The 57,271-nt window shown below is 59.1% G+C and carries 50 protein-coding genes and 1 tRNA gene (1 of these 51 only partly in view); 28 read left to right on the top strand and 23 right to left on the bottom strand.

Translation table 11 applies throughout. The annotated features are described in order from the left end of the window. Together VNL17_15570 and VNL17_15565 are read right to left on the bottom strand one after the other, a co-directional pair. A partial coding sequence (locus VNL17_15570) for a fibronectin type III domain-containing protein (GenBank protein ID HXI85500.1) occupies window positions 1-3,192 on the bottom strand: 3,192 nt, incomplete at its 3' end. A 109-nt stretch (window positions 3,193-3,301) separates the two neighbouring features. Further along, a complete protein-coding gene (locus VNL17_15565; GenBank protein HXI85499.1) occupies window positions 3,302-3,772 on the bottom strand; it encodes a response regulator in 471 nt (156 codons plus the stop codon). A 243-nt stretch (window positions 3,773-4,015) separates the two neighbouring features. Here VNL17_15565 and VNL17_15560 point away from each other — a divergent pair, with 243 nt between their 5' ends. Both VNL17_15560 and VNL17_15555 read left to right on the top strand, forming a co-directional pair. Next, a complete protein-coding gene (locus VNL17_15560; protein HXI85498.1) occupies window positions 4,016-5,425 on the top strand; it encodes an ATP-binding protein in 1,410 nt (469 codons plus the stop codon). A 2-nt stretch (window positions 5,426-5,427) separates the two neighbouring features. Next, a complete protein-coding gene (locus tag VNL17_15555; protein HXI85497.1) occupies window positions 5,428-6,930 on the top strand; it encodes a sigma-54 dependent transcriptional regulator in 1,503 nt (500 codons plus the stop codon). On the opposite strand, the gene VNL17_15550 is transcribed toward VNL17_15555, so the two are convergent. Continuing rightward, entirely contained in the window at window positions 6,922-7,620 is a 699-nt protein-coding gene (locus VNL17_15550; GenBank protein HXI85496.1) for a hypothetical protein, read from the bottom strand. The two genes, VNL17_15555 and VNL17_15550, sit on opposite strands and share 9 nt — an antisense overlap. Window positions 7,621-7,927: 307 nt before the next feature. Here VNL17_15550 and VNL17_15545 point away from each other — a divergent pair, with 307 nt between their 5' ends. The 3 genes from VNL17_15545 (at window position 7,928) to VNL17_15535 (ending at window position 10,437) form a co-directional block, all read left to right on the top strand. Next, window positions 7,928-8,944 (top strand): DUF1573 domain-containing protein, encoded by a 1,017-nt coding sequence (locus VNL17_15545; GenBank protein HXI85495.1) that lies wholly within the window; start codon window positions 7,928-7,930, stop codon window positions 8,942-8,944. 155 nt (window positions 8,945-9,099) lie between these two features. Continuing rightward, window positions 9,100-9,185: transfer RNA gene (locus VNL17_15540), tRNA-Tyr, on the top strand. Between the two features lie 64 nt (window positions 9,186-9,249). Next, entirely contained in the window at window positions 9,250-10,437 is a 1,188-nt protein-coding gene (locus tag VNL17_15535; protein HXI85494.1) for an FIST N-terminal domain-containing protein, read from the top strand. Between the two features lie 80 nt (window positions 10,438-10,517). On the opposite strand, the gene VNL17_15530 is transcribed toward VNL17_15535, so the two are convergent. The 9 genes from VNL17_15530 to VNL17_15490 form a co-directional block, all read right to left on the bottom strand. Beyond that, window positions 10,518-10,895: a response regulator gene (locus tag VNL17_15530; protein HXI85493.1), complete on the bottom strand. Its 378-nt coding sequence runs from the start codon at window positions 10,893-10,895 to the stop codon at window positions 10,518-10,520. Window positions 10,896-11,131: 236 nt separating this feature from the next. Further along, the gene (locus tag VNL17_15525) at window positions 11,132-14,473 is read right to left on the bottom strand and encodes a hypothetical protein (protein ID HXI85492.1); all 3,342 of its coding nucleotides are present in this window, start codon (window positions 14,471-14,473) and stop codon (window positions 11,132-11,134) included. A gap of 422 nt (window positions 14,474-14,895) precedes the next feature. Continuing rightward, complete coding sequence (locus VNL17_15520; GenBank protein HXI85491.1) at window positions 14,896-16,326, bottom strand: proteasome accessory factor PafA2 family protein; 1,431 nt, start codon at window positions 16,324-16,326, stop codon at window positions 14,896-14,898. Further along, on the bottom strand, window positions 16,323-17,111 hold the full coding sequence (locus VNL17_15515; GenBank protein ID HXI85490.1) for a hypothetical protein: 789 nt from the start codon (window positions 17,109-17,111) through the stop codon (window positions 16,323-16,325). The genes VNL17_15520 and VNL17_15515 overlap by 4 nt, the downstream gene beginning before the upstream one ends. A gap of 26 nt (window positions 17,112-17,137) precedes the next feature. Next, complete coding sequence (locus tag VNL17_15510; protein HXI85489.1) at window positions 17,138-17,962, bottom strand: proteasome subunit alpha; 825 nt, start codon at window positions 17,960-17,962, stop codon at window positions 17,138-17,140. A 30-nt stretch (window positions 17,963-17,992) separates the two neighbouring features. After that, the gene (locus tag VNL17_15505) at window positions 17,993-18,190 is read right to left on the bottom strand and encodes a ubiquitin-like protein UBact (GenBank protein ID HXI85488.1); all 198 of its coding nucleotides are present in this window, start codon (window positions 18,188-18,190) and stop codon (window positions 17,993-17,995) included. Window positions 18,191-18,195: 5 nt separating this feature from the next. Next, window positions 18,196-19,731, bottom strand: coding sequence for a depupylase/deamidase Dop (dop, locus tag VNL17_15500; GenBank protein HXI85487.1), 1,536 nt, complete (start codon window positions 19,729-19,731; stop codon window positions 18,196-18,198). A 47-nt stretch (window positions 19,732-19,778) separates the two neighbouring features. After that, complete coding sequence (locus VNL17_15495; GenBank protein ID HXI85486.1) at window positions 19,779-21,497, bottom strand: AAA family ATPase; 1,719 nt, start codon at window positions 21,495-21,497, stop codon at window positions 19,779-19,781. A 236-nt stretch (window positions 21,498-21,733) separates the two neighbouring features. Then, window positions 21,734-21,973, bottom strand: a complete 240-nt coding sequence (locus VNL17_15490; protein ID HXI85485.1) for a hypothetical protein — start codon at window positions 21,971-21,973, stop codon at window positions 21,734-21,736. 144 nt (window positions 21,974-22,117) lie between these two features. On the opposite strand from VNL17_15490, the gene rplM reads away from it, so the two are divergent. The 10 genes from rplM (at window position 22,118) to VNL17_15440 (ending at window position 30,586) form a co-directional block, all read left to right on the top strand. Further along, window positions 22,118-22,546 carry a 50S ribosomal protein L13 gene (gene rplM, locus VNL17_15485; protein ID HXI85484.1) on the top strand — a complete coding sequence of 143 codons (429 nt, stop codon included), beginning with the start codon at window positions 22,118-22,120 and terminating at the stop codon, window positions 22,544-22,546. Between the two features lie 12 nt (window positions 22,547-22,558). Continuing rightward, window positions 22,559-22,966 carry a 30S ribosomal protein S9 gene (rpsI, locus tag VNL17_15480; protein HXI85483.1) on the top strand — a complete coding sequence of 136 codons (408 nt, stop codon included), beginning with the start codon at window positions 22,559-22,561 and terminating at the stop codon, window positions 22,964-22,966. A 92-nt stretch (window positions 22,967-23,058) separates the two neighbouring features. After that, window positions 23,059-24,072, top strand: a complete 1,014-nt coding sequence (argC, locus tag VNL17_15475) for an N-acetyl-gamma-glutamyl-phosphate reductase (GenBank protein HXI85482.1) — start codon at window positions 23,059-23,061, stop codon at window positions 24,070-24,072. Then, window positions 24,069-25,256, top strand: a complete 1,188-nt coding sequence (gene argJ, locus VNL17_15470) for a bifunctional glutamate N-acetyltransferase/amino-acid acetyltransferase ArgJ (GenBank protein ID HXI85481.1) — start codon at window positions 24,069-24,071, stop codon at window positions 25,254-25,256. The genes argC and argJ overlap by 4 nt, the downstream gene beginning before the upstream one ends. A gap of 9 nt (window positions 25,257-25,265) precedes the next feature. Further along, on the top strand, window positions 25,266-26,126 hold the full coding sequence (argB, locus tag VNL17_15465; GenBank protein HXI85480.1) for an acetylglutamate kinase: 861 nt from the start codon (window positions 25,266-25,268) through the stop codon (window positions 26,124-26,126). Then, window positions 26,123-27,211 carry a heparan-alpha-glucosaminide N-acetyltransferase domain-containing protein gene (locus VNL17_15460; protein ID HXI85479.1) on the top strand — a complete coding sequence of 363 codons (1,089 nt, stop codon included), beginning with the start codon at window positions 26,123-26,125 and terminating at the stop codon, window positions 27,209-27,211. The genes argB and VNL17_15460 overlap by 4 nt, the downstream gene beginning before the upstream one ends. Beyond that, window positions 27,208-28,407, top strand: coding sequence for an acetylornithine transaminase (locus VNL17_15455; protein ID HXI85478.1), 1,200 nt, complete (start codon window positions 27,208-27,210; stop codon window positions 28,405-28,407). Before VNL17_15460 ends, VNL17_15455 begins: the two co-directional genes overlap by 4 nt. A gap of 7 nt (window positions 28,408-28,414) precedes the next feature. After that, window positions 28,415-28,732, top strand: a complete 318-nt coding sequence (locus VNL17_15450) for a hypothetical protein (GenBank protein ID HXI85477.1) — start codon at window positions 28,415-28,417, stop codon at window positions 28,730-28,732. A 22-nt stretch (window positions 28,733-28,754) separates the two neighbouring features. Further along, entirely contained in the window at window positions 28,755-29,654 is a 900-nt protein-coding gene (gene argF, locus VNL17_15445) for an ornithine carbamoyltransferase (GenBank protein HXI85476.1), read from the top strand. 38 nt (window positions 29,655-29,692) lie between these two features. Further along, the gene (locus tag VNL17_15440) at window positions 29,693-30,586 is read left to right on the top strand and encodes a cation diffusion facilitator family transporter (GenBank protein ID HXI85475.1); all 894 of its coding nucleotides are present in this window, start codon (window positions 29,693-29,695) and stop codon (window positions 30,584-30,586) included. Window positions 30,587-30,770: 184 nt separating this feature from the next. On the opposite strand, the gene VNL17_15435 is transcribed toward VNL17_15440, so the two are convergent. Further along, window positions 30,771-30,983: a hypothetical protein gene (locus VNL17_15435; GenBank protein ID HXI85474.1), complete on the bottom strand. Its 213-nt coding sequence runs from the start codon at window positions 30,981-30,983 to the stop codon at window positions 30,771-30,773. 73 nt (window positions 30,984-31,056) lie between these two features. Between VNL17_15435 and VNL17_15430 the strand changes: the two genes are divergently transcribed. The 6 genes from VNL17_15430 to VNL17_15405 are packed head-to-tail and all read left to right on the top strand — an operon-like array spanning window position 31,057 to window position 35,627. Then, the gene (locus VNL17_15430) at window positions 31,057-31,980 is read left to right on the top strand and encodes a hypothetical protein (GenBank protein HXI85473.1); all 924 of its coding nucleotides are present in this window, start codon (window positions 31,057-31,059) and stop codon (window positions 31,978-31,980) included. Window positions 31,981-32,035: 55 nt separating this feature from the next. Next, entirely contained in the window at window positions 32,036-32,893 is an 858-nt protein-coding gene (gene hpnD / locus VNL17_15425; GenBank protein HXI85472.1) for a presqualene diphosphate synthase HpnD, read from the top strand. 20 nt (window positions 32,894-32,913) lie between these two features. After that, window positions 32,914-33,732, top strand: a complete 819-nt coding sequence (locus VNL17_15420; protein HXI85471.1) for a PhnD/SsuA/transferrin family substrate-binding protein — start codon at window positions 32,914-32,916, stop codon at window positions 33,730-33,732. After that, window positions 33,722-34,528, top strand: coding sequence for a TRAP transporter TatT component family protein (locus tag VNL17_15415; GenBank protein HXI85470.1), 807 nt, complete (start codon window positions 33,722-33,724; stop codon window positions 34,526-34,528). The genes VNL17_15420 and VNL17_15415 overlap by 11 nt, the downstream gene beginning before the upstream one ends. A gap of 59 nt (window positions 34,529-34,587) precedes the next feature. Continuing rightward, window positions 34,588-34,938, top strand: coding sequence for a type II secretion system protein GspG (locus tag VNL17_15410; protein HXI85469.1), 351 nt, complete (start codon window positions 34,588-34,590; stop codon window positions 34,936-34,938). Window positions 34,939-34,970: 32 nt separating this feature from the next. Then, entirely contained in the window at window positions 34,971-35,627 is a 657-nt protein-coding gene (locus VNL17_15405) for a hypothetical protein (GenBank protein HXI85468.1), read from the top strand. A 66-nt stretch (window positions 35,628-35,693) separates the two neighbouring features. On the opposite strand, the gene VNL17_15400 is transcribed toward VNL17_15405, so the two are convergent. Further along, a complete protein-coding gene (locus VNL17_15400; GenBank protein ID HXI85467.1) occupies window positions 35,694-36,125 on the bottom strand; it encodes a DUF5069 domain-containing protein in 432 nt (143 codons plus the stop codon). A gap of 43 nt (window positions 36,126-36,168) precedes the next feature. Further along, entirely contained in the window at window positions 36,169-36,888 is a 720-nt protein-coding gene (locus VNL17_15395; protein ID HXI85466.1) for a lipoate--protein ligase family protein, read from the bottom strand. 111 nt (window positions 36,889-36,999) lie between these two features. On the opposite strand from VNL17_15395, the gene aceE reads away from it, so the two are divergent. Genes aceE through VNL17_15365 form a run of 6 tightly spaced genes read left to right on the top strand, consistent with a single transcriptional unit; the run spans window position 37,000 to window position 47,538 of the window. Continuing rightward, window positions 37,000-39,684: a pyruvate dehydrogenase (acetyl-transferring), homodimeric type gene (gene aceE / locus VNL17_15390; GenBank protein ID HXI85465.1), complete on the top strand. Its 2,685-nt coding sequence runs from the start codon at window positions 37,000-37,002 to the stop codon at window positions 39,682-39,684. A gap of 30 nt (window positions 39,685-39,714) precedes the next feature. Continuing rightward, window positions 39,715-41,004: a 2-oxo acid dehydrogenase subunit E2 gene (locus VNL17_15385; protein HXI85464.1), complete on the top strand. Its 1,290-nt coding sequence runs from the start codon at window positions 39,715-39,717 to the stop codon at window positions 41,002-41,004. Window positions 41,005-41,029: 25 nt separating this feature from the next. Then, window positions 41,030-42,463: a dihydrolipoyl dehydrogenase gene (gene lpdA / locus VNL17_15380; protein HXI85463.1), complete on the top strand. Its 1,434-nt coding sequence runs from the start codon at window positions 41,030-41,032 to the stop codon at window positions 42,461-42,463. 3 nt (window positions 42,464-42,466) lie between these two features. Next, on the top strand, window positions 42,467-43,888 hold the full coding sequence (locus VNL17_15375; protein HXI85462.1) for an aspartate aminotransferase family protein: 1,422 nt from the start codon (window positions 42,467-42,469) through the stop codon (window positions 43,886-43,888). A gap of 33 nt (window positions 43,889-43,921) precedes the next feature. After that, window positions 43,922-46,660, top strand: coding sequence for an MMPL family transporter (locus tag VNL17_15370; GenBank protein ID HXI85461.1), 2,739 nt, complete (start codon window positions 43,922-43,924; stop codon window positions 46,658-46,660). Next, window positions 46,657-47,538 carry a hypothetical protein gene (locus VNL17_15365; GenBank protein ID HXI85460.1) on the top strand — a complete coding sequence of 294 codons (882 nt, stop codon included), beginning with the start codon at window positions 46,657-46,659 and terminating at the stop codon, window positions 47,536-47,538. The genes VNL17_15370 and VNL17_15365 overlap by 4 nt, the downstream gene beginning before the upstream one ends. A 19-nt stretch (window positions 47,539-47,557) precedes the next feature. Here the strand turns inward: VNL17_15365 and VNL17_15360 are convergent, their stop codons facing one another. The 5 genes from VNL17_15360 to VNL17_15340 all read right to left on the bottom strand — a co-directional run bounded on the left by VNL17_15360 (window position 47,558) and on the right by VNL17_15340 (window position 55,176). Continuing rightward, entirely contained in the window at window positions 47,558-48,334 is a 777-nt protein-coding gene (locus tag VNL17_15360) for a hypothetical protein (GenBank protein ID HXI85459.1), read from the bottom strand. 39 nt (window positions 48,335-48,373) lie between these two features. Further along, window positions 48,374-49,732, bottom strand: a complete 1,359-nt coding sequence (gene hpnH / locus VNL17_15355) for an adenosyl-hopene transferase HpnH (GenBank protein HXI85458.1) — start codon at window positions 49,730-49,732, stop codon at window positions 48,374-48,376. 28 nt (window positions 49,733-49,760) lie between these two features. Next, entirely contained in the window at window positions 49,761-51,830 is a 2,070-nt protein-coding gene (gene shc, locus VNL17_15350; protein HXI85457.1) for a squalene--hopene cyclase, read from the bottom strand. Window positions 51,831-51,905: 75 nt separating this feature from the next. Next, a complete protein-coding gene (locus tag VNL17_15345) occupies window positions 51,906-54,359 on the bottom strand; it encodes an ATP-dependent DNA helicase (protein HXI85456.1) in 2,454 nt (817 codons plus the stop codon). Between the two features lie 145 nt (window positions 54,360-54,504). Next, the gene (locus tag VNL17_15340; protein HXI85455.1) at window positions 54,505-55,176 is read right to left on the bottom strand and encodes a hypothetical protein; all 672 of its coding nucleotides are present in this window, start codon (window positions 55,174-55,176) and stop codon (window positions 54,505-54,507) included. Between the two features lie 508 nt (window positions 55,177-55,684). On the opposite strand from VNL17_15340, the gene VNL17_15335 reads away from it, so the two are divergent. After that, window positions 55,685-56,290, top strand: coding sequence for a zinc ribbon domain-containing protein (locus VNL17_15335; GenBank protein ID HXI85454.1), 606 nt, complete (start codon window positions 55,685-55,687; stop codon window positions 56,288-56,290). Window positions 56,291-56,415: 125 nt separating this feature from the next. Here the strand turns inward: VNL17_15335 and VNL17_15330 are convergent, their stop codons facing one another. The 3 genes from VNL17_15330 to VNL17_15320 form a co-directional block, all read right to left on the bottom strand. Continuing rightward, complete coding sequence (locus VNL17_15330) at window positions 56,416-56,631, bottom strand: DUF3185 domain-containing protein (protein ID HXI85453.1); 216 nt, start codon at window positions 56,629-56,631, stop codon at window positions 56,416-56,418. Window positions 56,632-56,661: 30 nt separating this feature from the next. After that, window positions 56,662-56,811 (bottom strand): lmo0937 family membrane protein, encoded by a 150-nt coding sequence (locus tag VNL17_15325; GenBank protein ID HXI85452.1) that lies wholly within the window; start codon window positions 56,809-56,811, stop codon window positions 56,662-56,664. Window positions 56,812-56,904: 93 nt separating this feature from the next. After that, a protein-coding gene (locus VNL17_15320) for a BON domain-containing protein (GenBank protein HXI85451.1) crosses the window boundary here: on the bottom strand, window positions 56,905-57,271 show its final stretch. Its footprint extends 392 nt past the window's final position; 367 of the gene's 759 nt are visible here — the last part of the coding sequence; its start codon lies off the right edge, out of view; its stop codon occupies window positions 56,905-56,907.

Genomic DNA, 57,271 nt, shown 5'->3' with positions numbered 1-57,271 from the left:
GCTGAAATTGGCCGTGCCGTCGAAGGAGCCGCCGACGATGACATTGCCGGCGCTGTCCACCGCGAGGGCGTAACCAGATTCGTCACCCTGGTTATCGCCCGAGGTGGGACTGCCAAACTGTTTGGACCAGAGGCAGACGCCGGCGGGAGAGTATTTCGCTACAAAGATATCGTACCAACCCGCGCTGGTCATCGCGCCGGAGGGCGCCCCGAAATTGATCGTGTTGGCGAAATACCCGGTCACAAACACATTGCCGTTGGTATCCACCGCCACGGCCTGTCCCTGGCTTACGCCAGAGCCCGACGGCGCCACGGCCCACTGATAGGTGCCGTTGGCCGCGTACTTGGCCAACATCACGCTGGTGCCGGAAGTCCCCGAAATCGTGGCACCCCCGAAGCTGACGGACCCGCTGAAGTCCCCTGTGAGCAGGACACTGCCATCGCGTTTGTCCACGGCCACGGCGCGGCCATCGTCTTGCGAGGCTCCGCCATGGACCCAGGACCACAAGTACTTCCCGGGTGTGCTGCTGGTGGAGGTGAAGTTGGCGACCAGGTTGCGGTTGGCGGTTGCGGTAAAGCTGTAGGTCGGGGTGGAGGACACGACAGAGCCGTTCTCCGTCCAGCTGCTGAAGCTGTAGCCGGAGGCCGGGTTGGCGGTCAGGGAAACGGTCGTGCCGCTGATGAACAGGCCGTTGCCCAGGCCGGAGATCGTGCCACCGTTGGACGGGCTGGCAGTGCCGGTGATCGTGTAAATTGCCGTGAAGTTGGCCACCAGCGTCACATTCCCATTAAGTTGGAAGCTGTAGCTGGGAGAAGTGCTGACCGTTGTCCCATTCTGGGTCCAATTCACGAAGCTGTAGCCGGCATTGACCGTCGCCTGGGCGGTGACGGTGGATCCGCTCGAAAAAGTGCCATTCGGGGTGGTCGTACCGCCAGCCACGGGGCTGGCGCTGGTGGCGACCGTGTAATTGACGGCCGCCGCGTTCACCGTCAGGCTGAATGTCTTGGTGATCGTAGACCCGCCGGTGCACTGTACCGTGAAGCTCGCGGTTGTCGCCGCGGTGGGTGTGCCGCTGAGCACGCCTCCGCTGCTCAGGGTCAATCCCGCCGGCAAACTGCCCGCACTGATTGACCAGGTGTAGGGCGTCGTGCCGCCGGTGGCTGTGAACGTCCCGCTGTACGCCGTGCCCACCGTCGCCGACGGCAAGGGTGAGGCCGTTGTAATAGTCAGTGCTGCTTGTGTCGTCGCTAACACCGCCGCGCTCTGCGCCGAGGTGTTGCCAGCGTTGTCGTAGGCTGCGACAGTGAGGGAGTAGGTCGTGCTCGCCGACAGACCCCTGAGAACGGCACTGGCGGTCGTCGAAGACGCGATCACAACGCCGCTGCTATAGATGTTATAGCCGGCCAGGCCCGAGCCCCCGGAATCGGTCGAAGCGTTCCAACTCAGGCTGATCGTGCTGGAAGAAACTACGCTTGCGGTCAGTCCGGTCGGCACACTCGGGGGTGTCGTATCCGTCGCCGCCTGAGTCGTAACCGAAACCCCAGTGCTCTGCGCCGAGGTGTTGCCGGCGTTGTCATAGGCTGCCACGGTAAACGTGTAGGTCGTGCTCGGCGACAGACCGGTGGCCGAGTAGCTGGTGCTGGCTGTGGTGGTCAGCAGCACACCGTTCTTATAGATCTTGTAACCGGCCAGACCCGAACCGCCCGTATCGGTTGACGCGCTCCAACCCAGGTTGACCTGGCTGGAGGAAACCGCGCTGCCGGTCAAGCCCGTCGGTACGGTCGGGGCCGTCGTGTCCGCCGCTGCTGGCGTCGTGGCTGAAACCGTGGTGCTCTGCGGCGAGATGTTGCCGGCATTGTCATAGGCTGCCACAGTGAACGAATAGGTTGTGCTGGGCGACAGGCCCGTGACCGAGTAACTGGTGCTGGCCGTGGTGGTGAGTAGCACACCGTTCTTATAGATCTTGTAACCGGCCAAACCTGAGCCGCCGGTATCGGTGGAGGCGCTCCAACTCAGGTTGATCTGGGTGGAGGAAACCGCGCTACCGGTCAAGCCCGTCGGTACACTCGGGGCCGTCGTATCCGCCGCTGCTGGCGTCGTGGCGGAAACCGTGGTGCTCTGCGCTGAGATGTTGCCGGCGTTGTCATAGGCTGCCACAGTGAACGAATAGGTTGTACTCCCTGCCAAGCCGGTGTTGGAGTAGCTGGTGGCCGTCGTTGTGGTAATCAAAACGCCGCTGCGGTAGATCTTATAACCGGCCAGGCCCGAGCCGCCAGTATCGGTCGAGGCGCTCCAACTCAGGTTGATCTGGCTGGAGGAAATCACGCTCGGCGTCAATCCTGTCGGCACCGTCGGGGCGGTCGTGTCCACAGCCTGGGTCACTGTGTAAGTCGCAACGGTCGCCGTCCCGTTGAGAATCGTGATTGTACTGGATCGTCCCGCCGAACTGCTGTTGAGATCCACCGTATAGTTGACCGTTGAGCCGCTGACGGTTGGATGGATCCAAGTGGCCGGGGTGCTCGTCGTCCAACTGCAACCGCCCACCACGGTCACGGTGAAACTGCCGGAACCGCCGGTCGAGGCAATCGTTGGGCTGCTGGTGGCGGACAGCGTGTAAGTACAGGGGATGTCGACGACGACATTGACTGGAGTAGAAGCCGATGTGCCGCCGACGCTGTCATACGCCTTCGTGGTCCAAGTGTGCGAGCCGTTATTAGCTGCCGTGATCGGCCAGTTTAGCGTGTACGGACTGGTTGTGACGGTGCCCATAAGTGCCCCGCCGTCATAAAACTCCGTCTTGGTGATCGCGGCATTGTCGGTTTGATTGATGGACGCGGTCGCTGAAATCGTTTGCGCAGAAGTGTAAGTACTGCCGGAGGTCGGGCTCACAATGGCAACACTGGGTGTGATGACGCTGATCGACGAAGAAGTATAGCGTGCCTTGGTCGCCGCCACTGAACTGACCTGGTAGTAGTACGTAGCCCCGGGCGTGACAGCCGTGTCGGTATAGCTCGTCGCGCTCGCCGCCAACGTCGCTATGTCGACATAGCCGGATGTCGCTTGCAGGCTGCGGCTGACGACGACGTTTTTCTCGCTGGTCGAGTTATCGGTCCACGCGAGAGAAACCTGCTGAAAAGACTTGCTCGTGACGCTGAGGTTCGTCGGGGACGTGGTGGCCGCCGACGCGCTCACAACGAACATCCCGGTTAGACAGAATGCGAGAAACCACCTGGCGGCAGTAGATGTGAATGCCGACGGAAGATCGGGCTCGCAAGAACCATAAATGGAGCGTTCAGAAACTCTAAACGACTTGGGCGACTTCGTTTGCAACTGGTGTAACTCCCTCTTCACTGCAACGGCGCTTCAACGCACGCAACGTGGCGGCGATTTGGCCGAGCTGGGCTTGCTCCGTCAGGGCGAGGAGTTCCCGCGCGGCCCGGTTCAACTGCTGGGTTTCGCATGGCCTCATGACCACGACATCGACTCCGTGCACGGCCGCCCGCAGCCGGGCATCGGCATCCGCGGTAGTGGCCATGACCGGCAAGTGAGGTTGACTGGTGTTCAACTGTTCCGCGAGCTGCCAGCCATCTCCGTTCGGCAAATCCAAATCAACCACCACCAGGTCGGGCCGGCGACCAAACCGCAAAGCTTGCGCCTGTTCAGTGTTGCCGGCGGTTATCAACTCGTAGCCGTCGGCGGCAAGAGTGTCCGCGAACGAGTTCCACGCCGGGCTTGCGTCGGTTACCAACAGAATTCTCTTTTGCTCTGGCATTGGGTTCATTGTATGATGTGGCTGAGGTTGAGCGCTTGCTTAGCAGCCAGCATGCCCATTGAGAAAAGATGCATTTTCGCCCATGAAACTGACGATTCTGCCTGATGGGAACAGGGAAAATGGCAATTGGGTTTGCACTTGTGGCAAAGTTTTTGTCAGTTTTTCGCGTTTCGCCCTCATCCGGCGTTTATCATTCGCATCCTTGCAAGCCAGTATTTTGCTTGGCTTGGTGGTAACCATCTGATGACGTTTTCCCGCAAAAACCGTTTGATCTTGCTGAGTGCGGTCACCTTGGCGGTGCTCGTGTTCGGGGTTCAGGCAGTCTATCGTCTCTTCACCACGCGCCGCAGCGCGATCGACGAACTAATCTGGCTGGAGCAAATGCAAGCGGAGTTCGCCTTGATCGCGTCCAACGTTCCACCGGCGCTCGCCGAGTTGAATACGGACTGCCTTGCCTTCGCGGCGGACAAAGACCGGTCCGCATTGGCCCGCTTTCAAGGACAGAGTCGGCAACTTGCCGAATGGATCGAACACCGTCGTGCCGTCGCGCCGCGGATGAAAATCGTCGTGTCCCACCCCTTCGAATTCACGGCAGATGTCGGGCACCGCTACGATGAAATCCACGACTTCTACCAGCAGTATTTGTCCGCTGCGGGTGGATTGACCAACACAGTCGCGCGGTCCGTCGATCTTGAGCAACGCCTGAAAGCCTACCAGCCCGTCGAGCAGAGCACATTGCAACTCCTGACGGCCGCCAGCGAGGCGGGTGCGGACGCGCACGCAATCAGCCTCTTCATGCATGGGTCGCAGCAATGGTTTCCGCGATTGCGTTCCGTTGCGGCAGCGGTCGTGCTGTTGGCCACCTTGAGTGGTCTGTGTCTCCTGCTAATCCTGGAGGTGTACCGGGCCGTCATTCGACCGCTACGGAAAGAACTTGTCGAGAGCGTAAGCACGATCGAGCAGCAGCAGCAGCTTGCCCTCCGCGGCGAACATGCAGCCGCCGTAGCCCACGAAATCAAGAATCCGTTGACCGCGATCAGCGTGCGGCTCCACACCTTGCAGCGTGCCCTGCTGGAAGGCAGCGCCGAACACGAGGACGCGCTCGTCATTCGCGACGAGATTAACCGGCTCAATCGCATCGTCGGCGATTTCCTGCAACTCGCCCGACCGGCGGAGCCGGAGCTGGTCACGGTGTCGGCTGCCACCGCGCTGCAGGAAGTCCGCGACCTGTTCGCCCCGCAATTCACCCGGCAGGCCATCAACCTGAAGCTCGACGCAGTGACGGACGCCCGTTTTCGCGCGGATCCGCATCAGATCAAGCAGGTCCTCATCAACCTCGTCAAGAATGCCGGCGAGAGCATCGGGCGCAACGGGACCGTCACCCTGCGCGCCCGCAAAGCTACTGAAACGTTGAAGGGAAGGCCAACCGGCGTGGTGGTTCTGGAGGTCCAGGACGACGGCCGCGGCATTACTCCAAAAATGCAGGAGCGCCTCTTCGAACCATTCTTTAGCACCAAGGAGGACGGCACGGGACTGGGTTTGCCGATTGCGTGGCGGATCGTGGATAAACATGGTGGCGTGCTGGATTTCCGAACCACCGAAAATCAGGGCAGCATCTTTCGCATCGTGCTACCCTGCTGCGAGGAAGGCTAACGATGCCCAAAGTTCTCATCATCGAAGATGACAAAGTGATGGCCGCCACGCTGAAGCGCTTCCTCGAAGCGGAAGCGTTCGAGGGCGTGGAAGACTACGTTGTCGACCTGGTTGACCAGGCCGATGTGGGCCTGGCGCGCGCGCGCAGCGAATCTTTCGATATCGTCATCACCGACCTGCATCTTCAGGGCGATTTCGGGTCCACCGACGGCCTGCGAATCATCAGTGAACTGCACGCTGCCAAACCGCAACTGCCGATTATCCTGATGACCGCCGACAGCGCGACCCGGTTCGCAATCGAGGCCATCAAACTTGGCGCGTATGAATATGTGCTCAAGGAAACGCAGCAGTTTGTCGCCAACCTGCTTTCTGCCGTCACGCAAGCGGTGGATGGTTACCGGCGGATCTCCGAGCCGGTCGGTTTCGGGCACGCCACAACTGCCAGGCATGCGATTATTGGCACCAGCCGCGTGATGCAGCAGGTTTACAAGGACATCGGGCGCTTCGCAGGGTCGCCGGTCACCGTCCTCGTGCAGGGGGAAACAGGTACCGGCAAGGAGCTTGTGGCGCGTGCGTTGCAGCAACACAGCTCCCGCAAAGACCAGCCGTTCGTCACCATCAACTGCGTGGCGATTCCAGAAACGTTGCTCGAAAGCGAACTCTTCGGGCACGAGCGCGGCGCGTTTACCGGCGCGGACGTGCGACGCATCGGGCGCTTCGAGCAAGCGCATGGCGGGACGATTTTTCTCGACGAAATCGGCGATATGACGTCGGGCACGCAGGCGAAACTGCTCCGTGTCTTGCAGGAAAAGTCCATTTGCCGGCTCGGCAGCAACGAGGTCCTGCCCGTGGACATCCGCATCATCGCCGCGACGCATCGCGACCTGACGGCGGCGATCAAGGAAAACAAATTTCGGGAAGATCTCTACTACCGCCTGAACGTCGCCGCGATCCGACTGCCGCCGCTCCGCGAGCGTCCGGAAGACATTCCGGCATTGTTGAACCATTTCATCCAGCGTTTTGCCACCGAATTGGGCGCTACGGTGTGCGGGGTTCGGCCGGAAGCCATCGTCGCCCTGCAACAGCACCCGTGGCCCGGCAATGTTCGCGAATTGGAAAACGTCGTGGCCAAATTTATGTTGCTGGCGCATGGCCAGACAATCACGGCGGACATCGTTCACAGCGCGCTCGGTGAACGCCGCCAGCCTCCGCCCTCACAGGACCAAACGATCTCGCAATACGTCAGCGATCTGCTGCACCGTGCCGCACGCGGTGACATAAAAAACGTTGAAACCGCGTTGACATGGGACGTCGGGTACGAACTGTACCGGCAAGCCATCGACCTCGCCCGCGGCAATCAGGTTCGGGCGGCCAGGTGGCTCGGGGTATCGCGCCCGACGATGCGGAAGAAGCTTGCCCTTTACGGACTACTGGGCAACGAGGGAACGGGCTTGCCGGATGAATCGGGAAACCAGAAGAATCACACGGCACCTCACTCAGGGTGAGAGCGGTTTGACGAAGCCCCATTTTGCGGCGCCGGGACCTTTGGGGTGCAGCGTGACTGTTGAGGTGACCGGTTTCCACGGGTTGCCGAAGACACAGAAAAAGTAGACGTAATCGGTTGGCTGGGCGCCGGTGAATTCGACGGCCGGCACGTACAGGAATACGTCGACGCCCGATGGCTTCGGGTTGCGGTGCGGATCGATTTGCACGACGACATCGTCCCAGGATGGATCGCAGTCTGTTCCGGTTTGCGTCGCGTAATCCCAACAACTCTTGTCCAGGTCCCAGCGCTTCACGCCAATGTCACCGAGATCGGTGGTATTCCGCGCCGGCGTGGCCGCGGTAAAAATTTCAATCGTATCCAGCGAGAGAACGGCCCCTTGCACGTCCAATGCGAATTGTAGGAAGTCCGTGCCGTTCAGCGACACGACCGGCACGTCCTGTACCTGTACGATCTTCTTGCGATTGTAGTCGCCGGCGATCCCGGTGGCGTTGATCTGCAAGAACGGTACGAAGCGTCCGTTGGTCACCGTCGCGCTCGACACCCACTGGAGGATGGCCCCGTGAACTTCCGCGATGTCGTTGTTGATGAGGTCGACCTCGACGACGCCCGCACGTCCGGCCGACGGTAAGATGAACGCCAACGCCACCAGCAAACGCTGCCACCGGGCAGCGCCGCACACTGTTCGCACAATACTCGCCTTCACTTGGCTAAACGAACTAGCACCGTGTGTGCCACAAAATTACTGGCCTGCATGGCAATTATTGCAAGCTGCTTGGGTGGAAAGACAAGCCTACGAATGGGGGAGCCGCGGCCTTGATCGAGATGGCGCCGCGCGCAGCAATGCTGAGAAACATCGCTTGCAAGAATGCTGGAAAGCAGTATCGGTCGACTCAATCATGCGTCGCCGAGATTGAAAAATTGAGCGACTCAGACGACACTGGGAGGCACGTTTGTCCGCGCCGTTTCGCCGCGGGCTTGGCGAACATTGGAGACGAATGAAACGAGAAACCCTGGCATTGGCAATCTGGCTCGGTCTGGCGGTCGCCCATGGACGGGCAGAAGGCAAGCCGCATATTGAGTTCGACAAGACGGTCTACGATTTCGGCGCCAGCTCGGAAGGAGCGTCGATCACGGGTAAATTCTCGTTCCGAAACGCAGGAGATGGCGTTCTGAATGTGCAAAAACCCGATCCTTCGTGTGGTTGCACGGTTGCCCAGGTGCAGCCGGATACATTGCCCCCCGGCGCGAAGGGTGAGCTGGTCTTTACGTTGGATCTGACCAATGCCCGCGGCGCCGTCGAGAAACACATCACGGTCCCGAGCAACGACCCCGCATTTCCGGAGCTGCTTTTAACAATCAAGGGGCAGGCCAAGGCGTTGTACGATTTCGACCCGCCGATGATATTTCTTGATGGGGTTGCCGCTGGCCAAACGTCCCGCGCGGCTGTGAACGTCAAGCGTCTCGACGGCAAGAAACTCACGATCACAAAAGTCGAACCCGGCACAGAGACACTCAAGGTGGTAATCGACAAGGAAGACGCTTTGCATCCGCAGGCAGCCCGGTTTGGCGTCGAAGTCGCCGGCACCGGCGTGTCGGGAGATTTCTCCGACATTCTCAGCGTGTACACGGATGATCCGGCGAAACCTGCGTTCCTTGTCCCCGCGGCCGGGCGATTTCTCAGTTCGATCGTCCTTGCACCCCAGGCTGTGGATTGGACCATACCAGACGCCACTCACTGGCCCGCGTCGACCTCGAAAGAAGCTGTCATCCAAAAGATTATTGTCACCTCAAACCGGTCCGACAAGCCATTGGAACTGGGGGACATCGCCAGCACGTTGGAAGATTTGCTTGTGAAAGTAACGGAGCTTGAAAAAGGCCGCAAGTTTGAGGTGACGTTGAAGCTGGACAACCCTCTCAAGGAGTCAACGCGCGGCCGGCTCACGTTTGAGACAAATTATCCGGAACAACCATCCCTCGAGGTTCCGCTAACGATCAGAGTAGCCGCTCCCTGACACGCCGGCTGTGCGTGTCATCCGGTGCGCCCAATCAATATATTGATCGCGATTGACCCGCGCCGCAGAACCGGTTAGAACACTGCGGCGATTGTCTGATCGCAAGATGGCTATTCGCCCTTAAATCGTTATATTTGCCTGGCAGAATCAGATGTGGAGAGGTACCGAAGTGGCCAAACGGGGCAGACTGTAAATCTGCTGGCTTACGCCTTCGGTGGTTCGAATCCACCCCTCTCCACCATTTTTTTCAGCCGCCACCGCCAAAGGCTGGTTGAAAAGAAACCCCGCTTAAGTCAGAGTGCAGCATGCGATTCGCCTCGGCGCTGACAACCAAAACGGATTGGGCAGAAGCTGCGGAGGACCTGGGCCGCCAGGTCGCCACGCAACTCGGCCCCGCCAAGACCGAACTGGCGGTGCTTTTCGCCCACCCAAAGTTTGTGCCCCAAATCAACGGCCTCGTCGAGGCGGTGCAAAAGGCGGTGGGAGCCCGACATTTGGTTGGCTGTACCGGAGCGGGAATCATTGGAGTCGATCAAGAGGTTGAACAGCAGCCGGCGATTTCGTTGCTGGTAGGGGAGTTGCCCGGCGTCGAAGTCGCGCCGTTCCACCTGGACGAGAAAAACCTGGAGGAATCGACCGGCCCGGACTTCTGGCATTTCCAGCTTGAACTTGAACCCGATGCATCGCCCCAGTTTCTCATGTTCGTCGACCCGTTCACGACGCATGCGGTCCAGCTTGTCGATGCGTTGACGGAAGCTTATCCGCGAGCGCCGATCATCGGCGGACTGGCCAGCGGTGCACACCAGGCTGGCGAGAATCGGCTGTTTCTTGATGGCAAGGTTTATGAGGATGGGGCAGTGGGCGTCGGTCTGACCGGCAAAATCGCGTTGCGAACGGTTGTCTCGCAGGGTTGTCGGCCGATCGGCCAACCGTTGGTGGTGACGCGCGCCGAAAAGAACGTGGTGTTCGAGCTCGGCGGACGGCCGCCGATGAAGATTTTGCAGGAGATGCTGCCGCAGTTGCCCTCGAAGGATCGGCAATTAGCGCGCTCGGGCCTGTTGTTTCTGGGCCGCGTGATCAACGAGTACCAGGAGGAATACGGTCGCGGCGATTTCCTGATTCGCAACCTCATCGAGAGCGATCGAGAGTCGGGCGCCCTGGCTGTGGCCGATTTGATGCGAACGGGCCAGACCGTGCAGTTTCAAGTCCGGGACGGCGAGACAGCGGACGAGGATTTGCGACAGTTGCTGCAACAGGAACAGCGCTTACTGGTGGGGAAGCCGGCGCGCGCCGCGCTGCTCTTTACCTGTCTCGGACGCGGCGAGGGCATGTATGGCTCGGCGCATCACGACGTCCGCGCGGTGCAGCAAAGTCTTGGGCCACTGCCGGTTGCGGGGTTCTTCTGCAATGGTGAAATTGGCCCGGTCGGCCAGCGCGCCTTCGTCCATGGTTTCACCAGCGTGCTTGGGCTCTTCACAGAGCCTGCGCCGTAGGGGTGGCCCCGGGCAGAAAACGAAACGCCCCGGCGTCGCAATGCCAGCCGGGGCGTTTCCCATGATCCCGCAGGCCGGGATCAAACCGCCTGTGCCAAAGCTCCTTCCACGGCCTTCACCAACTTCTTGCGGTCGACCGGGGTGGGAAAATAGTCAACAACGCCTTCGCTCAAAGCCTGCGCGTATCCATTCCAATCGCCGTCACGTGTGACGACGAGCAGGGGCAGATCTTTGCGGCTCAATCGCGCCGCGTGCACCAACTCCATCCCGCGCCGGCCACGCATGGCCTCCTGGATAATGACGAAGTTGTATTGCTTCGCCCAGTCTTCCACCGTGCTGAAAGCGCGTTCAGGATCGCTGATGGTGGTGACGGAATAACCCTGGGCACTCAAGACATCCTGGACAACCTGCTGATCTTTCGGACAGTCTTCGATTAGGAGAACAGTACCGTGCTTCAAAATATTCCTCCTCTCTCCCCCAACAACTCGCCTCCCCAACACTAGGACTGAATCGCGCGATGTCAATCGCAATTCCGGAAATTCTGAATCTCACCGATCATTGAGCGACCGGCACTCTCTTTCACGGCCATTGTCCGCACACTGGATTCTGCCGTTGCACTCCGTCTGCCGCAAGTGGAAGACGGACCGATCCGGTCCCACTGTTCTCATCTTCGTGCCGTTAATCGGCGTACCGCTTATTGGCAGTTGACTGTCGTCGTGCAAGTGCTGCTCGCAGTGATCGGGTTGCCGAACTGGTCCTTCGCGCAGGTGGTAACGTTGCCTGCTTGAATTTCGGCAACTTCACCACTGACCGTCAACGTATTGACCACGGATACCGGCACACAGGTCGATGGTGTGCAACGCACGCTGGAACCGGAGACGATGCTGATATCCAGGCCGCCGATGATTTCGCCATTCACCAGGCCGGGACTCAGCGCGATGTTTCGGAAAGGCGCCAACAGCGTGCCGTCAATCCTGGCAACGCAGCAACCTGTGCCGCCGCCGCCACCGGTCATCGAAACCTGCTGTCCAGTCCCGATGATGTTGTACAGCACGTGGTTTCGCGTCACGCCGCCAGCGACCTGAATTCCATCGGCACTCCCGCCGCCATTGATCGTGAACTGGCCCGTGACGTTGAAGATAAACGTCGCGCTGGACGGACCGGTGATCGTGACCACATGCCCGCCATTGATGTTGACGTTCTTGACACAAATCACGTTGAGGCCGGCAACTCCGGTGATCGTACCCTGGCTCAAGGTGTTGATGGTCTGCGTGCAAGGCTGGTTCTTGGCGGAGTTATACGTACTTAGCGCCGCGTTAATCTCCGGCGTTAAGTCCACGTTTTGGAGCACGGAGCCGATGGACCCGGAACCGCTCTTCGAGAACGTCGCCCCCGGAGCCAGACGGATATTACCGTTCACGTACTCACTGCCCGTCAGCGAAAGCTTGCTGTTGGGCCCGATGCTAATGTCCCCGAGAATACCACCGGCGGGCCCCGTGATAGAAACCGAATGGCCGCCGCCCAACTGCAGCACCGTGGTGTCCGCCGCCTGTCCCAGTATCGGGTTGGCGCAGTCGCTGGCGCTACCGCTGCCCGCACCGCAATCGACAGTGACCGTGCACAGCGTCAGGTTGGTGGAGTCGCCCGCGCCAAGGTTGAACGGCAACGGTAAGACGCAGCCGTTGCTCGATAAGCTTGGATCGCTGATCGTGACCTTGGTCAGGTCCGCTTCACCCGTATTCGTTACGAGCACGCTATAAGTGACCGGATGCGGACCGCTGCCGCAGTCGAACGCCGATGGCGCCGCCGTCTTTGTGCAACTGATGCTGGCTTGGAGCACGAGTGCTGTCGCACTGGCGCTGGCGCTGACATTGGACAGCGTGACCACGGTCTTGCCCATGGCGGTCACCACATTCGTCGTGTCATGGCCCAATTCCGTCATGAATGTGAAGTTCGTGGTCGCGCCAGTTGGGAACGATGGAATGGTTCCCAATACTCCGAAAACGGTGTCCGTGATGACGACACCCGTGAGGTTGAGTTGACCGCAGTTCAGCACGTTGATCGTGTAACAGAATGCGGAAGTCTGGGTGGCGCTCGTAAAACCGATGGCGCTGCCGCTGTACACGCCGCAAGTGTCATTGGACACCACGCAGGCGACCTGTTTGGTCACACAGATGCTCCCGGGGCAGATCACGGTGCAGGTCGTGCCGGCCTGGGCGGAAACTTGATTGCCCGTGCATTGGTCGCTGCCTTTTGCCGTCACGGTATCGCTGAGCGGCCCGCAGCCGCTGGACACATAGCTGCCGCTGTAGGTCGCCGACGCGCCAGGCGCCAGTGTCGTAGCCGACAACGAGGCCGAGACATCGCCCGCCACGCTGTCCGTAACCGTGATGCTGACCAAGGTTACGTTGCCAGTATTGGTCACCGAACCTTTGAACTTAATCGGCTGGCCAGCCGCAAACGGCCCGCCATCGCAAACCTTGGTCACAGTGATACCCGGTGCAGTGACGACCGTGCAAACGGACTTCGCGCTGCTTTGCACTGTGCCGCCGGTGCAGGCATCGGCTCCCGTTGCCACCACCGTATTGGTAAATGGCCCGCAGCCACCGCCCGAGGCGTAGCTGCCGCTGTAGGTGGCCGAGGCGCCAGGCGCCAGTGTCGTAGCCGACAACGAGGCCGAGACATCGCCCGCCACACTGTCTACAACCGTGATGCTGACCAGGGTTACGTTGCCGGTGTTGGTCACCGAACCCTTGAACTTGATCGGTTGACCAATCACAAACGGTCCGCCATCGCACGCCTTGGTCACGGTGATACCCGGTGAGGTGATGACCGTGCAGACATTCGTCGCGGTCGCCTGGATCGAATTGCCGGGGCAAATTCCTTCGGTACCGGTCGCCACCACCGCGTTGGTGAACGGTCCGCAGAGGTTCCCCGTCGGAGTGTAGCTGCCGCCGTAATTCGTCGAGGCTCCAGCCGTCAACGTCACACCGCTGAGCACAGTCCCTGCGCGATTATCCACCACGTTGACGCCTGTGAGTGTCACGCTGCCGGTGTTGGACACCGTGCCCTTGAACTTGATCGGCTGGCCGATCACAAACGGCCCGCCGTCGCACTGTTTGGTTACTGCAATTGATGCAACCAGAACCTGCGCCGTGGCGCTTGACGAACCAGAAATGGCGCTCTGATTGATCTCCTCCGTGCCCAAGACCGTAACGGTATTGGTTGTGTCAGCAGAAAGCGGAGAGGAGAGAAAAATCCTTCCGGAGCCGCCAACTGGCAGGGAGTTCCCACCAAGTGCGCCGGTCTGATTCGTAAAATCACCTGTAATATTGCCAAAAATGCTATCGGTCACGTTGGTAATGGTCAGATTATCTGTTCCGCAGTTGGTAACGGTGATGCTGTAGCAAAACGTGGGATTCTGGTTTCCGGTCTTCGCGCCGGAGGCAAAACCGCTGTAGGAAGCATTCGTGCAATTTCCATTTGCGGGCTGGCAAGCGATCTGTTTGGTCACCTTGAGGCAAGGGGTGAAAATGAAGACGAAGGTCTGGCAGGATGTGGACGTCGCCAGATTCACTCCCGGCGAAAGATTCTCAGTGCCGGCAACATCTTCTTCAACGACCAGAAAACCTTGAACTCCGTCAGCCGCATCTGCGACGGTGGTCGACGGCACATTGGTCGTGGAGGTTCCCTGGCTCGGATCGCAACCCGGAAGGGTAAACTGGTGGGGGCTCGAGAGGAGGTTCGGCTGCACCTCCGTAACGTCGCCATGAAATATCCTGAAGTGGACATTCGTTACGGTAACACCAATGTCCGTGCAACCCGGAGTGTCGCTATTTCCAGCAAGAGCCCTTAAGTCAATTGTATTGCCAACGATGGCCCTGGCAGTTTGGAAATTGTGATCCGGTCCGGCCGCTCCCGCTGCGCAACAGATGCCGCGCTGGCATTGGGCGTTGGCAACTCCTGAAAGGACCGTCGCGATGGTTGCTACGACCAGACCAAGCAGCATCCATGACCTTTGAATCGATCGACACATACCCCCTCCTTTGTTTCCCTGCGGGTCGTTTCCAAATTGCATAATCGGTTGCGAATCTCTTGCTTCATTCTATCGCGCCCCATGTCCGCCAAACACTGGCACTTGCCTCAATTCGCTCGCGCTAAATCGTACTGGCGCTGCGTCGCCATCGCGCGCCATGTGTACAACGTCCTAGCGGGGCAAACCGATAACGAAAAATGTCCGGGAAAGCGAGCTTTTTCTGCGATTGCGGCTGACAGAGTGGGGGTAATGGCACGAAGCGGGAGGATTAAACTACAGAAGCACAGAGGCTTGAGAGTGAAACGTGCGGCGTCTGACCAACCGCGTCTTTTTTTCGCCGGTCGCCCGTCGACCTTCAACGCGCGCAACCAGATGGCCGCAGATTCTGAGGGCCCGATTCGGGAAACTCTTCCCGGCAGTTCCTACTTCGAAAGCTCAGGCTTTGGACCGTCGCGATCGCTGAAGAGCAACTGGGCCACTTCAGATTGGTAGGTGTGAAACGGGTCGTTCATGACCAGTGGGTCTTTGTTCTCCACCGTAATGGAGTCCCAATTGATGATGTAGCTTCCGACCTGATCGCGCAAATGCCGGACGGCAATGCCGCGCGCCTGCGCCCGGGTGTTCTCCGGCGGATTCTGCGTGCAGAACGCGATGCGCTCGGGGGTCACCACGTGTTGCGAGCGGCCTTGCTGCGCCAGCGCGAAATATAGGCCGCGGCGCGGATCGAGGTTGTGATACTCCAGGTCGAGTGACTGCAGCCACGGATCATCCCAACCAAGGTGCTCCTGTTCGAGGAACATCTGCAGCATCCACTTCTTCGCCACCCAATCGATTTTGTCCGTCTGCGACATCGGATCGCGCTCCAGCCCGTCCAAAATCGCCTCCCACTCGCGAATCACCCAGTCGTTCTCGGGACTCACGCCGGCCAGGTAGTGCTTCGCCAGGCCCAGGAACGAATGCTGGATCTCCAGCGCCGTGCGCGTCTGGCCGTTTTCGAGCCGGACGATCCAGCGGTAATGCGGGTCGCGCGAGATATCCCGGGTGGCTTGCACGGGATCCATCAACCCCACGCGTTTCGGGAGGATGCCTTCTTCCAGTAAATCCAGGACAAGCGCCGTGGTCCCGACTTTGAGCGCCGTCGCGTACTGGCTCATGTTCGAATCACCAATGAGCAGATGGAGCCGGCGGTACCTTCGGTAATCCGCCAGCGGCTCATCCCGGGCGTTGATGATCGCCCGGTTAAACTGGACCCACTGGTAGATGTCGTTCACGATGTGGTCGGCCCGCTGCGAAATCTGGAAGTGCACCGGCTGATCGTGCCGATTGTGATCGAACTCGAAGGCGAGGGGATTGGCCTGGCCCACTCGGCCCGCCCCGGAAAAAATCTGGCGCGTGGCGAGAAACGAGAGCAACGCGGACAGCACCTGCGGCGTGAATTGCGCGTTGCGCTTCATCAGGTAATTCTCATGGCAACCGAAGGTCGCGCCCGTGTGGTGGTCGATGTTGTTTTTGACGAACGACACGCGGTCAGCGAGGCCCATGCTTTCCAGCGCGCCTTGCAGGAGAAGGTCGCCCGCATGGTCGAAGGAAACCACGTCACGCAGGCTGAGACACTCGGGCGTGGAATACTCGATATGCCCCATGTCGAGATAAAGTCGTCCGCCGTTGAGCAGAAAACCGCCGTTGCGCGGCGGTTCTTCATAGTCCCGGTAGTGCAGGTCAATCGCGCCGAGTCGCGCGACGTTGAAGAGGTGGTTCTTGACCCGGATCGGGAACGCGTCGGGCCCGCCCTGCCGGTCTTCGTTGCTCACCAGGCAGCCGTATTCGGTCTCCAGCCCGACGATGCGGTTCATAAATCCTTCAACGCGCCGCGGATTTCCTTTTCGTCGAGCAAGCGAAATTTCCTGGTGGGTGGCCGGCTGCGCTCCAGCACGGCGGCCTCCACGTGGCGGGCCTTCAGGTATTCCTTGAGGACTTTCTCGGGTTCAATCTCACGCTTCCCGGGTTCCTCGCCCTCCTTGCTATCACTTTGCTCGGCCATCTCCATGCCGACGGCCCAGGTCTTCGCCGCGAGCTTGAGCGCGTCTTCCAACGAGCGGTGTTCATCGCCGTTGTGTTCGACAAGATAGTCCAGCATCGCTTTTTGGGCGTCGCCCGTGCCGGCCAACACATCGAACGGCTCTCGCGTCTCAATTTCACTCCGCGCGAAGGAACCGTCGTAGTCCAGCTTGACGATGGAATCCTGTTTCGGTTCGTCGCCGAGTTCCGCCAGCAGGATCTTGACAATGTGGGGCGCGCTGAACACCTGCTCGAACGCAGTCTTGAGCGCGGGGCTCATGCCGAAATTGACGAGACGGCGGAGTGAGACGTCGGCCACCGCCCGGTTGAAGCCCTCGATGTGCGCCAGGTCAATGGCCACCAGCCGCATGCGCTCGATGTCGGCAGGATGTCCCAGCGCCGCGAACGCCACGCGGTCGTACACCTCGAAAACCTTGCGGGTCTCGCGGCTGACCGTTAGCAACAGCAGGCCGTCGGCGTAGTCCAGCGCGACCACCGGGCTGCCGTGACGCAGCTGGTCCTCGATATACTCGCGCCGATTGGCAATCGCCTCGACCCAACGATAAGGTTCTTCAATCATGGCTCAGTGGCTTCATTTCGCGGAAGCTAGACCTCACTCTTGTACACGCGGCCCAGCTCGGACTCCGGAATCTCCCGGACGCCGTCCTCCGTGATGACGCGGACGATCGGAAAAATGTCGGACTTGGGATTGTAGCCGCTGGTGGCCGTGTCACTGTCGGCAGCCGTGTCGAGCACACGCAGGGCTGTGATGATGATTTCCGACTCGCTGAATTTGGCCAGCGGCTTGCCACCCCACGTATTGAGATAGTGCAGCACACTGCGCACGGCGAGCGAACCGGAACCGCTGGCGGAGTAATCCACGCCCTCGAATTGGGCGCCGAGCGCGTCGTAGAAATACACCTTGCCCCCGCCGTCTTTGCCGTTCGCAGTCTCGTACGTCGCAAAGATCGGCACGACCATGCCCACACCCTGTAATGTGAGCGGCAGGTTTTCCTTCAGCAGTTTCGACAGCGAGCGCACCTTGCCGGCCGTGCTCATTTCCTGGAGCTGGCTGCGTTCGAAATACTTGAAACTGTGTTCGAGAACCCGCGCCATTTCAAACGCGACCGCGGGCACGCCCGCGATGGCGAGAATGGACCGTTCATCGATATTGATGAGCTTCTCGGCGCGCTCGTACATGACGAGATTGCCCGCCGTGGCGCGTCGGTCGCCCGCGACGAGCACACCGTCCTTGTATTTGACGGCGAGGACCGTTGTGCCTTCGGTGGCGATGCTGCCTTTGCCCATCTCGTGCTCGAATTTGGCAGCCGCCTGGGCCAGACGGGGCGCCGCCTCATAGCCGTGGGCTTTCAGCACGCTCAGGAAATCGCCATCATGCAGGAATTGCGGAATCGGTAGGGGATGATCCATGGCGATTGCTCGCGGGGCCGGTGCGCCGACTCACTGCCCCGTGCGTTGGCGATAGCGCTTGGCCTGGTTGGGGTCGACCCGTCGCATCTTTTTCAGGAGTTCCTTGGTGTCGGGAGTTTGCGTGTCCGGGCGGCGCGGCCCGCCTTCGTCGGCTTCCTTCTTTTCCCACGGAGCGGGGGAAGTGGGTCGATTGATGCGTTCGGGAAATTGTGCGTTGGAATCGGCCATGGCCTTTATCTCCGCGTTAACTTCAAGTTACGCAGTAATGTCTCCACATCCGGCGCATTGTCAATGGCGGCATTATAGCGGCGCACGTCTTCATCGTCAAAAACATTCAGGAGTCGGACCACTGATTCATGCTCATTTTCGCCAAACGTGATCTCGTCCCATTGCACGGAACTCATCTGCTTCCCGAACTTTTCGATGCAGCGGCCGCGAAAATACGCGCGCGTATCGCGTGGCGGCTGGCGAATCGCGAAGCGGATTTCGTCGTCGGTCACAAAACGCCGCACTTGCTTCTCGCGGACCAGTTCCGCGTACAAGCCCTCGTCCTGCCTCACGTTGTGGTACTCGAGGTCGAGCGACTGGAGCCATGGATCGTCCCACCCCACTTTCTCGACCTCCACGAAGGCGTCGAGCATCCATTTCTTGGCCACCCAATCGAGCCGGTCGCGGCACAGCATCGGGTCGCGTTCCAGATCGGTCAACACCTGCTCCCACGTCGCCAGCACCCAGTCGGTTTCTTCATCCCGACCGCGCAAATGCTTGTGGGCCGCCGCCAGGTACTCGCGCTGAATGTCGATCGGCCCAATTGTCGGCCCGCCGGCCTGACGGAGCGTGGTTTTCAGGGTCGGGTCGCGCGAGACGGCCTTCAAGGCCGCAATCGGCTCGGCCAACTCAATCTGCATGGGGCACAACCGCTGTTCCAACAGGTCGAGCACCAGCGAGGTGGTGCCAATTTTCAATGCCCCGGAGATTTCGCTCATGTTCGCGTCGCCGATAATAACGTGCAGGCGGCGATACATGTCGCTGTCGGCATGCGGCTCGTCGCGGGTGTTGATGATCGGGCGGCGGTTCATCGTGTCGATGGACACGAGCACGCTGAAGAAATCCGCCCGCTGGCTGATTTGATACACATTGGCGGGCGCGCCGTCCTCGGCTTCGATGCCGACCTTGCCCGCGCCGGCGACGATCTGCCGCGTGACGAGGAACGGGGTGAGGCCGCGAATGACGAGATCGAACGGAATGTCGCGTCGCATCAAATAATTGTCGTGGCAGCCGTAGCTATGGCCGACGAAATCGGTGTTGTTCTTGTACACCTTCACGACGCCACCGGTCGTGTGCCGGTTGCGGCGGCGGACGCATTCCTCGATGATCCGCTCGCCCGCCTTGTCCTGCGCGATGATGTCGCGGAGGCGCTTGCACTCGGGGGTTGCGTACTCCGGATGGGCGTGGTCGTTGTAATAGCGCGCGCCGTTGGAGAGGACGAGGTCGCTTTTGATTTCCTGGAAGCTGAGTTTGCGGTTCTGGTCCTGGACGAAGTAACGCGCCTCGTCGAAGTCCTGCATCAATTCCGCGACGCGAAAGCCGCGCACGTCCTGGTGCGGATCTTCGAGGTCGTAATCCCACTTCAGCGCGGAATCCTGCGAGGGCGGTTCGACCTGCGTATAGCTGCGCACCAGGGCGATCGACTCGGCCACAACGTCGACGCTTTCCGATCCATCGACAGTGATTCCGTATTCGGTTTCAATGCCCAGGGTTCGTTGCATTGGCTGATTGGCGGCAACGGTGGCGCGCCGCCTCCTTGCTCGCCGCCTTAGACGACGGCACTGACTCCCTTCGACCGGGGTCCCGACAGGGGCCGGATCGGGGAAACCTTTACGACGTTTTCGGGATCGTAATCGAGCAACATCAACCAGTCCTCCGTGATGTCGGTGGGCGGGAAGATGTCGTTTTCCGCGTATTCAAGGTCCAGCGCGCGGAGCAGGTCCGCCTCGCTGATGCCCTCATCCTTGCGGGAATCGATGCTGCGTTTGATGGCCATTTCCTTGGCGCGCTCGACGATGCTGGCGATGATCGCGCCGCTGATGAGGTCGCCGCGATAGAGCACCGCGTTGCGACCGCTGCGCAACGACACTTCGAGGAAACGGTTTTCATCGCGGTGCGCAAAAAGCGTCTTGATGACTGTATCCACCAGGGCTGTTACCGTGGTTTTCGCGTCGCCGCCGTGCGCCTTCAACGTGGCGGGATCAAGCGGCAGGTCCGCGGTCAAATAGATTGAGAAAATCTCGTGCGCACCATCCTTATCCGGGCGGTCAATCCGAATTTTGCGGTCGATGCGGCCCGGACGGAGGATGGCCGGATCGATCAGGTCCGCCCGGTTCGAGGCAAGAATAATTACGATATCGTTCAGTGACTCGATACCGTCCATCTCGGAGCAAAACATCGGCACCAGCGTCGAAAGAATGTTCGCGTAGCGGCCCGCACGACGGGTGCCTAAGATTGACTCGGCCTCGTCGATGAATAGAAAAGGCATATAACCCTGTTTGCGCTTCTCCCGGGCGATGCTGAAAATCTCGCGCACGATACGCTCGGACTCGCCTACCCACATATTAAGGATCTCAGGGCCCTTCACGTGCATGAAGCATTCCTTCATGTCGTGGCCGGTCTGCTCCCGCAATTTCCCGGTCAGGTTGAAGGCCGTCGCCTTGCCGATAAGCGTTTTGCCACAGCCCGGCGGACCGTGGAGCAGAAAACCCTTCGGCTGCGCATAATGAAAGCGGCTGAAAAGATCCGGATGCAGCAAGGGCAATTCAATCGCGTCCTTGATGGCCTGGATGGCGGAAGTCTGGCCGCCGACACGCGACCACGGCAGTTCCGGTACATCCTCCAAATAAAACTCCTGTTTGTCGGAGGACGCGAGCAGTTCAATGGCTACCCGAAACGCCGGGTCAATCCGGATTTCATCCCCGGTCTTCAGGTTGGCGCTGAGTAAATCGCTGGAGCGCTGCAAAATGACCGAGTGCATTCCGTGCTCCTGGCCGACGCGGAGGCGGCCGTCCTTTAGCACGTCATTGATCTTGCCGACGGGTCCCGAGTTGTCATAGCCGAGATCGCCGACGACCACATACGCCTCATTCACGAGCACGCGCGTCCCAATCTTCAGGGCCTGCGGGTCAAGTCGCGGATCGACATTGGAAAAGTAATCGTGACCGCCGACGGCAATCTGTGCGATGTCCTTTTTCGGGAACCCGAGAAAAGTGCCGATACGGTTTGCGGGTGAAGTCACCTTCTTGATGACCTCGTCCATCTTTTCGATGGCCGCGCGCGCCTCGGAAAGCGTCAGCTCGTGCTCCTGGATCTGCTGTCGCAGGCGAAAAAGATCAAAGCGGGACGGATCGCCCTCGGGTAGGGTCGAAAGCAGCTTATCTACCAATTCGATCGGGGTAGACTCGTTGCGCGGTCCCCATTTGTCTGTGAAATCCAACGGACCTCCCGGAGGGGTCGGTTTCTTATAGCCTGAATGGTCGCTCATACCCTACATCTCCACCACATACCGTCCGTCGACGGCATAGTATACCGCGAATGAAACATGACTGCAAATCGAAACGCTTAATCCGTGCCAAATTTGTGTAAAAAATGCGGTTGACTATGGTTGATTGAGACGTTGGTTACGTTTGCAGGAGCGATCTGCGACCGCCGAAAGTCCGACAAGTCGACGTCCCTAAGACTTTCGGGATGCCGCTATGGCAGCAATGGGAAGTCCTAATTTCAGCCGGCCGACATGACAAGTTCGCGGAAGTCGACGGTCCCTTGGTAACGGAGGCGACCACCCGGAACCCCAGGACCGGATTCGATGCGGGAAGGCTGCAAGCGAAACTTTGTCACCGCCTGGCCGGGCTGGAACGTGATCAAGGCAAATGGGCCTGCGGCATCGCGGTTCATGGGAAAGAGACGATAAGCAGTCGTGAAAGGAAACTGAATGGCGATCTCAATGAATTCGTCGAGCATAGCGCCCCGTTGGTGTGATGCGACAAAATTGAAGCAGAATTGACGGAAGTCAAGGGCCGGAATTCTACCTCAAAATTGACGTTGACAGGGGTGGAAGCGGTCAGTTACGTTACCCCGCCTTAGGCATCCCAAGATAGGACATTAATGAGTACGTTTTTCGCTAAAAAAGAAGAGCAGAAGCCCCGCTGGTACGTCATCGACGCCAGCAATCAGGTGCTCGGCAAAGTGGCCGTGCGCGCCGCCAATGTCTTGCGTGGCAAGATCAAACCCACGTTTACGCCGCATGTCGATGCGGGTGATTTCGTGGTGGTGGTCAACGCCGAGAAGGTCGTCCTTACCGGTAAGAAGGAAACGGCCAAGGTGTACATGTCCTATTCGCAGTACCCGGGCAAAGAGAAACGCCGCACGGTCAAGCAGGTGCGCGCGACTCATCCCGAGAAGCTCATTAAGCACGCGGTGAAGGGTATGATCCCGCACAACCGCCTGGGTCGCGCAATGATTACGAAACTCAAAGTCTACGCCGGCTCGGCTCACCCGCATGTCGCGCAGAAGCCCGAAGCCATCACCCTTTAGTCTCTCACTCCCATGGCAACAGCATCCGTTCAATCAAACGCATTCCTCGGAACCGGCCGTCGCAAAACCAGCGTCGCCCGCGTCCGTCTCGTACCCGGCTCCGGCAAAATCGTCATCAATGACCGCACGGCCGATGAGTACCTGTCGGTGCCCAACCAACGCACCATCGCTTTCCAGCCGCTCGCGGAGACGCAGAACGTCGACAAGTACGACATATTTGTCAGCGTCCTCGGCGGCGGCGTCTCGGGCCAGGCAGGCGCCATCAGTCACGGCATCGCCCGCGCACTCTTGAAGGCCTCACCCGACTTGAAGGGGATCCTCCGCAAGAAGGGTTTCCTCACACGGGATTCGAGGATGAAGGAACGCAAGAAGTACGGTCAACCGGGCGCACGCAAGCGCTTCCAGTTCTCGAAGCGTTAATCGACCCAATAAATCTCTACTTGCAAGCGCGAGCCCCGGGTTTAATATTCGGGGCTCGTTGCTTTTACGGGTAAACTGAGGCTGTCTACGCAATGAAAAAAACCAAAGCCGCCATCGTCGGCGCGAGTGGCTACTCGGGTCAGGAATTGATCCGACTGCTGTTGCGACATCCTCACGTCGAAATCACGCACTTCACCTCGCGGCAATATGCCGGCAAAGCTGTTGCGGAGATTTTTCCACGATTCCGCGGGCAGATCGACGCTACGTTTGTCGAACCGAACGTCGATAGCATCGATACCGACGTCGTTTTTCTTGCCTTGCCGCATGGCGTGGCGTCCGAGTATGCGCCCGCGCTGTTGAAGAAAGGAATCAAGGTGCTCGATTTGTCGGCGGACTTCCGGTTAAAATCGGCGGCCGTTTATCAGGAGTTCTACGACCATCAGCATCCCGCTCCGGAGTTACTGAAAGCTTCCGTGTACGGCCTGCCGGAGATTCACCGCGACGAGATTCGCAAGGCGAACCTCATCGCCTGTCCCGGTTGCTATCCGACGAGCATCATTCTCGGCGTCATGCCCGCCCTCCGGAAGGGACTGGGCAAAGCCGACAGCATCATCGCCACAAGCCTCAGCGGCGTCAGCGGCGCGGGGCGAAAGGTGGCGGACGAGTTCTTGTTCACGGAGTGCAACGAAAGCGCGCGCGCGTATGGTATCCCGAAGCACCGCCATATCAGCGAAATTGAGCAGGAATTGACGGCGCTGGCTGGTTCGCAGGTGACGATTTCCTTTACGCCGCACCTCATTCCGTTGAATCGCGGAATCGTCAGTACCATATATATGGCGCTTGCGGCGAAGGCGGAGGATGCGTTGGCGGTCTATCGCGACTTCTACAAGGGTGAACCGTTTATCCGCGTGACGCCGTCGTTGCCGGATACGAAGAATGTCGAGGCGACCAATTTCTGCGACATTTCCGTGCGCATCGACCCGCGCACGAATCGGCTTGTCGTGGTCAGCGTGATCGACAACCTGACCAAGGGCGCCGCCGGCCAGGCCGTGCAATGCCTGAATCTGGTTTGCGGTTATGAAGAAACGGCGGGACTTTTACCATGAAGACTTCTTTCATTCGGATTAGTGGTTCGGTCACCGCTCCGCGCGGTTTTCGCGCCGCCGGCACCGCAGCGGGAATCAAGACGCGCGGCAAGAAAGACATGGCGCTCATTGTTTCGGACAAACCCGCGACGGTGGCGGCGACGTTCACGACAAATCAGGTTAAGGCCGCGCCGGTGAAATTGAGTATGCGGCATGTGAAATCCGGCAAGGCCCGCGCGATCGTCGCCAACAGCGGGAATGCGAATGCCTGTACGGGTAGCGATGGCGTGATCCACGCCCGGGCCATGGCCTGCGCGGTTGCGCGTCGTCTCGGATGCGCGGAAAACCACGTGCTTGTCTGCTCGACGGGTCGGATCGGCGTCAACCTCCCGATTGTCAAGGTCGAGGGGGGCATCAAGCAGCTTCTGGGCATCCTTTCCCCGCGCGGCGGAATGTCGGCCGCGCAGGCGATCATGACCACCGACACGTTCGCGAAGCAGGTTGCGGTGCAATTCAAGGCGGGCGGCCGGACGATTCGCGTCGGCGGCATCGCCAAGGGCGCCGGCATGATCCAGCCGAACATGGCGACGATGTTGAGCTTCCTCACGACGGATGCCGCCATTCCGCGAGGGGCCCTGCGGAAGGCGCTCACGCATGCCGTCAATCATTCCTTCAACCGCATCAGCGTTGACGGTGACACGAGCACCAACGATACGGTGATCCTCCTGGCCAACGGCGTGGCCGGTGCGCCGCCGTTGGGGAAGTTTCAGGAAGCGCTCGACTTCGTGTGCCTCGAACTCGCGAAGATGATCGTCCGCGACGGCGAAGGCGTATCGAAATTTGTGACTCTTAACGTCCACGGGGCCGCTTCCGACCGCGACGCGGTGATTGCGGCACGGTCCGTGGCGAATTCCGTGCTCGTGAAGACAAGTTGGTGTGGTGGCGATCCGAATTGGGGCCGGATCCTCGACGCGCTCGGCTACAGCCGCGCCAAAGTCGACGAGGATCTTGTAGAGGTCGCTTATAATGGCGTACCCGCGTTTCACGGCGGCATGGCCACGCGAACGCCGCTGGCAAAGCTGCGGAAGATCGTCGCCCAACCGACGTTCACAATCGACATTCACCTGCATCTCGGCCGTGGCCAATGCACGATGCACACCTGCGATTTGACGGAGAAATACGTCGAGTTGAACAAGGGGGAGTAAGCAGCGTCGATGCAGGACCTCATTAAAAAAGCCGATGTATTGCTGGAAGCGTTGCCGTACGTTCAACGCTTTCGCAGTTCGACCTTTGTCGTCAAGTACGGCGGCAGTTTTATGGATTCCCCCGACGCGAAGGTGCGCGAGGGCGTAGCGGCGGACATTGTTTTCCTCGAGGCCATGGGCATCAACCCCGTGGTCGTTCACGGCGGCGGCAAAGCCATCACCAAAGCGATGGAAAAGGCGGGTATCAAGGCGCAGTTCATCGAGGGGATGCGCGTGACCGATGAGAAGTCCATGGACATCGTCGAGGATGTGCTGGGCAACGTGATCAATCGCAACATCGTCGAGACGATCCAGAAGTTGGGCGGCAAAGCGCGCAGTTTTTCGGGCAAGGATGTTTTCAAATGCCACAAACTTCTTACCGGCGGCGTGGACCTCGGATATGTCGGTGAAGTCACTGACGTCATTATAGACAAGATTCGCAAGGCCCTGCATGCGCAAGTCGTTCCGATCATCAGCCCGATGGGCTTGGGCGAGGACGGCCACGCGTATAATATCAATGCCGACGTGGCTGCCGCAAAGTTGGCGATGGCCCTCGATGCGCGACGACTCGTGTTCATGAGCGATGTGCCCGGTTTGATGCGCGACCCGAGCAATCCCGAGACGTTGATTTCCAGCCTGCACGTGAAGGAAGTGCTTGATTTGAAACGCGAGGGTATCATCGATAAGGGCATGATTCCGAAAGTGGACAGCGCCGTCGAGGCCGTGCAAGCCGGGGTGCGCCGCGTGCACTTCGTGGATGGTCGCATCCCGCATTCGATCTTGCTGGAGATCTTCACCGACAAAGGGATTGGCACTGAGATCGTGAAGTGACCACGTCGTCCACTTCGCCATCATCCCGTTTACTCGCGCTGGACTGGCTGCGCGGTATCTCGGTGCTCGTGATGGTCGAGGCGCACGTCTTCAATGCGGTCTTGGCACCCGTCTATCGCGAAGCCGCCTGGTTCGTCTTCTTGAATTGGCTCAATGGCTTCGTCGCTCCGGCATTTCTGCTGGTCAGCGGCGGTGTGATCGGCATCAACCTGCAAAAACGGTGGCAGGATGTGCTCACATTTGGCAAGGGGTGGAGCCGACTGTGGCGACGCATCGGCCAAATTTTCATCGTCGCCTATCTGTTGCACCTGCCGACGCCGTTCCTTTGGCAATTCTTCGGACCGACCGGTCCGCATCTGGTCGCGTTGTGGACGAAGATGGACATCTTGCAGTGCATCGCCGGATCACTTTCCCTGATCCTCTTGGTCGCAGTACCGGCGCGTAACGCACGCGTCCACCAAATCATCTGCGCGACGCTTGGAGTTATCTCTGTAGCCGTGCTGGGCCACGTCACCAGTTGGGGTAGGGGTTCCACGTTGCCAGTTCCCTTGCTCAGCTATCTCTGGCCAACAGGCGTTGGATTATTCCCGCTCGTGCCTTGGGCAGCGTTTCCACTTCTGGGAGTTTGGCTTGGTCCGGCGATTTTTTCCACCGAGAAGATCTCACAACAATGTGTCCGGGCCGTGATGGCGGGTGTCGCCTTTCTAGTAGTATCGCGATTCGCTCCTTCGAACGGCTGGTACGATGGAATCTTTGTCTTTAGCAGATTGGGGTGGGTGCTCTTTGGATTGGCCGCATGCTGCTGGCTCGGCGAACCGGTGCGCGGGACGCGCTGGCTCTTGGAATTCGGACAACTCTCACTGTGGTCCTACACGGTGCACCTGATCCTCGTGTACGGATCGGGCCTAAGCTTCGGGATTGACGCATTGCGCACGTATAAAATTCCGCCGTTCACGGAAGGTTTCCCACCATGGGCCGCGCTCGTCTGCCTTGCTATCGTGCTGTCAGTGACAGCCCGGGTGGTACGCTGGCGCGCAAAATCCTTGCAACGACAGGCCGCACTTCGCATGATGCCTGCGCAATGAACCGAGCCGAAATTATTGGATTGTTTGACCGTTATGTCGTGCCGAGCTACGCGCGGTATCCGCTCGTGTTTGCGCACGGCAAAGGCGCACGGGTCTGGGACGCCGATGGCAAGGAGTACCTCGATTTCGGCGGTGGCATCGCGGTGAACCTGCTCGGCCATTCGGCGATGGCAGAGATTTTGGCGAAGCAAGCCAGCGTTCTCGTGCACGCCTCGAACCTTTATTACACTGAGCCGCAGGGACGCCTCGCGAAACGTCTCGTCGAGTTGGTGGGTGTCGAGGGGAAATGTTTTTTTTGCAATAGCGGGGCCGAGGCGAATGAGACGCTCTTCAAACTCGCCCGCAAGTTTGGCAACGAGAGCGGCTCGCGTTACGAGATTTTGACCTTCCAGAACAGTTTTCACGGTCGCACGCTTGCGGGGATCAGCGCGACGGGGCAGGAGAAGGTGAAGCATGGGTTCGAGCCGCCCGTGGACGGATTTCGTCACGTCCCGTTCAACGATCTCGATGCCGTGGCGAAGGCCGTCGGGCCGAAGACCGCGGCGATCCTGCTCGAACCGATCCAGGGTGAAAGCGGGATTCGACCCGCAACACCGGAGTTTCTGCGCGGGTTGCGGCGGCTTTGCGACGAGCGAAAACTATTGCTGATGTTCGACGAAGTGCAATGCGGACTAGGACGCACGGGAGACTTTTGCGGATTCCGCTCCATTGCCTCCGACGTTCAGCCCGACGCGATCTCGTGGGCGAAGGGTCTCGGCGGCGGATTTCCCATTGCTGCGGCTTGGATACGCGGGCCATACGCGGACGTGTTGGGGCCGGGTACGCACGGCACGACGTTCGGCGGCACTCCGCTGGCCTGCTCGGTTGCGCTGGCAGTGCTCGATGCGCTCGACCGTGATGACCTACTGCGCAACGCGCGCGAAGTGGGCCAGTATTTCATTGGCAAATTACAGGCATTGGCAGCAAAATGTCCGGCCATTCGCGAAGTGCGGGGGCTGGGATTGATGATCGGCGTCGAGTTGACGCTGGAAGCGCGTCCGGCGGTGCTGAAACTTGCCGAGCATGGATTGATTGGCATCGCGGCCGGCACGAATGTCGTGCGCTTTCTGCCGCCGTTGAACATCACACGCGCGGAAGTGGATGAAGCGGTCGAAAAGATGGAGCGGGCCTTTTGTCAGGACGGGAACAGCAAGTGAGATAATAATGGATGGCAAGGTTGGCAAATGTTTGGAGACGGTGGATGTCGAACGGGTGTTGCCCATCGACACGGCGCAGGAGAAGAAGTTGCGCTTTGCATGGGAACAGAAACCTTCGGAACATTTTTTGATGATGTGGAACCAGTACATGGAGCCGAACAGCATCTTCCTGGAGGACGTCAGCAATGAAGACATCACAGTCACAGTGCGCTGGGCGTTGATGAAGGAGACGCCCGAACAGATTGCCGCGCGTCTCAACCGGTGGTTAGAACAGATCGAGGAGGGGAAGTATCGGCAGAGCGGAATCAGCGGACGACACCTGTGAGAGTTCAGCAGACCGGCGAATCATGAAACATTTACTGACAGTGGAACAACTCAGCGGTCGCGAGATCGCGGACATCTTCAAGCTGGCGCGGGAATTCAAAAAGGGCCGCGGCAAGGCGAAGCAGAAGCAGCCGCTCAAGGGCCAGTCGTGGGCGCTGATCTTTAACAAGTCCAGCACACGCACGCGGGTCAGCTTTGAAGTGGGCATCCGCGAACTCGGCGGTTCGTCGCTGTATCTTTCGACGAATGATATCCAGATGGGCCGCGGTGAAACGGTGGCCGACACGGCGCGTGTGCTGTCGCGCTACATTCACGGCGTCGTCATCCGCACGTACGCCCAGAGCGATGTCGAACAATTCGCCGGAGCGGGGTCCATTCCTGTGATCAACGCGCTTACCGATGACGAGCATCCCTGCCAGATCCTCGCGGACCTTTTCACCGTCGTGGAGAAACGCGGCGCATTGAAGGGCAAAAAAGTCGTCTTTTTCGGGGACGGGGCGTGCAATGTAGCCAACTCCTGGCTTTTCGGCGCGGCGAAGACGGGCATGGAGATTTGGGTGGCGGCGCCAAAAAACTTCCAGCCCGGCAGTGAATGGGTGAAACGCGCGGGCGGCAACGTTCACGTGACCGAAGACGTCGACGCGGCGGCGAAGAACGCCGACGTGCTTTACACCGACGTTTGGGTTTCGATGGGCAAGGAGGCCGAGGGGGCGGTCCGACTCAAGATTCTCGCCCCGTACCAGGTGAACGCCGCAGTGCTCAAGCAGGCCAAGCCCGACGCGCTCGTAATGCACTGCCTGCCGGCGTATATCGGCAAGGAAATTACGGCGGATGTTTTTCAGGCGCACCAGAAGACAATCTTCGACCAGGCGGAGAACCGCCTGCACGTGCAGAAGGCGATCATGACACTCCTGGCAAAATAGTTGTCGGCGACCTTCGCGGACAACGGCATCGCGATCATATGAACCAGAACCGCCTCCAGCGCAGCGTTCGGGCCACGATGGCGGGCCTTTCTGTGAATGTGGCGCTGGCGATTGTCAAACTGCTGGCAGGAATCTTCGGCCGGTCGTATGCCCTAATCGCCGACGCCATCGAATCCATGGCGGACGCGGCCAGTTCCGTCATCGTATGGCGCGCCGTGGTCATTGCCGAGAAACCAGCCGACAAGGATCACCCGTACGGCCACGGGAAAGCCGAGGCCATCGCCACTGCGGCGGTAGCAGTGATGCTGCTGGGTGCGGCGCTGTTCATCTGCGCGCGGTCCGCAGGGGAAATTCGAACGCCGCATCGCGCACCCGCCGCCTACACGCTGTTCGTTTTGCTCGGCGTCGTTCTGGTCAAGGAGGGACTCTTCCGCTTCGTGGGGCGGGTGGGGGAAGAGGTTGGAAGCGGCGCGGTGAAAGCCGATGCGTGGCATCATCGCAGCGACGCGATCACTTCCGCGGCGGCGGCCCTTGGCATCAGCATCTCGCTGGTGGGTGGCGAGGCGTATCGGGCGGCGGACGATTGGGCGGCAATTTTTGCGGCAGTGATTATCGCGTTTAATGGATATCGGCTGTTGCGTCCCGCGCTTGATGAATTAATGGACGCCGCCCCGAAGGAGGACATTGCCGGTTTGGCGCGCACCGTTGCTCTGCGCGTGAACGGCGTGCGGGGAGTTGAGAAATGTTTTGCGCGGAAGATGGGCTACGGTTACTGGCTCGACATGCACGTTGAAGTGGACGGCGGGCTGACGGTGGCGGTAGCGCATGAATTGTCCCACACCGTGAAGGATGCCATTCGCGCGAAACTGCCGCGCGTTCTCGACGTGACGATTCACATTGAACCTCACGCGCATTCTGTAGTAACACATTGACGGGCGTGAAATACTCTCGGTTTAATTGCGTCGTTGCCTTGTTTCTGCTGACGGCGTTTTTGCTGGTGCAGGCGGATCTTCCCATTTCACAAGCGGCTGCCATTCGCCCCTCCGCTCCGCCTCCATGCTGCTGTTCCCTCGAAATGCAGAAACACGGCGCATGTTGCTGTTGCTCGATGGGAACTCAAACGAAATCCGGATGTTCGTTACGGGCCTCGCGGTGTGGCGAAAATGGACCGAGTAACGACATGGTAATCGTTGTGAAGTTCCAGGTTGTGTTGCCCGTGCTACCTGTCGCGTTGTTACCTGGCGTTGCGTGGAAGCCGGTGCTACCGGCCGTCACCCGCGCCAGTGCACGTCTTACCGAACCACCCGTCCCACCTCCGAGACTCCTCATTCCCGCCTGAGCGCAGGAAACAGGACGGACCTTTGGCCTGTCCGAACGGAATTCATTAACGAGGAGAGATTCTGTGCAGAAGTTTATTGTGGTGTGGTGTCTTTTGGGTCTGTTATACGCGGGTCCAGTGATGGCTTGCGATTTGTGCGCCGTGTATGCCGCGACGGAGGCGCAGGGTCGAGGCGACGGGGGATGGTACGGTGGCGTCGCCGGACAATTCACATATTACAATACGTTGCAGTCGGGCGGTCACACTGTGGGGAATGACGGGGAATACATTGACAGCCTGGTCTCGCAGGTGTTCGTCGGTTACAACATCAATGACCGGTTTGGCGTGCAAGCCAATCTGCCGGTGATTTATCGCGCCTATGGTTCATCCGCTGGCGGCAACCATGACGAGAGCGGCATCGGGGACCTGTCCTTGATCGGGAATTATCTCATCTATCAAAAAATCGAAGAGGACTTCACGTTCAACTGGACGGCGCTGGGCGGGATTAAGTTCCCGACCGGCAGCGCGGAACATCTCAACCCGAACGAGCCCGATTTTTCGACCGGTATCGGTGGTCATGATCTGACCATGGGATCGGGGTCGTACGACGGGCTTATCGGCACGGGTGTGTTCGCACGCTGGAAACGGTTGTTCCTGACCGCGAACATGCAATATACGATCCGCTCCGCCGGCGCATTCGATTATCAAATTGCCAACGACCTGAGTTGGAACGGTGGGCCGGGTATTTATTTGGTGCTTGGGCACAAACACACACTGGCCGGGCAGTTTGTCGTTTCCGGCGAAACCAAAGGTCAGGACACGGTGCAAGGTGTGCCAACCGATGACACGGCGGAGACAATTGTCTATGTTGGCCCGCAAATCAACTTCACCTGGTCCACCCGGCTGAGCGCGCAAGTGGGCGCCGATTTACCGGTGAGCATTCGGAGCACCGGCGACCAACTCGTTCCCAATTACCGCACGCACGCGGCCCTGACGTGGCGATTTTAGTTTCATGCCAGAGCAAACTTGCCTCTGTTGCTGTCGCCCGGCATAATCGGCGGGGATGAGCGTCAGCCTGGAGGAATCGTACGCGCGCTGCCGACGGATCGCGCGACAGACGGGGAAGAATTTTTATTATTCCTTCCTGGTCATGCCCCGCGAAAAACGGGCGGCGATGTGCGCGATCTACGCGTTCATGCGCCGTAGCGATGACATCGCTGATAGCACGGCCAATCCTGCAGTGGCGTTGGACGCCCTGCGGCAGTGGCGCGCCCAGGTGGACGCGGCCTTCAACGGTGAGCAAACGACAGACCCGACCTTGCCGGCGCTGGTGGACACTGTGCGCAGGTACAAGATTCCTCAAAGTCATTTCCATGAACTTCTTGACGGTACGGAGATGGACCAGACCACCACACGCTACGCAACGTTTGACGATCTGTATAAGTATTGTTATCGGGTCGCGTCGGCGGTGGGATTGGTGGTGCTGCCCATCTTCGGTTTCCAAGATAAGGCCGCGCTGGCGCCAGCCGAAGCGTGCGGGATCGCTTTTCAGCTTACTAACATCCTCCGCGATGTGAAAGAGGACGCACGCATGGGGCGGATTTACCTGCCGCTCGAAGATTTACGGCGGTTCGGCGTCTCCGAGGACGACATCCTGAACGCTCTCGCCACACCGCAGTTTTTGGAGTTGATGAAGTTTGAGGCCAACCGCGCGCATGGGTTCTATAAAAAGGCGCAGCCGCTGCTCAACATGATCGATGCCGACAGCCGGGGAACATTGGCCGTGATGATCGCGATTTACGGCAGAATCCTGCGAAAGATAGAGGAGAGCAATTTCGCCGTGTTCGATGGGCGGATGCGGTTGAGTGCAGCAGAGAAACTTTGGATCGTCAGCAAAAACTGGATGGGACATCGACCATAAAAGCACTGGCTCTTCTGCTAATGGCGACAATGAGTATTGGTGTGGCCGCGCGCGCCGAAGGTCCGCGGCCGTTCCTGTTTCTCAAGACGGGAGAGAAGTTTGCCACGCAGGAAATTGCCGCGCCGACGGTGTCCGGATTGACAGCGTACATTGGAGAGAAAGTTGCCGGGGCGACGAACGCGTTCGAGCCGCGGGTGATGAATGATCCCGTGAAAGCCGCGGAGTTCAGCGGGAAAAGCAAACCGGCACTGGGCATCGTCACGGCCGGGTTTTACCTGACGTACGCGAAGGCGCTGGGAATGGAGCCACTGTTGGAAACCAAGCGCGCGGGTGTGAAAGAGGAGCGTTACGTCCTGGTCACAAAGAAGGACGGGGCGGAGGATCTGGCGAAGTTGGAGGGGAAGACGATTACGACACCCCTGGCCGGCGAGCAGCGATACGTGATCGGTGTGGTCCTGCAAGGCAAACTAGGCGAGGAGATTCGACTGCAACAGACCCTGGACGTGGAAGGCGCGGTGTTCGATCTGGCGGAGAGTTCCAAGAAAGCGGCGGACGCCGTGTTGCTGGAAACAGGCGCGTGGGCCCTGTTCAAGGATGATCCTGATTCCGGCCAGAAACTGAAGGTGGTTTATCAGTCGGAGGAGTTGCCGCGTGATCTTGTGGTGGTGTTTGGTCCGAAAAGCGAAGCGGTGAACCTCGACAAACTGAAACAGGTGTTGAAGGACATGAACGGTGGCGAAGAAGGGCAGAAGGTTTTGCAGAGCATTCGTGTCGAGTCGTTCACCGACATCGACTCCGGCAAGCTTTCAAAGGCGGAGAAACTGTTTTATGGCAAGTAGGCGCGCGGTGTTGTTGTTGGGAGCTCTGATTGTGGCAGCGTGCGGTTGCTCGTCTGTGGGGAACGTCCACACTACTGATTCCCAGCAGCCGCTGGCTCTCACCACGGAAGAAGCGCAGAAGGCGCACACGGACGGACTGGCGTTGTACAACCAGCAGCCGCGCGGACTGGCATCGGTCAGCACCGCCGCCCGTCTGCTCGAGCAGGCGGCCCGGACGTTACGCGATGATTACGACGCGCAATGGCAGGCGGCGCAGGCGCTGGCATTCCTGGCTGAGAACGAAACACGCGAGGAATTTCGAAAGGAAGCAGCCCGGCGCGGGGTGGTGCTCGCGCGACAGGCGCGCGCCTTGAAGACCGATGGCGTCGAGGGATGCTACTGGTACGCGCTGAATGTCGGATTGCTGGCCGACGTGGATCGTTCGTATGGGCTGAGTGCGGTGGGGGAGATGGAAACGGCGCTGAAACGGGCGATCGAACTCGACGAGCGTTATGATCTGGCCGGGCCGCCGCGCATCCTGGGCATTTTGCATTTGCGCACGCCGCCTCCACCCACGAGCGTCGGTAGTTCGCGCAAGGGGTTGCGGTTGTTGCAGCATGCGGTGGAATTGTTTCCCGACTATCCGGAGAATTACCTTTATCTGGCCGAAGCGTTGCGCGACAATGATCGTGCGGACGAGGCGAAAGAAGCGCTACGCAAAGTCCTGGAGGCGAAACCGTGGCCGGACCAACAGTTCGAGAGCCAGCAGTGGAAAACGGAAGCACTCAAGCTACGCGACCGCCTGGACAAACCCTGAAGAGGAAGCCAGCGCTTTTCTGGGTCGCGCTGTCCGTATTGATCCTTGGCGCAGCCGTCGTGGGAGCGTTCACCGTAGCCCACGTTAGCAAACACTCACAAGCCCGACACGACGTGCAGGTCATGGCACTGGCGCTGGATGGTTTCGCCCTCGAAAACGGTAGTTACCCAAAGGGCACGCGGGGCGAGATTTGCCGGTTGTTGCGGGGAGAATCAATCAACGGTCAGAACCCCAAGAAACTCGACTACGTCGAGGCGCTACCCACTGAAATGAATGGGGCCGGGGAATTTCTCGATCCCTGGGGTGAACCGTATCGGATTTCGGTCGATCCGAAAGTGCGCGTCTACTCGTGCGGACCTAATCGCCTCGACGAGCACGGTGATGGCGACGACATTGCCAGTTGGAAATAGGAAGCGGGTCGTATCATAGAAGGCTAGAAGGAATGAGGTATCTAACGATCAGAGATTATGATTCCGAACTGGAAGCCTACCGGGATTGCTTGCATGAATTGCACGAGTTACATAGCAGATTTAAGGAGGCCATTGAACTAAGTCAGAAAAACCGGAAACATGCCTTATATCTTTTGGCTGGCACCGCGATCTCCGCTGGCGATGCGGCATTTGACCAGTATTGCAAAGAATTCGTCGTGGGCGTCCATCAACTCGCCCGATTCATCTTGGAGATTCATTCGCTCGTAGAGTATTTCCTCGTCATTGATGATGAGGCGGGTGGTGAGATAGAACGATGGTTCACCGGAGAGTTTATCAAGACGCGTTACAATAAATTCACGAAGAGTAAGATTGAGGAAGTGATCGAGAGAAAAGCAGATATCCCGTTCAAAGGACTGCCCATGGATGAATTGCTAGAACGGGAAAGAGTAATCCAAAAAAATTTCGCCAAGTTGTCTGATTTCTCCCACCCCACGATTCATAGTACCAAGCAGCCGAAAGCGTGTGATTTTGGCCAGTTAATACTGATGCCAATCATTCACATTCTTGTCGACACCCAACGCATGTACTTCTTTCCGGAGGATTCGGTGACCGGCCTCATGTTCAGTGAATTCAGATTGCTCTTCTGGAATTTCAAGAAGGGGAATTGAGACCCGGTTGTGGCGTGGCACTAGTTGTAAGTCCTCACCGCGCACGCTGCGAAGTGAGCAACCCTACTACTGCGCGCGGATTTCGTTGCCTTCGTCGATGTCAAGGAGGTCGAAGAAGGTTTGGATGTCGTCACGGTTGGAGATGCCGAATTCCTTCTTGCGTTCCGCGAGGCGCTGACTGGCATCGTCGCGCCAACCGCGTTTGCGCAGGAAACTATTCCAGATCTCGATTTCCTCCGGTGACGGCTTGCGGCCGTTGGTGAAACACCATTCGAGGGTATCGACGTCTTCGCCGCCCAACTTTACGCGCGCGACAACGTCCTCATATTTCACGCCGAGAAAACTGCAGCAACGACCGTCGAATCCGCCGCCGAGGGCTTTGTGGTAATCCTCCGGCAATTTGCCCTGCGCGTGGAGCCGGATTTTGTCGAGCATGCGGCCAAAGTAAACGATATCACCAAGCTTTTCATGCGGACTGCGGAGACCGGGAATTTTCATGGAGAGATTGTAGCGTGTGCTGGGATTGCTCGCAACTAGGGGGTTAAAATTTCAAATTCCACGCGTCGGCGGCGTATTTGTCCTGTACAAGGTGTTCCACGTGTTTCTCGGGGATCTTCTCTAGCACGTCGACAGCATTCCAGGCGTGCTTCATGGCTTCTTTAATGTCGCCCGCTGGTAGATTCAGGTTTGTGAGGAAGTCTTTGTGTGCGCGACTCCGGCGATACTGCGGCTGTTTGGAGGGCATCGGTAGCACCTGTTCCACCAGTGCGAGATCAAGATTGAGCAGGAAGGAGCCGTGGAAAAGGAGGTAGTGCCGTTTGCGGCGTTGCGAATTGCCGGAGAATTTCACTCCTTGCAGCGTCAGGTCGGTGTGGCCCTGAATGAGTACCTTGCGATCGAGCAAGGAATTCAGCGCATTGCGGTTGCGGTTCATGATGAACGCGTTGGCCTCGGCGATGTTCGTGAGGGGTGAGTCGCCGTGAATCTTGAGAATGAGCGCGTAATTCAGGCAACCCGGCCCCTGCAAGACCGTCCCGCCGCCGCTACACCGGCGCAGCACCGGGACGCCCAGCATTTTGCAGGAATCGAGGTTCACTTCTGCGCGAGTTCTGTTAGAATAACCGAGTACGACGAAGTGTTGGTGAGGCTCCCAAAAGCGGAGGATTTCGTCGCCCGGCCCTTCCTCGCACCAATCGAGCAGCGCCTCGTCGCCCGCGAGATTCTCTTGCGGAGTGTGCAGGGTTCGGTCTAAGTATTTCATGGCACTTGGATTCGGTCGGAAACGCGCTATTATCCAATTGATGGATAGACTGGTAACATTGTGAAAGCAGACGCAAAAGAACAACAACAAAGTGCGCCGTCAACGGGGCGGCTGGAAACGCCCGTCGTTTCGGCCTCGAACAAGAACGGGGGCGAAGACCAGCGCTGGGTGGACTCGCTTGAATTCATCCTCGAATACGTGCTGAAGAACCAGGGTACGGAGCACTCCTCGGTGGTTTTGAGCAAGCTGCTGAAGCGTTTGCGGGACGCAGGGATCAAGCTGCCGTCGACCGTCAGCACGCCCTATGTGAACACGATTCCCCCCGAGGACGAGCCGGCATATCCGGGTGATCGTGAACTCGAACGCCGTATCAAGAGCCTCACGCGGTGGAATGCCATGGCCATGGTCGTCAACGCCAACCGGGAGCACGCGGGGCTCGGTGGTCACATCTCCACGTACGCCTCGTGCGCCACGTTGTACGAAGTCGGCTTCAACCATTTCTTCCACGGCGGCGATGGCAATCGACTCGGTGATTTGATTTATTTTCAGGGCCACGCTTCCCCCGGCAACTATGCGCGAGCTTTCCTGGAGCGGCGGCTGGACGAGCATCATCTGCAGCATTTTCGCCAGGAACTCGCTGAGGGTGGTGGGTTGTCCTCGTACCCGCACCCGTATTTGATGCCGGATTTCTGGCAGTTCCCGACGGTGTCGATGGGGCTGGGTCCGATCATGTCGATTTACCAGGCGCGTTTCAATCGGTACCTGCGGGCGCGCGGCCTGGTCCAAGGGGAAGAGCCGAAGGTGTGGTGCTTCGTCGGCGATGGGGAGAGCGACGAGCCGGAAACGCTGGGCGCGTTGACGCTGGCCTCGCGCGAGGGACTCGACAACCTGGTTTGGGTGGTGAACTGCAATCTTCAGCGATTGGATGGTCCAGTCCGCGGCAATGGGAAGATTATCCAGGAACTGGAGGCGGCTTTCCGGGGTGCTGGCTGGAACGTGATCAAGGTCATCTGGGGCTCGAATTGGGACCGGTTATTGAAAGCGGACAAGACGGGGTTGTTGGCAAGGCGCATGGAAGAAGCGGTCGACGGTGATTATCAGAAATACTCGGTCGAGCCGGGCAGCTACACGCGCAAACATTTCTTCGGCAAGTATCCTGAATTGCTCGAATTGGTGAACGGTCTGACGGACGACCAGATTCACAAGCTCGTGCGCGGCGGTCATGATCCGCAGAAGGTTTACGCGGCGTTCAAGGCGGCGGTGGAGCACAAAGGCGCGCCGACGGTGATTCTCGCGAAGACCGTCAAGGGCTACGGCCTAGGGGAAGCCGGTGAAGGCCGCAACATCAGCCACCAGCAGAAGAAGATGAACGAAAAAGAGCTGCGCGAGTTTCGCGAGCGCTTTGGCGTGCCGATCAGCGACGAGGATGTGGCGCAGACGCCGTTTTATCGTCCGGCCCCGGACAGCCCCGAGACGAAGTATTTGCTGGAGCAACGAAAAAAGCTGGGGGGATTTTTACCAGCGCGGGTTGTGCGCGCGCCGAAGATTGAGATTCCGGCCCGAAGCGAGTTCGCCGACACATTTAAGGGCTCGGGGCAGACAGAAGCGTCAACGACGATGGCATTTGTTCGATTGCTGACCGCGTTGTTGCGCAATGGCAAAATCGGCAAACATATCGTGCCGATTATCCCTGACGAAGCGCGCACCTTTGGGATGGACGCGCTCTTTCGCCAGATTGGCATCTACGCGCCGAAGGGGCAACTCTACGAGCCCGTGGACAGCGAATCGCTGCTTTATTACCACGAGACGAAGGACGGACAGATCCTCGAAGAGGGCATCACCGAAGCGGGGTCAATGTCATCGTTCATCGCGGCAGGCACGGCGTACGCGAATCAGGGCGTGAACATGATTCCGTTTTACATTTATTATTCGATGTTCGGTTTCCAGCGCATCGGTGACCTGATGTGGCTGGCGGGCGACATCCGGGCCAAGGGTTTCCTGCTGGGCGCGACGGCGGGACGGACTTCGCTGAACGGCGAAGGACTGCAACATCAGGATGGCCACAGCCAGTTGATGGCAGCGACAATCCCGACGTTGATGGCGTATGATCCCGCGTTCGCCTACGAGATCGCGGTGATCGTTCAAGACGGGATGCGTCGCATGTACCAGGAAGGCGAGGATGTGTTCTATTATCTCTCGCTGTACAACGAGAATTACCCGATGCCGCCGATGCCCGAGGGCGTTGAAGACGGCATTCTCAAGGGACTCTACAAGTTCCGCAAGGGCGCGGAGGGCAAGAAACACAAGGCGCATATTTTCGGTAGCGGCACGATTATCCGTCAGGCGTTGCGGGCGCAGGAGATTCTTGCGGAACGGTACGATGTTTCCGCCGACGTCTGGAGCGCGACGAGTTACAAGCTGCTGAAGACCGATGTGCAAGGCGCCAGCCGTTGGAACATGCTGCACCCGACCGAACCGCCGCGGAAGTCTTATTTGGAAACGCTCCTGCAGGGTGAGCAGGGTGTGTTTGTAGCTGTTTCAGACAACATCAAGCTCGTGCCCGACCAAATCGCGCCGTGGGTGCCCGGCGGGCTCGACACGCTCGGTACGGACGGTTTTGGCCGCAGCGACACCCGCGAAAACCTGCGCCGCTTTTTCGAGATCGACGCCGAGTGCACGGTCATCGCCACGCTCTATTCACTGGCGAAGAAGGGCGCGATCGAGATGACGGTAGTCGCGCAGGCGATCAAGGATCTGAAGGTTGATCCTGAAAAAGCGTACCCGTTTACGGTGTAGGCGCGTCGATCCCGCCAAAAGGAAACTCGAATGGACATCAAATTACCGCGTTTGGGCGAAGGGGCTGAGTCGGGGACGGTCGTTAGCATTTTCGTCAAACCGGGCGATCAGGTCAAAGAGGGCCAGACGATCCTCGAATTGGAAAATGAAAAGGCCGTGGCGCCGATCCCGGCCAGCGCCTCTGGTCGTGTCGCAAAACTCTACGTCAAGGAAGGCGACAAGATCTCGGCCGGTCAGTCGATTCTCGCATTGGCGGATGAAGGCGCGGGGGCGAAAACAACGGACGCGCCGCGTGAGGGCACGCGGCCTACAACGCCCGCGGCAGTTGTCGCGCAACCGCGGCGTCCGGCTCCAGAGAGTCCGGGTACTGCAGTCCTGGGCGAGCCTGTGGCGGATGGAGCTGTAGCTGCGTCTCCGACCGTTCGCAAACTGGCGCAGGAACTGGGTATTGATTTGACCCGTGTGCGCGGGAGCGAGCGCGGTGGGCGCATCTCGGTGGAGGACTTGCGCGGTTACATCCAGCAGCTTCAACAGCTCGCAGCCGGGCCGAAGACGGCGCCGTCGGTGGCAGCACCTGCAGCGAAACCAACAGCAGAGAAGATCGATTTTGCGAAGTGGGGTCCGGTATCCCGCCAGCCGGTGACGTCATTGCGCAAGATCATCGCCCAGCGGATGCATGAATCGTGGACGAGCGTGCCGCGCGTGACCCAATTTGACGAGGCCGACATAACCGGCATTGTGGCGCTGCGGAAAAAATACGTCACGAAGTATGAAAAGAAGGGTGCAAGCCTCACGCTGACGCCGTTCCTGATGAAAGCGGTTGTCGAGGTGTTGAAGAGGTACCCGACGTTCAACAGCAGCCTGGACGAGGCGAGCGAAGAGATCGTTTTCAAGAAGTACTATCACATCGGCATCGCGGTCGATACCGAGCAGGGGTTGCTGGTACCCGTGATTCGCGATGTGGACAAGAAAAGCCTGCTGCAACTCTCGAAGGAACTGGCCGAACTGGCGGAGAAAGCGCGCCAGCGCACGGTGGCGGCGGATGATTTGAAGGGTGGCACCTTCACCATCTCGAACCAGGGCGGCATCGGCGGCAGCTTTTTCACGCCGATCGTCAACAAACCCGAGGTCGCAATCCTGGGGGTGGGGCGCGGTGTGTTAAAGCCGGTCGTGCGCGGCGCGAAGATTGAAAAGCGCATGCTGCTGCCGCTGGGGTTGTCGTACGATCATCGCGTCATTGACGGCGGGACGGCGGCGCGGTTTACTGTCGAGGTGGTGCAGGCGCTCGAACAATTCAAGGAAGCGGGCGTTAAGATTTAGAGTCCTGGTTCAGCAAAGGAAAGCAATGGAGTCGATCAAGACAGAGATTGTGGTGTTGGGCGCGGGCCCGGGCGGTTACGCGGCGGCATTTTATGCCGCGGACAAGGGCAAGAAAGTGCTGCTCGTCGAGATGGACAAGCGGCTGGGCGGTGTCTGCCTCAATCGCGGGTGCATCCCGTCGAAGGCGCTGCTGCACGCGACCCAGCTCATCACCGAAGCGCGCGAGTCCGAGCATCGCGGCATTGCGTTTGGCGCGCCGAAGATCGACCTGGGAAAACTCCGCACTTGGAAAGACTCGATTATTGAGAAATTGTCAGGGGGAATTACAAGCCTGGCGAAACTGCGCGGCGTCGAGGTGTTGTACGGTCGCGGTTATTTTGAAGACTCGAAGACGCTGCGCGTGGAGACGCCGGAGGGCCAGAAGTTTGTGACCTACGACGCGGCCATCATCGCGGTCGGCTCGAAGTCGGCGATGCCGAAAGCGTTCGACCTGGGCAATCCGCGCATCATGACCTCGCGCGAGGCGCTGGACGTGCCGGATGTGCCGGGGACGTTGCTAATCGTGGGCGGTGGTTACATCGGCATGGAATTGGGGACGGTGTACGCGACGCTGGGCAGCAAGGTAGTGGTTGTCGAAGCGTTGGCGTCGATTTTGACCGGGGCGGACCCCGACCTCGTGCGGCCTGTGCAAAAATACGCGGAGAAGGCGTTCCAGGAAGTCCGCGTGAAGACGAAAGTGGTTTCCATGGCGACGGTGGGCAAACAGATCAAAGTGGTCATGGAGATGGACGGCAAGAAGCTCGAGGAACTTTACGACCGCGTGCTTGTGTCCGTCGGTCGCGTCCCGAACCATGCCGATCTCGGCATCGGGAACACGAAGATTGCGAAGGACGACCGCGGCTTCATCAAGGTCAATGAGAAGCAGCAGACGAGCGATCCGCGGATTTATGCGATTGGCGACGTGGCAGGCGGCGTGATGCTCGCGCACAAGGCGACGCGCGAGGGCCGTGTGGCGGTGGACGCCATTCTCGGCGAATACGAGACGCTGAGCAAGTACATCATTCCCGCTGTGGTCTTCACCGATCCTGAAATTGCGTGGTGCGGTCTGACCGAGATGGAGGCGAAGGAGAAGGGGATCACGGTAAAGGTCGCGCGATTTCCATGGGCCGCTTCGGGGCGCGCCCTGACGTACGACCGCCCGGACGGATTGACGAAGTTGATCATCGATCCCGCGACCGAGCGGGTGCTCGGGGCCGGCATAACCGGCCATGGCGCGGGTGAATTGATCGGCGAGATGGTGCTGGCCGTCGAAATGGGCGCTACCGCCTATGACGTGGCGTCGTCGATCCATCCGCACCCGACGCTTTCGGAATCGATTATGGAAGGGGCCGAAGTATTTTACGGACAGGCTACGCATACTTTTACGCGCAAGGCATCCAAGCCGGGCGAGAAAGAGTGACGCATGTCGAACTTTGACATCAAACAGATCGTCTCCCAGCGGCTTGGGGAGAACTACGAACTGCACGAGAAGTATATCAACCCGACGTTGGTGAAGGTTTTTCGCACCATCGGTTTCGACAAGACCTACACGAAAGCCAAGGGCCAGTATCTGTGGGACAAGGAAGACAACCGCTACCTCGACATGTTGAGCGGCTTTGGCGTTTACTCGATCGGCCGCAACCATCCTCAGGTCGCGCAGGTCATTCGGGACGTGCTCGACCTGGATTTGCCCAACATGGTGCAGATGGACTGCGCATTCCTGGCGGGGTTGTTGGCCGAGGCGCTCGTCAAACGCTGTCCACCGCATCTCGACGCTGTTTTCTTTTGCAACTCCGGCACGGAAGCGGTGGAAGCTTCGTTGAAGTTCGCACGCGCGGCAACGGGCCGCAGCAAGTTCGCGTATCTCGACCACGGTTGGCACGGGTTGTCGCTCGGTTCGTTGGCCATCATGGGCAATGAAGAGTTTCGCGAAAGTTTCGGTGAGATGTTGCCCGGCGTGGAAGTGCCTTATGGTGATCTGCAAGCGCTGGAGAAGGCGCTGGCGAAGAAGGACATCGCCGCGCTGGCCGTGGAATGCATCCAGGGCAAGGGTGTGCGGATTCCGCCGGAGGACTACCTGCCCGCGGCGCAGGCGCTGTGCCGCAAGTACGGCACGCTGTTTTTTTGCGACGAAGTACAGACGGGTTACGGAAGGACCGGCAAACTGTTCTCCTTCCAGCACTGGAACCTGGAGCCCGACATCATCTCTACCAGCAAGGCGCTCAGCGGCGGATACGTGCCGGTCGGCGCGATGATCACGCGGCGATGGATTTACCAGAAGGTTTTCAATCGGATGGATCGCTGCTGGGTCCACTCGTCGAGCTTCGGCCGCAACAATCTCGGGATGGCCGTGGGCCTGGCGACGTTGCACGTGTTGGATGAAGAGAAGCTCGTCGAACGCAGCGCGACGCAGGGCCAGAAGTTGCTCGACGCGATCAATGGATTGAAGGCCAAACACGAAATGCTGATGGAAGCGCGCGGCAAGGGCTGCATGATCGGTATCGAGTTCCACGAACCGAAGAGCCTCAAGCTGAAGATGGCCTGGAAGATGATCCATGCGGCGCACGACGGACTGTTTGCGCAGATGTTGGTGATGCCGCTGTTGCAGAAGCACCACGTGCTAACGCAGGTGAGCGGGAACCATGGCGATATCATCCGGATTCTGCCGCCGTTCGTCATCACCGACGAGGACATCCAGTATTTTGTGCATGCGCTCGATGACGTTCTTAGTGATTGCTACAAGCTGCCCGGGCCGATGTGGGACCTTGGGGCGAACCTGGTGAAAGCGGCGCTACGCAACAAGGGCGAAAAGCAGCCGGAGACGGTCGCAGCGGGCGCCCGGTAGTTCCATCCGTCACACCGAAGAACAATTGTCTACATGCGACGACGGTCTCTAACTGTCCTGGGCAGCGCCGTATGCCGCTGGCCCCGGGTATTCCTCCTGGTCGGCGTGATGCTGGCCGTTGCCGCGGGCGTGTTCGCGGTTTGCTGCCTGGAATTTAAAACCAGCCGCAACGACCTCATTGGTCGGAACAGCGAATACTGGCGGTTGTATAGCGAGTACGCCCGCGAGTTTCGCGCGGAAGAAGATTACATTCTCGTCGTTGAAAGCAACCAGCCCGCGCGAAACCGCGCGGTCATCGACGCCCTGGCGACGTCGTTACTGTCGCCGACGAACAATCCCGCGACGGGCGATGCGTCGGGCGCGCAGATGTTCGCGCGCAACGACCTGTATTACCGCGTCAACTTCGACAAGCTGAAGCCCTGGTTTCTCTACTACCTCCCGATTGACGACCTGAAACAGATTCAGGGTTCGATCAAGGACTTCAAGCAACTCGTCGCGATCCTGGAACACCGCCCGAAGCTCGATACGTTCTTCGATTCGATGAACCGGATGCTCATGCAGATGGATGGGGCCCCGGAAGCCCAGCGGCGGCAAATGGAAGCGTTCCTGCCAACGGTGAGCGCGATCATCGGGCAAATGGCGACGGTAAAGACCAATGATGAAGCGGGCGGATTGCTGTCACCGTGGGCGAGCGCGTTCTTCAGCACGGACATGGTGAGCCAAGCCGAGGAACAAATGCAGTGGCAGGGCTACCAAACTTTTCGCAAGGGACAGATGTTCCTGCTGCTCGTCCATCCACGGGTTGAGAACGGGACCGCGGAGGCCCTGCATGAAGCGACGATCCCGAAACTGCGGCGCGTGATCGCGCAGGCGCAAACCCAGTTCCCTGATGTGAAAATCAATCTTACGGGCGAGCCGGTGCTGGATTATGACGAGATGCTCCAGTCGCAAAATGACGCGACCAAGGCGACCGTCCTCACCTTTGTTCTGATTTGCATCCTGTTTGCGGCTGGTTTCCGCGAAGTACTGCGGCCATTGATGGCGGTGGTCACGATGATCATCGTCCTGGCGGGGTGCATGGGATACGCCACGCTCTCCGTTGGCCATCTCAACATAATCACGGTGACGTTTGCCGTGATGATCCTCGGGCTGGGTATCGACCTGGGGATCCAGTTTATCGCGCGTTACGAGGAAGAACTGAAGAAACACTCCCAACGCGCGGAGGCGGTGCGGCTGGCAATCGAGCACACCGGACCGAGCATCATCACCGCGGGTGTGACGAACGCCGCCGCTTTCTTCGCGATGGGACTGAGCGGCTTTCGCGGGGTGATCGAACTCGGCGTCATCGCGGGCGGTGGGATGCTGATTGCGACAGCCGCGACGATGACCGTGCTGCCGGCGTTGCTGTTGCTGGTACACCGCAAGCACGAGGCCACGCAGATTCCCGCGCAGTCGATGGCGACGCACATCGAACAGTTCCTGGTGCGACGGCCTTACTGGATGCTCACGGCATGCGCCATCCTCACGGCGGGCGCGCTGTTGGTGGGCTGGACGGTGCGGTTCGACTACAACGTGCTGGATCTGCAATCGAAAGGTTTGCCGTCGGTCGAAACGGAACTACGGCTCTTAAAGGCCGACGTGGAATCGACCCTGTTCGCGTCGATTGTCTGCAACGACTTCCAGGAAGTACGCGCGCTCCACGAGCGTTTGAGCAAGCTTCCCACCGTAGCGACGGTGCACAGTATCGCCGAGGTGATCCCCGAGCGACAGGAACAGAAAACGGAGGTCATCCACGGCATCAAACAGGAACTGGGATCGGTGCAGTTTGCGGTCCCGGCGTACGATCCGGCCGACGCCGAACTGGTGTTGCACTCGCTGGCATCATTGCGGCTGCGGGCCAGCCAGCTACTGGCTACAGCGACCACGCGCGGCGACGCGACCAGCCAGGCGGCGTTGAAGCCGCTGGCCGAAACGGCTACGCAGACCCGCACAAAGCTGCAGACCATGGAACCAAATGAACGCCAGGCGTGGCTGGAGCGATATGAAAAGCGGTTCTATGCGGACCTGGAGGCGCAGATGCAACTTCTCGCAGGACAGGCCGACAAACCGATGGAGTTGAACGACGTGCCGCAGGAGGTGCGCCAGATGCTCGTGGGCAGGTCCGGCAAATTCCTGATCCGCGTGTTTCCGAAGGAGAACATTTGGGAACGAGAGGCGCTGGTCAGGTTTGTTACCGACATCAAAGCAGTGGCGCCGAACGTGACGGGGACCCCGCTGGGTCTTTTCGAGTTCATAGAGATCCTCAAGACGGGCTATTGCAAAGCGGCGTTGTGGGCACTGCTCGTGATCGCCATCCTGATCTTCGTTGATTTTCGCGGCGGCTACGCCACGCTCCTGACGATTCTGCCGCTGCTGGTTGGCATGGCCTGGATGCTCGGCGCAATGGCCGTCGCGCGGATTGATTTCAATCCCGCCAACATCATGGTGCTGCCATTGATCGTGGGCATTGGTGTCGCCTATGGGATTTACGTCGTCCAGCGCTATCGGGAGAGCCATGAGGCGACGTTCTATAGCAAGAGCACGGGACGCGCGGTCATTCTGTCGGCATTGACGGCCACGGTCGCTTTCGCCAGCCTGCTCATTGGCGCGCACCGCGGCATTCGCAGCCTCGGGCTGGTGATGACGATCGGGGTCATTGCCTGCCTGATTGCCGCACTCGCGCTGCTGCCAGCGCTACTGGAGGTCGCGCGCCGCAAGGGCTGGAAGGTATGAGCCGGCAGTACTACCAACCCGGTGGCAACCTGCCGGTTTCCCGCACCATAGCGGCAATTCTCGGCAGCCTGCTGACAGCGGTTTTACTGGGAGCCGGTTACGGATGGGCAATCCTTTACGTTCCGTACGCCGGACACATGGCGGTGTTCCTGGTGGCGGTCGGTTTCAGTGGGCTGCTCGGAGTTTTTACCGGTTACTGGCTACGGTGGGTGTTGCTGCGCAACCGGACGTTGGTCGTGACCGGGGGCGCAGTCGTGACGATGATCGCTTGGTACACGGGATGGGTTACCTGGTCATGGGTCTTACTGCGGCATGCGGATTACAGCGTGAAACCATGGAATGTGTTTTTCCAGCCGCGTGTTGTGTGGGGAGTGGTTCGTACGATCAACCAAGACGGTCTGTGGACGATCGATAATTCCACACCAACTGGAATAGTGCTCTGGGGCATTTGGCTGGCAGAGGCGATCGTGATCATTGGCTTTGCCCTGTATATCATCGTGTCGATGGCGACCGACGACCCGTGCTGCGAACGTTGCCAGTGCTGGTGTGAGCGTAGCGGTGGTTTGAAGGTGGCACTGATGGACACCGCGGAATTCAAGCGACGCCTGGAAGCACACGACCTGGGTTATATTTTGCAGTTTCGTCCGCCACCGGCCAGTGCCAAGGAATGGTTGCGGCTCCAGTTACACAGTTGCCCGAAGTGCCACGAATTGCACACCCTGACGGCGAAGATCGTGACGGACACGCCCGAGGTCACGAAAGCGGGCGTCGTGAAAACGGAAACATTCATGAACCGACTGCTGGTTAGTTCCCCCGTTGCGAAAGCGCTCCGTGACATCGAGGCGAAATGGGATACGGCCGAGTCAGAGCGTGTTTGAGAGTGAGCGCCAACCGTGGCTACGTGTTGCGCGCTGCCAGGGCTGGATGGTGTAGCTGTTCCACGGCGGCCTGGAGGAAGCGCGCGAGCTTGTCGCCGGAGAGCTTGGCGCGATAGCCGAGACGGGCGAGATCGGCGAGCACGCGCGGGTCGCGCGCGCAACTGGAAATCACCCGCTTTGCGCGCAACTGGCCGAGCACGAAGAAATCGTTGAACTCGTCGGGCAGGTTTTCATCGACGTTGTCGGTGATGCAGCGGACGGCGAGAAAATCCGTCTTGCGCGCCGCGCAGACGGAGGCAACGGCGCTGGTTTCCATGTCGACAGCGAGAGCACCGGTGGCTTTGCCGATCCGCGCCTTGTTTTCCGCCCGCAAGACCATCTCATCGGTCGTCATGATTTTCCCGTAGTGGACGCGCAGTCCCGGTGTATCGTCGCCGTGGATGCGATCTGGGTGGAGGGGTTTGTGAGTTGAGTCCCACGTAATCCGTGTCCCCTGATCTTTGCGAAGCTCGAGAATCTCGGTGCCAACAACAACGTCACCGGCATGCACGTCCGGCTGAAGTCCGCCTCCAAAGCCGGAACTGATAACCAGATCCGGTCGGTAGCAGTGGATGGTCATCTCGGCAGCGATGCGGGCGCATTCCTTGCCGATGCCGAGAGCGAGCAGGGCGACCGGTTGACCGCCGAGCGTGCCCTCGTGGAAATCGAGATGTTCCTGGCGGACGACGTGGTCGGCGTCGGCGCGGCGCAGGATGGGCTTCAACTCCTGGCGAACGGCAACAAGGATGGCGATCATGGTTCTCGGCGCCCCAGCAAAAGCGCCGCGACAGCCACCCTAGCTGCAGCAGTCGTCACCGTGACCATGGTCATGGGTCGTCGCGGCGACGGCAGCATTGACTTCCTTGTCCGCGAGCACCTGACGGATGTTGGATTGCACGGAATCGCGCTTGCCGGTGAGGTGGCCCCGGCCGGTGGTAACGCCGTTATAGGCATCCACCTGGGAACCCGCGGCGATCGGCTGCGGTTTCGCGCCGAAGTTGTAGCGGATGAGCTTCCAGGTATCACCGCGTTGGGTATCGATGCCGAGAGAGGGCGTGGGCTCGTAACCGCAGTGCGTCATGCAATTCTCGCAGCGCGGGTCGCGGGCAACGCCGTCAAAGACGCCGTATTTGTCCCAATCGACCTTGGTGAGCATTTCCTGGTAGCCTTCGTAATGGCCATCGGTCATGAGATAGCAGGGGGCCTTCCAGCCTTTGACGTTACGGGTCGGGATGGCCCACGCGGTGCAATGCAGGTCGCGCTTGCCAGCGAGGAACTCGAGATAAATCGGCGAACCGAAGAAGGTGTATTTCTGGCCCCACTCCACGACTTTCTTGAACTTCTCGCGGGTCAGCTTGCGAGTGAGGAAGAAGTCCTCGGGCTGCTTGTTGAGGCGCTTGATCATGTCTTTCTTGGCGGCATCGTACTCGTAGCCCGGGGTGATGGTATGCCCGTCGACGCCGAGGGCCGAGAGGAAGTCGAACATCTTCTCGATCTCATCCATGTCGGTCTCTTTGTAGACCGTGCAGTTCGTGGCGACCTGATAGCCGAGAATTTTGGCCATCTTGATGGCTTCGATGCATTCCTTGAAGACGCCTTCCCGTTCGACGATGAGATCGTGGATGTATTCGAGACCGTCGATGTGGACGTTCCAATACATCCATTTCGAAGGCTTGATACCCGGGCGGCCGTCATTCTTGCCCTTGCGGATTTCGGTGGCTTCCTTGTCCGTGATGAGTTCCTGCGCCAGCAGCGCCTTTAGCCTGGGCTCGATTGCCGGGGTGTACGTGCGGGCGAGGTGATCACGCATCTTTTTGCGCATGAACATGCCGTTCGTGCAGACATAAACGATGCGGCCCTGGTCGAGCAGGCCGTCAACGAGTTCCTCGATCTTCGGGTAGATGAGCGGTTCGCCGCCGCAAATGGAGACCATCGGCGCGTTGCACTCGGTGGCGGAGCCGAGGCACTCTTCGAGGCTCATCATGTCCTTGAGATTGGTGGAGTATTCGCGAATACGGCCGCAGCCGGTGCAGGTGAGGTTGCAGGTATGCAACGGCTCGAGTTGGAGCACGAGGGCGAATTTGCCGGTCTTTTTGATTTTGTTGGTGATGATGTGCCGGGCAATTTTCGCCGACAATGTAAATGGGAATCTCATTTTAAGCTTCTCCTGGGTTCAAAATTTTTCAGACTTCGGTCAGATGCGCCAACGCGCGCAGGCGCGCCACTTTTCTAAGAATGCGCGGTTGCTTGTAGAACAATTGGATAACGCGTGATTTTTCCTGTTCGCGCGGCACGGGCGGGAAGCCCTGCATCAAATTGCGCGCATACATCCCCAACGCCATGAGCGGGAAATAATGACGGTAGTAGTGATAACGCAGATAGAACACGCGGGGGAAACCGGTGCCCGTGAACAATTCCTCATCCCACCCACCGTCGAGTTCCTGTTGGTTGAGGAGGTAGGTGATGCCGCGGGCGAGTTCCGGCGAGTTGACTTCGTCCGCGGAAATCAGACCCATGATCGCCCAGGCCGTTTGCGAGGCCGTACTCTTGCCGATGCCTTTGAACTGCGTGTCGTCGTAGCTGCGCAACGACTCGCCCCAGCCGCCGTCGGCGTTTTGGGACGTCTTCAGCCAGGCCACAGCGCGGCGCACGTATGGCAGGCGCATGTCTTCACCGATCAGGCGCAGGCCGCGCAGCACCTGCCACGTCCCGTAGATGTAATTCGTGCCCCAGCGGCCGAACCAGGAGCCGTCCGCGCATTGGTCACGCTTGAGGAAGCGAATGGCCTTCTGGACGCACTCGTCTTCCATCGTAAATCCGAAATGGCCCAGACATTCCAACACGCGGGCGGTGATGTCCGCGGTGCTCGAATCGATCATGGCATTGTGGTCGGCGAAGGGCACCTGGGTGAAGAGCCACTTGTCGTTGTCCTTGTCGAAACTCGCCCAGCCACCGTCCTTGCCCTGCATCCCGAGGACCCAGCGGGTACCACGACGGATGGCGGCGAATTTCTCGCGATCAAATTCCGTGCTGACGCGATTCAACGCCATCAGGACCATGGCGGTGTCGTCAACATCGGGATAAAACTCGTTGTCGTACTCGAAAAACCACGCGCCGACGGGCTTGTTCGGTTCGGTGTAGCGATGGCTCTCGGAATGTTTCACGCGCCAGTCGCCGGGGCGACGCACTTCCTTGTCGAGCAGCCAACGGGTGGCGGATTGAAGCGCGGCGTGGTCGGCCGACAGGCCGGACTCGTGGAGGGCGTTGACACTGATGGCGGTGTCCCACACCGGGGAAAAGCAGGGCTGCAGCCGAAGTGTGTCGCCTTCCTCGATTTCGAGTTTTTCCATCTCGCGGATGCCGTGCACGACGAGGTAGCTTTCGTTGCTGTAACCCAGCACGCGCAATGACATGACGTAGTTGGCCATCGCGGGGAAAATCGCGCCCAGACCGCCGGGCGTCCGGCCGTGCTCGATCACCCAGCGTTCCGCCTTGCGCAGCGCGAAGCGCCGTACGAACGGCATGGGATGATGGCGGTGGACAAATTTCAGTAGGTGGTCAACCAACAGGAAGAAATTGTGCCAGGTGCAGGTGCGTTCGTCGCGCGCCAGGCGGATGTCGGCTTTTTCGCGGCCGCCGACCCACAGTTCATCGAGCTGCCATTCACGGGGAAGAGGTTTGATCGGTTCGCATGAGCGGATGATGGATAGCGGCACGAGCATCGCCCGCGACCATGAGGACATGTTGTAAATGCTAAAACTGAACCACTTCGGCAAAAGAATCAGTTCCGGCGGAATCGCCGGGCAGCCGCCCCATGGGTACAGACCGATCATGGCCAGGGCGATCTTTGTGAAGGTGTTACAGCGGGTCATCCCGCCGGCCGCGAGAATCGCGTCGCGGGTCTTGATCATGTGCGGGGCATACACGGAATCGCCCGCCATTTTAAGGGCGAGGTAACCCTTGACGGAAGCGCTTAACTCCATCGGGCCATCGGGATAGATGGACCAGCCACCATCTGCAAGGGCCTTGGAGCGGACGTAATTGGCTACCTTGCGGAGGGTAACCGGGTCGAGTTTATCAACGAAATGCAGGTAAAAGAGGTACTCCGACTCCAGGATGGTGTCGCCTTCCAGCTCGGCGCACCAGTGGCCATCCTGAGCCTGCTGATCCAACAGCCAATCCTGCGCCCCGGCAATGGCCCCTTCGAGACGCTCATCTAATTGGAGATACGAATCTTCCTTCGCTTGAATCATACTCTCGACAGCACCCTCCTTAAACCTTGTAGCACTAAAACAGTACAATACGCGAACCGGCGTTGTAAAGCTGATTTAACTAGGATGGTTTCCTAGATTACCGTTCCAAAAATTCACCAGTTCCGTAGCCAAATTGTAACCGGCCCGAGGGCCAGCCAAGCTATCAGACCAATCCGGGGGGAAAAGCGTTGAATATTTGGGTTGCGCAAAACGTTGGCACACAAGCACTGCCACGCCCAAATCCGATTCCGAGCGAATCAACCGCCCCACTGACTGAATAACGCGATTCATCCCGGGATAGAGGTAGGCGAATTCGAAGCCTTTGCCGTAGTGTTCCTCATAGTATTGACGCATCAATTCCCGCTCGAAACTCACCTGCGGGAGGGCTGGACTGACAATGATGACGCCGGAAAGCGTTTCCCCTGGGTAATCAACGCCTTCGGCGAACAATCCCCCCTGGACTGCTAAGATTAGTTTTGGCGGTTGGCGCTCTTTCAGGGACTCCAAAAGCGCGAGACGCTGCGACTCGGACATCTTCGGTTCCTGAACGATGACCTCCCAAGCGCCATCTGGTACCCGGGTAGCCACGCCGCGCATGAAATCGTAGCTGGGGAACAAGGCCATGTAGTTGCCGGGGCGGGCGGCGGCGGTGGTCGCGATGATATTGGCGATTCTCCCGTAATGGGCAACCCGCGCCCGAAATGTGGTTGAGACGGTCGGCACGACGATGATGCGCCGGTTCTCCTTGGGGAAGGGCGAGGGGAAATTCGCCTGGTCGGTCCGCTCGGGATCGAAGCCGAGCATTTTACGGTAGAACTCCATCGGGTCGAGGGTGGCCGACATGGCGATGACACTGTGAAAACCTTCGTGCCGCTGGAACAATTGGCGTGACGGATCTTTGCAGACGATCTTCAGCGCTTCGCCGCCGGTGGCGTCGTAGATGTAAGAGAACTCCTCGCCTTCCATGGCCAGCACGCCGCAGAACTGGCCGAGCGCGGAAAAGAATTCGTCCACAGGGTCGTCGGGGATAACGCGACCGCTGGTCGTCTTGTCCAAGAGATAGCGCATCGACAGCTTGCTGAAGGTCGGCTTGAGTTCGTCGAAGAAACCGCGCGGCGATGGAATGAGATATTTGTCCTGGGCGAGTTCGGCGTCATCGAGTTGGGTGTATTCGTCGACTTTGGGACGAGCTTGCGAGCGGAAGAAGTCGTCGATCTGGTCGAGGAACTTCTTCAGCTCTTTTGCGAGGGACGGGTCCACGTGGCGGAGGTTGCGTTTCAGGTCGAGGATCTGCTGGCGCGAGAGAACGGGCGAGTAATACTCCAGCGCGCGCTGCACGAGATTGTGCGCTTCGTCGATGATGAGGATGGCGTCGGAGTAATCGGCGTCGAGGAAGAAACGGCGGAAATAAACTTGCGGATCGAAGACGTAGTTGTAGTCGCAGACGATCACATCGGTCAGTTCGGCCTCGATCAAGGCCAGTTCGAACGGGCATAGGCTCACGCCGCGACCCGCTTCCATCATGGCTTCGGGAATGATGAGGCGTTGCGCGAGCAAACGGTTCACGATGCCGGTGCCTTCGAGTTTCGCATGGAAGTCGCGGAGGTGCGGACAGAATTCTTCGCGGCAAGCGTAGACGTCGTTGATACACATGCTCTCGCGGGCACGAAAGAAAACGGCATTCGGATGCGCGGACTTATTCGCGCCCATGCGCTGAAGGGTTTCGCGGACGATTTGCTGCTGCGTATTCTTGGCGGTGACGAAGAAGACGCGTTTATCGTGGGCGAGGGCGTACTTTACCACGGGATACAACGCGGCGGTGGTTTTGCCCACGCCGGCGGGCGCGGTAACAAGCAAATGCCGGCCTTCTTTCAGGGCGTGCTCGACTGCCGCCATCATTTCGTCCTGATGCGCGCGGGGTTTGTCGTGCGGGAAGCGGAGCGAACCGGAGTGCGTGCGGCGTTCTTCCTGGCGGCGCTGTTCTTCCTGCGCTTGCGCGATGAGCGAACGCACGCGTTCGGCGATCAGGCGTTCGCAGTCGTCGAACGGCCCGTGAATTTCGATTTCCCGCGTCGCGCCGTCCGCCACGTTCACAAAGACCAGGCGACCAAGGGCGCTTTTCTGTTCCTGTTCAATGAAGAAGCAATACAACCGGAGCTGCTCGACATAATGCGGGTAGGAATTCGCGTCGAGCGCGGCGAACACGAGCGACGGCACGACGACGGACTTGATTTCCTCGATGACGTACGCACCACCGTTGTGGGGCGGATGAACGCCGTCGATACGGCCCGAGATCGTCACGTCAAAACCGTCGACGACGGTCTTGTGGCGGATGGTGATTTCTCGCGCATAGCCCTCGTAGAGCCCGGCCTGGGTGCGCTGATGGGTTACGTGCGCTTCGCGTCCCAGCGCTAGCCGCGTCCACACGCCCAACCCCGCCACGCGATTGCCGTTGGTGACCGGCTCCGCGACGATGTCGCCGACGCCGAGGGCGATCTTCTTTTTATCCAGTTGGATTTTGACGGACATTGCGAGGGGAGAATAGCGTAGTCGGGCGGAGAAGGCAAAAGGCAGATGGAAGAAGGCGGAAGGGAAAGAGCGAATTCACCACGAAGGCATCCGCCGTCGCCGAGGCTATGGCGGACAAGCTGAAGGCGCGATCCGAAGCTTGTGTTTAACGATACGCGCTTGGCGTGTTGATCATGAAGTCGATTACTTTGTCGCTGACGCCGCTGTTCTTGAGGTCGATGATTTCGGCTGTCGACAGGCGATAGACCGTCTGGGAATTGCGGATGTGGCTCAGAATGACTTCGTCACTGAGTCCCGTGTTTGCCAGCGCTTTTACATCGGCCACGCCGATCGATTGCCCCTCGCCACCACGCTGGATTGGGGGTGGCGGTGGACGGTTCGCAGACTGTTGTTGCGGGATGTCGATTACTTTTGGCGCCGGTGCAGGCGGATCGTAGGCGACTGCTGGCGGTGAATCGTAGACCACAGGCGGTGAATAATAGGTCGGCGCGTAGTAATACGGGGGTGGGGAATAATAATACGGGTCGTAGTAGTACGGGTACGGCGCGTACGCAAACGGGAAGCCAAAGAAGAAACTGCCTCGGAATCCACCACCACGGAACCCGCCACCCCGAAATCCGCCACCATGGAAATCCCCGCCGCGAAATCCACCGCCACCGTGGAATCCGCCACTGCCGCCATGGAATCCGCCGCCTCCGCTATGCGACCCACCGCTGCCAAAGCTGCTGTGTTGTTGGGCGTAGGTTGTTTTCGAGCCCAAGAGGCTGGTCCCGAGCGCTACGGCTGCGATTACGAGAAATTTTGAGGATTGTTTCATATATGCACTCCATTCTGCTTACCTACCTACTACGATGAGACTACTCTCGATGTGGATTTATTCAAGGGGGAACATCTTAACGCTCAACGCTCAAGTGGGCGGAGTGTAAAGTTCACCACGAAGGCATCCTCCTCCGCCAAGGCTACGGCGGACAAGCTGAAGGGCGCGAAGTAGGTGGGCGACGGCGTTGCGCTGCTGCATGGAGGGCGAAAGCTATTCGGCCTAAACTTCCTGACCTCCGTAGGCCCATGCGATTGCGAGCGATGGCGCAACTGCGGCAAACGTAAATTCCCTATGAATACAGGTCTGGGCGCATTTGTCGGAGTTATTTTGTGCTTTCCTTACGATTTCCCAGGAAGTCTAATAGGGCTTGTTAGCGCGCTCGATACTAAGGAAACCGCCCCTTAATTGAATCGCATCGCTTAGAGGGAGTGAACAATCGCGATTGCCGAATCGAGGTGCGGCGGGAGAGTGAACATCCGCAACATCCGGCGGGAGACGCGACAGCATGCCAGATTCAGGCGAGCAGGGAAAACAATGTCCTGATTGCGGCCAAACCCTCAGGCCCGATGTCGGTATCTGCCGGCACTGCGGATATGTCTTTCCCTCCGGCAAAGCTGCACGAGCCGGTCCGTTGGGACTGACTCGTGAGCTGGCCGCGCAAACGGCCACAGGGGACAGGGTTTCGACCTGGGTCAAACTGCTATGGCCCATCGTGGCCGTTGTTGGTGTGGTCGTCCTGACCTTCACTGTGTTTCATGGCTTCCAACGCACAGACACCTGGGAACAAGCGCAACGCGAACTGCGCATGCCAAAATCGTATGATTCGGATTTTGAAGCGTTTGTTGTCGCGGCGTATCGACAGGACGGTATGACTGCAGAAGTGCGCGCCAGCGACGGGATTTGCCTGATTAATGTCGCCCAGGACATGTCGGGCGGGATCATGAACAAGCTTGGTGCCAAGCTCGGTGCGCTCGCCATTGGTGCCACCTATGCAGCGCTGCGCCAGAAACACGGTGACGATCCGGTGGCCACCGTCACCATTTTCACCAACGGTCGTCGTTACGCCAGCGCGACCTGCGATGGGCATCAGCATCCGGAGTTCCTCAAGTAGGGCGGCCTTCGGCAAAAGAGGAAAGGCAGAAGGCATCTGCCGGCGCACCTCGTGCTTCCTCCTTCGCTGAAGCTACGGCGGACGAGACAGGGCGAAACGGAAACCGGCTTCGCTCGGCTCATCCATCAGACCGTTTTGGATCTGCCGAGCAGCAGGGCGATTCCGCCGGCCAGTGCCAGCGCCCCGGCCACTGGGGGAATATAGTGAGTGTGGGTTGTCTGCACTTCCACACCGAGGACATTGGCGGGCTTCCCACTGGTCTTGTACGTGATGCCCGAGTATGCGAGCACCACGATGCCGAAGGCGATCAGTATCATGGCAATCATTCGTGTATTCATCATGAGCCTCCGATTTTTTTGGGTAACCGTTTCTTACAGGACTCTGCGGCCCTGAATGACCCTGACCAGAACCATAATAATGGCGATCACCAGCAGGATATTAATAAACCCGCCCATCGTGTAACTGCTCACCAGTCCCAGCAGCCACAGAATAATTAGTATGACGGCAATCGTGTACAACATTTGATTCTCCTTCCGGGTTCCTCGGGTTCGTTGCCGGCCGGCGCACCCGCACCGGCCGACAGCGATCCACGAATACCTGGTGTTAGATGCGTCCTATTCGACGCTCATGTTGTTGACGACATTCTTCACGCCGTTTATGTCGGCCACAAGCTTGGTGACCAGGTCCTTCTCGGCGGAGTTCTTCGCCTTGCCACCCAAAGTGACCACACCGTCGGTCGTTGTGACCGTGGTATTGAGCGCACTGGTCGAGCGATGTGACAGCAGAGCCATCTTGACCTGGGCAGTGATGGACGCGTCATCGATTTTCTTGCCCATTGTTTCCCCGGACTTCTTCGAGTCCTTGGCCACCGTCATTTCGTTCTTTACGTCTTTGACGCCATCGACGTCCTTGGCATATTCGGTGGTCAGGTCCTTTTGGGCCTGGGTGGCGGCTTCGCCGCGCAGGGTCACAATGCCATCC

This window comes from Verrucomicrobiia bacterium, assembly GCA_035577545.1.
Lineage (GTDB): Bacteria > Verrucomicrobiota > Verrucomicrobiia > Palsa-1439 > Palsa-1439 > Palsa-1439.
The sequence above is the reverse complement of the archived record's forward strand: the minus strand, read 5'-3'. Positions and strand labels throughout refer to the sequence as shown.

Coding starts and splice junctions, on each gene's coding strand:
- argJ (HXI85481.1), top strand. CDS start 24,069: ATGAAGACTTCTTTCATTCGGATTAGTGGTTCGGTCACCGCTCCGCGC.
- VNL17_15375 (HXI85462.1), top strand. CDS start 42,467: ATGTCGAACTTTGACATCAAACAGATCGTCTCCCAGCGGCTTGGGGAG.
- VNL17_15505 (HXI85488.1), bottom strand. CDS start 18,190: ATGGCCGATTCCAACGCACAATTTCCCGAACGCATCAATCGACCCACT.
- VNL17_15360 (HXI85459.1), bottom strand. CDS start 48,334: ATGATCGCCATCCTTGTTGCCGTTCGCCAGGAGTTGAAGCCCATCCTG.
- lpdA (HXI85463.1), top strand. CDS start 41,030: ATGGAGTCGATCAAGACAGAGATTGTGGTGTTGGGCGCGGGCCCGGGC.
- VNL17_15370 (HXI85461.1), top strand. CDS start 43,922: ATGCGACGACGGTCTCTAACTGTCCTGGGCAGCGCCGTATGCCGCTGG.
- VNL17_15345 (HXI85456.1), bottom strand. CDS start 54,359: ATGTCCGTCAAAATCCAACTGGATAAAAAGAAGATCGCCCTCGGCGTC.
- VNL17_15435 (HXI85474.1), bottom strand. CDS start 30,983: ATGAGGAGTCTCGGAGGTGGGACGGGTGGTTCGGTAAGACGTGCACTG.
- VNL17_15325 (HXI85452.1), bottom strand. CDS start 56,811: ATGTTGTACACGATTGCCGTCATACTAATTATTCTGTGGCTGCTGGGA.
- VNL17_15455 (HXI85478.1), top strand. CDS start 27,208: ATGAACCGAGCCGAAATTATTGGATTGTTTGACCGTTATGTCGTGCCG.
- hpnH (HXI85458.1), bottom strand. CDS start 49,732: ATGAGATTCCCATTTACATTGTCGGCGAAAATTGCCCGGCACATCATC.
- VNL17_15450 (HXI85477.1), top strand. CDS start 28,415: ATGGATGGCAAGGTTGGCAAATGTTTGGAGACGGTGGATGTCGAACGG.
- argB (HXI85480.1), top strand. CDS start 25,266: ATGCAGGACCTCATTAAAAAAGCCGATGTATTGCTGGAAGCGTTGCCG.
- VNL17_15330 (HXI85453.1), bottom strand. CDS start 56,631: ATGATGAATACACGAATGATTGCCATGATACTGATCGCCTTCGGCATC.
- VNL17_15560 (HXI85498.1), top strand. CDS start 4,016: ATGACGTTTTCCCGCAAAAACCGTTTGATCTTGCTGAGTGCGGTCACC.
- VNL17_15405 (HXI85468.1), top strand. CDS start 34,971: ATGAGGTATCTAACGATCAGAGATTATGATTCCGAACTGGAAGCCTAC.
- argF (HXI85476.1), top strand. CDS start 28,755: ATGAAACATTTACTGACAGTGGAACAACTCAGCGGTCGCGAGATCGCG.
- VNL17_15440 (HXI85475.1), top strand. CDS start 29,693: ATGAACCAGAACCGCCTCCAGCGCAGCGTTCGGGCCACGATGGCGGGC.
- rplM (HXI85484.1), top strand. CDS start 22,118: ATGAGTACGTTTTTCGCTAAAAAAGAAGAGCAGAAGCCCCGCTGGTAC.
- VNL17_15525 (HXI85492.1), bottom strand. CDS start 14,473: ATGTGTCGATCGATTCAAAGGTCATGGATGCTGCTTGGTCTGGTCGTA.
- VNL17_15565 (HXI85499.1), bottom strand. CDS start 3,772: ATGCCAGAGCAAAAGAGAATTCTGTTGGTAACCGACGCAAGCCCGGCG.
- VNL17_15495 (HXI85486.1), bottom strand. CDS start 21,497: ATGAGCGACCATTCAGGCTATAAGAAACCGACCCCTCCGGGAGGTCCG.
- VNL17_15490 (HXI85485.1), bottom strand. CDS start 21,973: ATGCTCGACGAATTCATTGAGATCGCCATTCAGTTTCCTTTCACGACT.
- dop (HXI85487.1), bottom strand. CDS start 19,731: ATGCAACGAACCCTGGGCATTGAAACCGAATACGGAATCACTGTCGAT.
- rpsI (HXI85483.1), top strand. CDS start 22,559: ATGGCAACAGCATCCGTTCAATCAAACGCATTCCTCGGAACCGGCCGT.
- argC (HXI85482.1), top strand. CDS start 23,059: ATGAAAAAAACCAAAGCCGCCATCGTCGGCGCGAGTGGCTACTCGGGT.
- VNL17_15515 (HXI85490.1), bottom strand. CDS start 17,111: ATGATTGAAGAACCTTATCGTTGGGTCGAGGCGATTGCCAATCGGCGC.
- VNL17_15510 (HXI85489.1), bottom strand. CDS start 17,962: ATGGATCATCCCCTACCGATTCCGCAATTCCTGCATGATGGCGATTTC.
- VNL17_15395 (HXI85466.1), bottom strand. CDS start 36,888: ATGAAATACTTAGACCGAACCCTGCACACTCCGCAAGAGAATCTCGCG.
- VNL17_15385 (HXI85464.1), top strand. CDS start 39,715: ATGGACATCAAATTACCGCGTTTGGGCGAAGGGGCTGAGTCGGGGACG.
- VNL17_15365 (HXI85460.1), top strand. CDS start 46,657: ATGAGCCGGCAGTACTACCAACCCGGTGGCAACCTGCCGGTTTCCCGC.
- VNL17_15335 (HXI85454.1), top strand. CDS start 55,685: ATGCCAGATTCAGGCGAGCAGGGAAAACAATGTCCTGATTGCGGCCAA.
- VNL17_15545 (HXI85495.1), top strand. CDS start 7,928: ATGAAACGAGAAACCCTGGCATTGGCAATCTGGCTCGGTCTGGCGGTC.
- hpnD (HXI85472.1), top strand. CDS start 32,036: ATGAGCGTCAGCCTGGAGGAATCGTACGCGCGCTGCCGACGGATCGCG.
- VNL17_15555 (HXI85497.1), top strand. CDS start 5,428: ATGCCCAAAGTTCTCATCATCGAAGATGACAAAGTGATGGCCGCCACG.
- VNL17_15400 (HXI85467.1), bottom strand. CDS start 36,125: ATGAAAATTCCCGGTCTCCGCAGTCCGCATGAAAAGCTTGGTGATATC.
- VNL17_15415 (HXI85470.1), top strand. CDS start 33,722: ATGGCAAGTAGGCGCGCGGTGTTGTTGTTGGGAGCTCTGATTGTGGCA.
- VNL17_15420 (HXI85471.1), top strand. CDS start 32,914: ATGGCGACAATGAGTATTGGTGTGGCCGCGCGCGCCGAAGGTCCGCGG.
- shc (HXI85457.1), bottom strand. CDS start 51,830: ATGATTCAAGCGAAGGAAGATTCGTATCTCCAATTAGATGAGCGTCTC.
- VNL17_15340 (HXI85455.1), bottom strand. CDS start 55,176: ATGAAACAATCCTCAAAATTTCTCGTAATCGCAGCCGTAGCGCTCGGG.
- VNL17_15535 (HXI85494.1), top strand. CDS start 9,250: ATGCGATTCGCCTCGGCGCTGACAACCAAAACGGATTGGGCAGAAGCT.
- VNL17_15520 (HXI85491.1), bottom strand. CDS start 16,326: ATGAACCGCATCGTCGGGCTGGAGACCGAATACGGCTGCCTGGTGAGC.